Raw genomic sequence first — 57,269 nt, forward strand, 5'->3', positions numbered from 1 at the left:
TCGCGGACTACTGGCAGAATGACTACGACTGGCGCCGCTGCGAGGCGGAACTCAACCGCTGGCCCCAGTTCACCACCCCACTGCAGGGTCTGGACATCCATTTCCTGCATGTCGTCTCTCCCGAACCGGACGCCCTGCCCCTGGTCCTGACCCACGGCTGGCCGGGCTCCATCCTCGAGTTCCGCAAGGTCATTGACGCCCTCGCGGATCCGCGCGCGCACGGCGGAGACCCCGCCGATGCCTTCCACGTCGTGGTGCCCTCCCTGCCGGGCTACGGCTTCTCCGGCAAGCCGCGGGCAAGCGGTACCGGGGTGGAGAGTATCGGCCGCATGTGGGGGGAGCTGATGGCGCGCCTCGGCTACACGCGCTACGTCGCCCAGGGGGGCGACTGGGGCAGCATGGTCACCCAGAGCATGGCCCAGACGGAGGGCGAACACTGCGCGGGGATTCATATCACCATGCCGATCGTCAGCCCGGCCGCCGACACCCTGGAGGATCTGAGCCCCGCGGAACAGTCCGCACTGCAGGCCATGGAGTACTACCAGCACTGGGGCTCCGGCTACTCGAAACAGCAGGCCACGCGCCCCCAGACCCTGGGTTACGGCCTGGCGGATTCGCCGGTTGGCCAGATGGCCTGGGTGGTCGAGAAATACCGCGAGTGGACCGACTGCGAGCGCGACGGTGTGCGCCACCCGGAACACATCCTCTCCCGCGATGAACTGCTCGACACGGTCATGCTTTACTGGCTGACCAACAGCGGCGCCAGCTCGGCCCGCCTGTACTGGGAGAGCTTCCACAAGCCCGATCTGAGCCCGATCGACATGCCCACCGGCTGCTCCATCTTCCCCGGGGAGATCTTTCGCAGCAGCAAGCGCTGGGTACAGCAACGTTTCAGCCAGCTGATTCACTGGAACGAGCTGGACCGGGGCGGGCACTTTGCCGCGCTTGAGCAACCCGAGCTCTTCCTCGGGGAAGTGCGCGATTGCTTCCGCCGCCTGCGCTGACCCCACGACACCACAGGGAATCTTGCATGTACGACAAACCCGCCCCCGACGAGGAAGGCGTCTTCAACCCCTTTGCCTCCGAAGACATATCGCCGCCCTACTCCGCGCACTGGGAAGCCAAGCGGCGCCTGGCACAGGCCCTGCGGGAGCTGACCGATACGATGGTCACCAGCAACACCTCCACCGAGCACCTGAGCCAGGTGGCCGAGGCCATTGAGGCACAGACGCGAAACCTGGAAACGGGGCCGCGCCTCTACGGCGTCAAGGCCTTCATGCACTCCGGCGAGCACGGTCGCCACGGCGAGGTCAACCACGAACTCAACGCGGTGGGCGGCTGGAGCAACCCGCTGTCGCCGGGCCTGAACATGTGGGTGGAGGGCACCGAGGCCTGGGGCACTGTCACCTGCCACCACGGCTATGAAGGCCCGCCGGGCTTCGTCCACGGCGGCTTTGTCGCCGCCATCTTCGACCAGTTCCTCGGCATGGCCCAGATCATGGGCAAGTCACCGGGCATGACCGGCACGCTCACCGTGCGCTATCACCGGCCCACGCCACTGAACACGGAGCTGCGGCTGCACGCCGACCTGCAGGAAAATGTGGGCCGCAAGACCCGGGTGACTGGCGAGATGTACGCCGGCGATACCCTCACGGCGAGCTGCGAGGCGCTCTTCGTTCGCCCGCGCCAGCCGCTCCCCGAGCGCTGACAGGCGCCACCCACGGGAGACCACAAGCCCGGGCCGCAAGCGCGGCGGTATGGTGGGGCGCAGGCCTCAGTCGTCGGCGCTGTCGCGGGTATTCAGGACCGGGCTCAGGGGCGAGGCGGTTCGCGCGGGCTGGCCCTTGTCGCGCTGCCGGCTGCGGGTCTCCAGAATATTGAAGCCGGGTGTATCCAGGGGATGTCCCTTCACAGGGTTTGCCGCCGCGGGCCACGGCACCGGACTCGCGGGCAGAGAAACCTCCGGGACCTCCGAGACCTCCGAGACTTGCGGAACTGGCAGGTCCTGCGGATCCTGCGTTACCTGCGGATCCGGGTCGCCACCGCTTTCGCTTGTGAGCGCCACGACCGCCGCCGCGACAGGCTCTTCGGAGGGGCTGGCCCCGGGTCGACGCTGCGCCTGACGCCTGGCTTCCTCGTGCCAGCGGCCATAGCTCAGACTGCGTGTCGGGTCCGGAGGGCTCGCGGGGTCGAAGGCCGCCTGGTCGGCGAGAAAACGGCGCAGAAAGCCCTGGAAGAGCGGCAGCCAGTCCGCGGTCAGCCAGGCCTGTTGCAACTGGCTACCACGCATCAGCAGCAGTTGCCCCGGCGGCTCCCCGAATATGCCCGTGAGCAATTCCGCCGCCAGGCAGAGGTGAACCCTGGCCTCCGCCCGGGCCAGGGGCTGGGTGACACAGGGCAGGTAGCGCGGCTGACCTTCTGCTGCGCCCTCGCTGTCCCGGCGCAAGAGGTTGCAGGGCATGGAAAAACCGCGGTCGGCCAACTGGCCGTCGATCACCCAGTCGATCCCGGCGCGCAGGGCCTGCAGCGTGGCCTGGCGCCGCTGGGGCTCGGGCTGGCCGCGCTCGACCACCACCACCGAACCTTGCAACTGCTCGCGCAGCTCCGCCTGGGAGAACACCGAGGAAACCGGTGGCGCGGCTCCTGGGTCCGGTTCCGGTCCCTGCCCCGCACCCGCCTCCAGCCGCCGGCGCTCCATCCAGAACGCAAAAGGCGAGGACGCGTAAAGCAGCAGATCATCGGCATCGTACAGCGGTGTCTGTCCCGCGCTGGATGGCATCATGGTCCCGTACACAGTGGTTCGCCCCGGGCATCATAAACGCAGGCGGGGGCCCGCTGTCCAGTCCCGGCGGGAGCGCCGGGCTCAGGGCCGCCGATAAACGCGGGCCCCGCCGACCCAGGTGCCCTCGACCTCGAGCTCGCGCATGCGATAGGGGTCCTCCAGCGGGCTGCCCGACAGCAAGACCAGGTCGGCCAGCTTGCCGGGTTCCAGGGAGCCCCGCTCGTCAGCCTGGAAGATCTGCCAGGCGGCGTCGATGGTCACCGCGCGCAGGGCGGTCATCACATCCACCCGCTGTTCGGGGCCGAGCACGTCGCCCCCGAAGGTCTCCCGGAACACCAGGCTCCAGGCGGCCTGCAGGGGCAGCATGGGGGTGACCGGCGTGTCCATGTGGGAGCTGAAGCGCAAGCCGGCCGCCTTGGCCCAGGCCGCCGGGCTAATGCGCGACGCGCGTTCCGGGCCGAGGAAGATATCCCGGTGACGATCGCCCCAGTACCAGGTGTGGGCGGCGAAAAAGCTCGGGGTCACACCCAGCTCCGCCATCCGCTGCACCTGGTCCTGCCGCAGCATCTGGGAGTGAATCAGAATCAAACGCGGGTCCTCCACCGGGTGGGCCCGCTGGGCGGCGGCAAAAGCATCCAGGATATCGTCGATGGCGGCATCGCCGTTGCCGTGTACCGCCATCTGGTAGCCGGCCGCATGCAGCCAGGCTATCTGCTCGAACAGTTTTTCCCGCAGCACCGCCGGGTAGCCCCGGTACTCGGCATCGCCGTGGAAGGGGCTGTGGTAGGGCTGGCGCAGGTAGCCGGTGTAGCCCTGGATGCTGCCGTCGGCGATGATCTTCACGGCCCCCATATCCAGGCGTTCGGTCTGATAATCCGCGGGGTCGTACTCCCCCGAGCGCATCAGCTCGCGGAACTCGCTCTCCATCGGAAAGACTTCCAGCCGCAGTGGCAGCATGCCCAGCCGGGTGACCCAGTGCATGCCGGTGACAGTGCGCGGATCGGCACCGCCGATCTGCGCGGTGGTGACCCCCTGGGCCAGGTACTCCCGACTGGCCAGCTTCACCATGCGCAGCATGTCCATGACACCGACATCCAGCATCGCGGCGGCAACCCCGAGGCGGGCGCTCTCCTCCAGCAGACCGGTGGGCTCACCCGAGACCGGATCGCGGGCAATCACGCCGCCTTCGGGGTCCGGCGTGTCGGCGTCGATCCCCACCGCCGCCAGGGCCGGACTGTTGGCCACGACCATGTGCCCGGAGACGTGCAGCAGGCCGATCGGATGCTCGGTCGACACACTGTCCAGTTCCGCCCGGGTCGGGTGGCGCTGCTCCGCGAGCAGAGTGTCATCATAGCCGAAGCCACTGACCCACTCCCCCTCCGGTGTGCGCTCGGCCACCTCCCGCAAGCGCTGCAGCAGCTCCTCCATGCGCGTCACGCTGCCCACGGGGGGGCTGCTCAAGTCCACCGCCACGGCCCGCAGGCCGGAGCCCGGGAAGTGGCCGTGGGCATCGATAAAGCCGGGCAGCAGGGTGCGGCCCCGCAGATCGATCACCTCGGTCTGCTCGTCCACCAGGGCCATGATGGCGTCGCTGCTGCCCACCGCCTCGATGCGCTCACCGCGCACGGACACGGCCTCCACCACCGGGTTGTCGGCATTCATGGTGAGCACCTCACCATTGATAAACACCTGGTGGGCAGGTGGCTCCGGCAGCCGGGTGGCCATCTGGAACAGGGTGAATAAACCTGCCAGCAGCGCCAGCGCGACCAGGGTGACGGTTTTCCAGCTCATGCGCGAAAGCCCCCCTGCCTTCAGGCGGCGCTGCCGAGCAACAGCTCAGCCAGCTGTGCACGGTGCCAGCGGGCATCGCCCCAGAGCATCTGCGAGTGCTTCTGCCGCTTGAAGTAGAGGTGCACATAGCACTCCCAGGTGAAGCCGATGCCACCGTGGTACTGCACGGCGCGGCTGCTGGCAAAGGCGGCCATGTCACTGGCACTGGCCTTGGCCATGTGAGCGTACTGACCGGCCTTCTCGACTTCGGTGTCACAGGCACAGGCGGCGTTGTAGACCAGTGATTTGGCCTCGTCGATCTGGATCATCACATTGACCAGGGGGTGCTTGACCGCCTGGAAGAATCCGAGGGTGTGATCGAACTGCTTGCGGGTGTTCACATACTCGACCGTGGTCTGCAGCAGCCACTCACCGGCGCCGACCATGTCCGCGGCCAGCAGGCTCCAGACCGCCGGCATGGCGCGATCCAGCGCGGGTAACGCATTGTCGGCAACCGCCGTCGCGGCCGCGCCCTGGAAGTCCACATGCCCCTGGTCGCGGGTCAGATCGACAATCGCGTCGGCGTGGCAGCTGACGCCCTGCGCTGACTTGTCCACCCAGTACAGGCCCAGGCCACCGCTGTGGCGGGCGCAGACCAGCAGGCGATCGACCTTGCCCAGTTCCTGGACAAACCAGCCAGTGCCGTACAGGGCCCCGTCGCGATACTCCACTTCACTGTCCCCCGGACGCTGGTCGCCCTGGCGGTTGGCCAGCACCAGCGTCGCCGCCTGCCCCTCGGCGATTTCCGCCAGGGCTTCACTGCCCGCCTCGCCACAGGCGCCGAGGACATAGGTGGTTGCCAGCGTGCTGAGCAGGGGGCAGGGGAAGGCCGCGCGTCCCACCTCTTCCACCAGGCCCGCCACCGCCGCCACCGGCATGCCGACGCCACCCGCGGACTCCGGCACCGCCAGCAGGGTCCAGCCCAGATCCACCATCTGTTGCCAGAGCTCCCGGTCCCACTGGCACGCGGGCACCCGCTCGGGATCGTGCTCCGCGGCGACCAGGGCGTGCAGCCGGTCGGCACCAAAGTGTTCACTGAAAAACTTGCGCGCGGATTCCTTGAGCAGGGCCGCCTCTTCGCCGAAACCGAAATTATTGGGTTGTGTCATGTCGCCCTCCTCCTCACTTGCTCTTCGGCATGCCGAGCACGCGCTCGCCGAGAATATTTCGCTGGATCTCACTGGTGCCCGCGGCGATGGTCATGCCGTAGGAGTTCAGGTAGGACAGCGGCCACTGGCCGCCGGCGGGGGCCTTGTCGTCGGCCAGGTACAGGGTCGAGCCCATGCCCTCGACGTCGACCGCCAGGGCCGCCAGGTCCTGGGCCAACTCGCTGATGACCAGCTTGTGCTGCAGGGGCAGCCGCATGGGGTGGTCCAGGAGTGCCTGCACCCGCTGGCGGCGCTGGTTCTGGCGAAAGCCCTGCTCGCGGATCAGCAGCGCCATCAACCTGTCGCGCAACAGCGGGTCGGCTGACGCCGCCCGGCCCTCGCGCTGGATGTTCTTCGCCAGGTCCATCACCGCGCTGGCGGAAATGGTGTGGGCGGAGCGATTCTTCATGCCGCCGGCCTGGGGCGTTTTCAGCTCGCCGGCGCCGCGCTCGTGCAGCAGCGTGGTCATGGCTACCTGCCAGCCCTTGCCCAGCTCATCCAGGCGGTAGCGGTCATCCACCTCGAGATTGTCGAAGATCACCTCGTTAAAGCCGGTCTCCCCGGTGATCTTGATCAGCGGCCGCACGGTGACGCCCTTGCCCAGGGCCGCGCGAATCGGGACCACGAAATAGGACAGGCCATCGTACTTGTGGGATTTGTCGGTGCGCAGCAGGATGATCATCCACTCGGCGAAATGCGCCAGGGAGGTCCACACCTTGTGGCCGTTGATGATCCACTTGTCGCCCCGCTTTTCGGCAAAGGTCTGCACACTGGCGAGGTCGGAGCCGGCACCGGGCTCACTGAAACCCTGGCACCAGATGTCCTCGCCGGAAAACAGCCGGGGCAGCAACTCCTGCTTCACCGCCTCCTGGGCGTGGTAGAACACCGTGGGCGCCGCCATGCCGAGGCCGATGACATTGGGGAAAAACGGCGTCCGGGCCGCCTGCATTTCCTCGTTGGCGACACGCTGGCAGTCCTTGCGACCGCCCCCACCAACCTCGACGGGATAGTCACAACCCACCAGGCCCGCCTCATAGGCGGCCTTCTGCCAGGCCTGCAGGTAGTCCAGCTGTTCACGGGTCATGATCTCCAGGGGCGTCTGCGGCAGGCGGACCGGCGGTTCAGCGGGGCTGTTCTCCGCCAGCCACTGCCGGCACCAGGCGCGGAATTCGGCCTGTTCGGGGGTATCCTTGCGGGCATCTTCAGACATGCGTCGTGTTCCTCTTTCTCTGTTATCCGGGCCAATGTGTTCGCTGCTTACGCCGGGGCAATTGTGGCCAGACAGGCCCGGCGCGACAAGTGGCAGGCGCGCGTGCAGCGAGAGTCGGCTTCAATAGTGGGGGGGCACTTCCGCCGCCGGGTCGCCGGGCAGCTGGTCGAACAAGCTGCCCTCCTCCAGGCGAGACTCGAGAGCGAGCAGCCGGCGCTGCAGACGCAGCACCAGCTGTTGCTGCTCGGCCAGGGCGTCCTGCAGGGTCTGCAGGGTGTCGTCCTGGAAGGCCAGTCTGCTCTGCAGATCTTCCAGCTGGGCCTGTACATCCGGGCCTAGGCTCACGGTTTACCTCGTTGCGGTTCTCAGGGAGCGGGCAGGCTAATATACTCCTCCGCTGCGCTCAATGACCGGAAGTTGCCATGTCCCCTGCCCAATCCGCTAACAGCCGCCGCGTCTACTCCACCGACGGCGGCCGCCACTGTCCCGCCTGTCAGCGCCCCGTCGACGACTGCGTCTGCCGCGCCGAGAGCCGGCCGGACAGTGGCGACGGCATTGTCCGTCTGCATCGGGAGAGCAAGGGCCGCGGCGGAAAATCGGTGACGGTGGTACGCGGCCTGCCCCTGACCGGCAGCGAGCTGAAGGCACTGGCCAAACAGCTCAAGCAACGCTGCGGTACCGGGGGTGCGGTCAAACAGGACAGTATCGAGATACAGGGCGATCAGCGGGAACTGCTCAAGGGCGAACTGGAGTCGCGCGGTTACCGGGTCAAGCTGGCCGGCGGATGAAGCGGCAAAAAGCGGGAATAGTTCTCAAATCTCTGCTGTAAGCTGCTCTTTTGATGGGAAAACCCCGGCAAGTCGTGCTAAAAGTGAGGCACGCTTTGGTCGGGCGTACGACAACAAGATGGCAGTGGAGTGAAACCGCGCCCGATCCTTCCCGAGAGGTAGAGGGCCATGTATGCCAGCAGCGAGCAACTGAGAGAGCAGGTCATCCGTCCAGCCCTGGAATACCTGGAAATGTGGACGTCCGATGCCGAGGATACCCTGCTGCAAGCCCTGCACGAGGCGCCTGAACTGGGGCTTTTTTCCCATCGCCCGGAAGGACTGGGCCTGTTTCGCATCACCCCCGCACAGCACCGCGACATCTGGGACCGCTACCTGGCCTTCCAGCCCGACCTCGCCAGCCGTGTGCGCGGGCTAGCCAGTCAGCGCGCCTTTCTCGCCAACCCCGACCGCGAACTGCAAACCAACCTCGGCTATTGCACCGCGATTGCCTGGCTGCTCTATCAGCGCTCCCGTGTCGAGCAGTCGGCTGTCCCCCGGGAAGTCATTTCCGCCTGACGCAGCAGCTGCGATGGGCAGTACAGCAGATCCTCCGGCCGATCGATATCCACGCGCTCCGGCAGCAGACCCACCTCCCAACCCGCCTCGCGGGCATTGATCAAGCTGCGCGCCAGTACCCTGCCACTCCCCCAGGGAACCCCATCGAACAGCGCATCCACCGGCTGACGGCTTCCAACCAGGACATAGCCGCCATCGCGCGCCGGGCCGAGCACCACCGGGCAGTCTTCCAGGCGCGCCAGGGCCTGTCCCAGAAAGGCCGGGTCGAGGCCGGGACAGTCGCTGCCCACCAGCAAGACACGCGGCGCACTGGCCAGCCCCTCTCGCAAGGCGGCAGCCATCCGCGCGCCCAGGTCCGCCCCCCGCTGGGCATGCACCGACTCGACGCCAGCGGCCAGGCAGTCGGTGAACAGCGCATGGCCGGTGTCCCCGGCCACCCACAATTGCACCCGCGCCTGGGGCACCTGCAGCAGCTGCTGACAGGTGTGGCGCACCAGGGCCTGATGGAGATTGCAGGCACCCTCCGCGCCCAGGGACGGAATCAGGCGGGTTTTCACGGCACCGGGTTGCGGGGCCCGGGCGAACTGGATCAACAGTGCCGACATCCTAGCGGCGCCCGTAATAGAGGGAATGGAGCCGCTGCGGTGAGACCCCGCAGAAAAAGGCCAGACGCAGGCCCCACATCTCCAGCACGGTCCGCATCACGCCGCGCTCCCGCCATCGGCGCGCCGAGGTGCTGACCCGCAGGGGCAGGACCCGGGGCGGGCAGTGGCGGCGCAGACGACGACACAGCTCGACATCCTCCATGAGGGGAATGCCCGCAAAGCCGCCCTGTGACCGGTACACATCCCGGCGAATCCACAGCATCTGGTCGCCGGTACCGATGCCACTGGCCCGCGAACGCAGATTGATTCCCGCCTGCACCAGCTTCAACCCCGGCCCTGCCCCGGCCAGCTCGACCCGGCAGAAGCCCCACTGGGCGCCGGACACCAGCGAGGCCCGCAACTGGTGCTCTGAAAACAGTGGACGGGTATCCGCGTGGAGGAACAGCAGCCACTCGCCGCGGGCAACCCGGGCGCCCAGGTCCATCTGCCGTGCCCGGCCACGCTCCCCGATCAGCACCTCCGTGGCCAGGGGCAGCGCCGCGGCAACGCTGCCGTCGCCACTGCCACCGTCCACCACAATCCGCTGAGCCCCGGGAAAGTGCTCCGCCAGCCAGGCCAGCGTCACGCCGATATTCGCGGCCTCATTGAGCATCGGTATCACGAAGCTCAGGACGGAATCGTCGCGGAGAGTCCCGGGGCTAGCGTGGGCCATCTAGTAGGACTGCCGCCATTCCTGCTCGCTGAGCAGGGTCCCCTCCTCCCCGGCCAGACGGCGGAAGATCAGGTTGTAGGCGAGCACGTTTTTGACGTAATTGCGGGTCTCCCGGAAGGGAATGCTCTCGATCCAGACGTCCACCGGGACCTGCTTGTCGACACCATTGCGCCAACGGGCCACCCGCGCCGGCCCCGCGTTGTAGGCCGCCATGGCAAATACGCGATTGCCGGCGTAGCGATCCAGCAGTTCGCGGTAATAGGCACTGGCCAGCATGACGTTGTGATCGACGTCGTAGAGCGCACTCTCGCTGTGACGCACACCCAGCCGGCGGGCCACCTGGGCCGCTGTTGCCGGCATCACCTGCATCAGCCCCCGGGCCCCGACCGGCGAGCGGGAGCGGGGGAAAAAGGCACTCTCGCGCCGGGCGATGGCCATCAGCTCGCTGCCGGGCACACCGCGAAGTTCACCATAGCGCGCAAAGGTGTCACGCCAGGCCAGCGGGAAGCGCAGGTCGAGCAGGTCCCAGGCGCTGGCCTGGCTGGCCGCTTCGATTGCCATGCGGTGCCAGCCGCGCTCGCTCGCCATATAGCCGAGGGTAAGCAGCTGCTCTGCGGGGGCCAACTGAAGCAGGGCCGCCCACTCCGAGTGGGCCAGCATGACCTCGTCGTGATAGAGCAGCTCGCGAACCCGCGCGAGCCCCGGTTCGAGACTCGCGGCCAGGGGTGCCGGCGCCTCCAGGCGCCGGTGCTGCAGCCCGGGTTCCCGCCCGAGGCGCTGGGCCGCCAGGAAGCCGTGAAAGTCGCGCTCGCCGGCCAGGGTTTCCAGCAGCGCGTCCGCCTCTGCCTGCTGCCCGGAGGCCGCCAGTGTGCGGGCTCGCCAGTAACGCCAGGTCGGTTCGTTGCGCGCGCTCTCCGACAGACTATCCAGGGCGCCTGCGACCGCGGCCCAGTCCTGCTCGGCAATCGCCCAGCGCAAACGCAGCTCGACAATATTGTCGTCCCCCAGGCGGTCCAGCGCTTCATCGAGCCACGCCAGGTTGGCGCGAGAACGGGCAAACAGGCTGCGCCAGGCCAGCGCGGACTCCGCCAGCTGCACCTGTTCCGGGGAAAACGCCATTTCCCGCCGGTAGGCCTGCCAGGCCTGGAGCGCTTCCCGCTCGCGGTAGCGAGCCAGGTAGGCGATGCCGCGAGCGACGGTATCGGCCGTGCGGGTATCCGCCGCCGCGGGCACCAGGCTGCGCAGCCGGTCGGGCTGGGCATAGACAGCGCGCAGGCGCTCTGCATCGCGTCGCAGCTCGGCGCTGGACTTGCTCACGACGTAGTTGAGCAGACCGCGTTCGCGGGCATCGAAGGCAGCCAGCAGCCGCGACCAGACGTGTTCATCCGTGAGTCCACCCGCGCGCATCCAGGCCGCAAACAGGGGGTCGCAGGCCTTGGGACGCGACTCGCCGTGTACCCAGAGGCTCGCGGCTCCAGCGCGTGCAAGTGCCCGGTCTCCCCCTGCCCAGTGGGCGCGGAAGTAGTAGCACTTGAGGTCGATACTGTTGGGTTCCCGTGGCATCACGGCCAGGAAATCCGCCCAGCGCTCGCGGCGGCCCAGGGTGTCCAGGTAGCGCGAGAGCAGCCGGTTGGGCAGTGCCGAGCCGCGACTGCGCTGGAGGAAATCCGTCGCGACAGCGGGCTGCAGCCCCGCCAAGTCGGCGCTGAGGGCCAGATAATCCAGATAGATGGCCAGCGGGTAGTCGTCCAGGGCGGCCCGCTGTCGGCGAAAAGTGGCCCAGTCGCGGTCACCCGCGGCCTCCCGGGCCAGGCGGTAGGCCTGCCGCTGGCGTTCCAGGGTTGCATCGCCCTGTGCCAGGGCAGCTGGCGGCAGCAGGACCGCCAGAAACAGCAGGCAAGACAGTAACAGGCCGCTTGAGCGCAAGGGGATTACCCTCAGTCCGTGTGGGAGTGTCCGGCCGGGTCAGCACCCGGTGGCGAGGCCCATAGACTGAGGGCAAGCCGGCTGTTTTGCAACTACTCCGCCATGTCCTGGCGCCGTTCTATTGCACCTCGATACGCCGGCGCTCCGGGGCCTGCTCCCGCACCTTGGGTGCCTGCAGCCTCAGGACCCCATCCTTGAAACTGGCCTGGATGGCATCCTCGCTGACGTTGCCGCCGAGGTTGAAGCTGCGCAGGAATTTACCGTAGCGACGCTCCTGCCGAATCACCCGGCCCTCCTTCTCTTCTTTGTCCTCCTGACGGCTCTCGGCCTCCAGAGTCAGCACGCCATCCTTGAGGTGCACATGGATATCCTCCTTGTTCACCCCCGGTAGCTCCGCGGAAATCTCGAAGTGATCGTCGCGGTCGCGGATATCCACCCGCGGGGAGAAAAAGGTTCCCATGGTGTTGTTCTCACCAGCGGGTGCCCAGAAATCGTCGAAGAAGCGATCCAGGTCGAACAGGCTGTTGCGTGGAATCAGTGACATGATGACCTCCTTCAAGGTAGTTGCCCATGAAACCTGTTGCAGTTATGGGTCTGGCCTCGCTCTTTTTCAAGCACCGCCCCCTCGGCGTGCGCTTTTCTTGATGCAGATCAATGTGGAGAATCCACAACTGTAGGCTGGCCTCCCGCCATCGCTTGTGCCACGATTCCGAAGTACCGGTTTTTTGCAGGCCCAGAGCCTGCTCTCAGGGGGGCGATTGGCATTCTCAAGGACACTCACCTTCGCACTCGCCCTGCTCGGGGCCAGCCTGGTGAAGGCGGACACCATCGAGGTCAGTGGTTTTGCCACCCTGGGTGTGGTCTACAACCCGGACGACTTCGTCTTCATCCGCAGCCTCGAGCAGCCCCGCGGCGCCCGGGAGGGCTGGAGCAGCCGGCCCGACTCCAACCTGGGTCTGCAGTTGAACTGGTCCCCCGCGGAGCACTGGGAGGTGGTACTCCAGGGCGTGACCAGCCATTACTACCATGGCTACCGCCCGCAAGTGACCCTCGCCTTTGCGCGCTTCCAACCGAGTGCCAGCTGGGAGATCCGCGGCGGGCGTCTCGGCTTTGATGCCTACATTGGCTCGGACTCCCGGCATGTCGGCTATGCCCACCTGCCCGTGCGGCCCCCGATCGAGTATTTTGGCGTGCTCGAGCTCGAATACCTGGACGGTCTCGATGTCACCTGGCGGCGCCCGCTGGGCGGCGGCCTGCTCACCGCCAAGCTGCTGGCGGGCCAGGCCAATGAAAAGCGGGTGGTCGACCCCTGGGGCGAATACGATGGCAGCGGCAGCCTCAATCTGGGCGGCTACCTGCTCTACCAGGTGGGCGACTGGCAGTTCCGCGGCGGTGTCATAAACACCCGACTGGACAAGGAATTGGCGACCATTCAAGCCCTGCAGGACGCGCTTCTCGCCACGGAGCTTCCCGAGCTACTGGCGATTGCCGACAGACTGCCTCTGGCTGACAGCCGCATAACCAATTGGGCTCTGGAAGCTCACTGGAACCCCGGTTCCCTCACCGCCGAACTACGCCTGGCCCAGCGTGAAAGTGACACTCGAATCGTTCCGGAAGGCTTCAACATCATGGCGCTTGTGGGATACCGGCTGGGCAGCGTGACCCCCTACGCCGGTCTTGCCAGCTCGGATACCCGCGACACCGATGTGCCCGCGGTCTTGCCGCCCGGCAGTCCCCTGCACGCCGCATTGCGGGCGAACAATATCGAGCAACGGACCAGCTTCCTCGGTCTGCGCTGGGACATCGTCGACGGTGTCGCCGCCAAATTGCAGCTGGACCGGGTGCACGCTGATGATCCCCGCGGCGGCTATTATGTGGTCGGCAAAAGCGGCTGGGATGGCCACAGCACCCTGATCTCGGCAACCCTGGAGATGGTGTTTTGAGCCGCCGCTGGCCCCGAGTCTTCGGCTTTTGCCTGCTGGTTTGCCTGTTGGCCGTGCCCAGCGCGCCTACGCCGGGCCTGGCGGAAGAGCTGGTCGTCGTGGTGCACCCCGATACGACCTTCGACCACCTCAGCCGAGCCGACCTGATCAATATCTTCATGGGACGCTACCAGCAGTTTCCCGATGGCCAGCCAGCCTTTCCCCTGGACCTGGCTGACAGCAGCGAGTCTTTTTACCGCAAGCTGGTGGACAAGACACCGGCGGAATTGCGCTCCTACTGGGCGCGCCTGGTGTTCTCGGGGCGCGCCTCCCCGCCCCGGCGCCTGCCCGCCGCCAGGCAGCTGATCGACGTGGTGGCCAACAATCCCGGAGCGGTCGGCTATCTCGACAGGAGTCAGGTGGACGAGCGGGTCAAGATCGTCCACCTGCTGGGTGACTGAAGCATGCTCCCGCGCCTGCGCCGCAATATCGCCCTGCGCACGACCCTGACAATCATCGCCGTGGTCTCAGCGGTTGGGCTCGGGGTCATCAGTGTGGCGGGAAAGGTACTGAGTGAGCGCGACCAGGCGCAGTACGAACAATCCATCACCGACCTGCTGACAACCGTGGACAACACCCTGCGGCTGGCGGTGTTCCTGGAAGACGCCATCCTCGCCGAGGAGGTCGCCCGCGGCCTCGCGGGCAACGCCCTGATCGACAAGGTCGCCATCTACGCGGGGGATACGCTCCTGGCCGGGGCACCAAAGATTGCCAGTGACAGCACCAGTCGGGTGAGCCTGCTGCACTCGCCCTTCGACAGCGCGGACCCTGTGGGACGCGTTGTCGTGCTACCGGACCACGAGGCCATGGCGGTCCTCCTGTATGGGCAGTTGCGCTTTGCCGGCGTCCTTTTTCTGTCCCTTCTGGCCGCGACAGCTGTCAGCGCAGCCCTCGCCGTGCTGTTCCTGGTGGTCCACCCGATTGCCCGCATTTCCTCGCGCCTGCACCGCCTGAACATCGAAACCGGGGAGCAGGTACCCGCGCCGGCGAGCCACCGGGAGGACGAGCTGGGCCGGCTGGTGGATGACATCAACCGGATTCTCAACCGCCTGGTGGACATGCTGGGCAGGGAGCGCAGTGAACGCAACCTGCGCGAGCGTGAGGAGCGCCGGCTGCGGGCGATCTTGGACAATGCACAGAGCGGGATTTTCCAGCTGGACATCGGCGGGCATGTGGTCTCCTGGAACCCGGCTTTTGTACGCCTGTTTCAGGGCAGCCCGACACGCGACGATGGCAAGGCGGCACCGGCGAGTATTTTACTGAGCGAGCTTCCCCGCGACGCCGCCACCGCGATGATGTCGCTGCTGAATCGGGTATCGGAGGAGCAGCGAGAAGTCCGCGGCGAGATCCCTGTCGAGCTGGCCACCGGGCTTCGCTGGATCAGCGTGACCCTCACTCCCCTGTCCCCCGGGCAATACCAGGGCATCGCCAACGACGTCACGGAACAACGCCAAGCCCAGCGGGCCGCCGAGACCCTGGCCCTGACCGGCTGCCTGAACCGGCTGGGCTTCAACCAGGCGCTGGAGCAGCAGGCGGCACAGCACGCGGAAGGCGACTGGCAGCACGTGCTGATGCTCGACCTGGACCTGTTCAAAGCGGCAAACGACCAGTACGGTCACGACGCCGGTGATGAAGTACTGCGGGCCGTGGCACGACGGATACAGCGTCAACTCAAGAGCGGAGACAGTGTCGCCAGGCTCGGCGGCGACGAGTTTGCCGTACTGCTGCCAGGGGAAGTATCCAGCGAGCGATTGACCGCCATCGCCGGCCATATTATCGAGGCGGTCAATCGCCCGATTGCCGTCGGCGAACACCGCATCCATGTCGGCGCGAGCATCGGTATCGCCAGTGGCCGCCTGGGTACGGTCAGTGGCACGGCGCTGCTCAAGCACGCAGATGAAGCCATGTACCGGGCCAAGCGGGAAGGCCGTAACCGCTACTGCGTGGCGGAAAATTAGTAGGCTGGTGCCCCCGCCAGGACTCAAACCTGGGACCTATCCCTTAGGAGGGGATCGCTCTATTCAACTGAGCTACGGGGGCAACAGGGCCGCGAGTATAGCAGCCCGACAAGCCTGATGGCACCTTGCAGGCGCGCGTAAGCACCTGTGCCAGCTTGGCCGGGCGCGGCACTCGGCGGCGGCTGTGATCAGCCGGGAATATCCACGCAGATCTTGCCGAAGTGGGTCTGTGACTCCTGGTGACGGAAGGCCTCCGCCAGCTGCGCCAGGGGGTAGCGGCTGTCCACAACCGGACGAATGCCGCCCGCCTCCACCGCGGCAATCATGTCTTCCTGATGTGCGCGACTGCCCACGGTGATGCCGTGAATGCGGGCATTTCGGTAGAACAGCTCGGCGGTGGGCACCTCACCGGACATCCCCGTCAGCACCCCGATCATGCTGATGCAGCCATCGTAGGCCACGGCCTTGACCGATTGCGCCACGGTACCAGAGCCGCCGACTTCCACCACCAGGTCGGCACCGTGGCCACCGGTCAGTTCCCGCACACGAGCCCCCCACGCGGGCGTCTCCCGGTAGTTGATCAGGGCCTCGGCGCCCAGGGACTCCAGGCGGGCCAGCTTCTCGTCCGAGGACGATGTAGCGATCACCCGACAGCCCATCTGGCGGGCGAACTGCAGCGCAAATACCGACACCCCGCCGGAGCCCTGCACCAGCACCCAGTCACCCGGGCGCAGGTGTGTCTCCACCGCCAGTGCCCGCCAGGCGGTCAGCCCGGCACAGCTCAATGTGGCCGCCTCATGGAAATCCAGGCCCTCGGGCATGCGAGTGAAGCCCTGGGCGGGCATGGTGACCACTTCGCTGGCAAAACCGTCGACGTTGTCACCCGGCACCCCGGTGGTTTTCTTCTGCGTGGGCGGGCCGTCGAGCCAGTTGGGGAAAAAGCAGCTCAAGACCCGGTCTCCCGGGGCGAACTCGCTAACCCCCTCCCCGACGGCGGTGACCACGCCGGCACCGTCGGACATGGGAATGCGGCCGTCCTCGGTGGGCAGCAGGCCGGACACCACGGCATAATCGTGAAAGTTGAGGGAGCTGGCGCGAATCTCGACCTGGATCTCACCGTGGCCGGGCGCCCGGGCGGAAGCGCCCTGCACGAGCTTGAGCTGGTCGAGACCGGCGGGACGCGCTACCTGTATGGTCTGCATGGACGAGAACTCCTGCTGAAAAGTGAAGCGTCAATGTAGGCGCTCAGACAGCCGGCGACAAGCGCCGGGCACCGAGCGACACTGAAACACGACGGCTCACGGCTCCAGCCGGCGAATCACCAGCAGGATCTCGCCGACACGAAAGCCGAACTTGTACATCACCGATTCATTGATCAGCGTCTGTTCGTCGACCAGATACATGCGGTCATCGATGCGCAGGTCGATGCTGCCGTCGCGCCAGGGCACCCGCAGGACGTAGTCCAGGAACAGTGCGTTGCCGGCGAGGGTCAGTTCCCCGGGGCCGACCACGTCACCGGCGGTTCCCACGTAGCGCCCGTCACCCGCGGGCCGCAGGGTCCAGATCCGGGTATCGGTACTGCCGTCGTTAAAGGTGAAGGACTCGTCCAGGGTACCAACCCCGTTTTCCCAGCTGGCGTCGATGTCGGCGACGAAGCGGCGGGTGACCTCACCGGCGCGATCCTTGATCACGCCGTGAGCGACCAGCTGCCCGTTGAAGAAGCGCTCGGGAACCAGGGCCGGCTGCTCCCCGGCGTAATCCTGGACGGTCACGGGGGAGCAGGCAGCAAGACTCAGGAGAAACAGCGCGGACAGCCATCGCAAAGCTGGCATGGGTCACCTCATTGATGAACACTTTGTCAGCTTACGCAGTGTATGCCGCGGAGGATCACCCGCCGCGCGCCGCGGCGGCGGGAAGCCGCCTCAGGAGCGGAATTGCACTGCGCTCAGGGAGCTGCAGGCGTGACTGTCGAGATAGCTGCGCAGGCGCCGGGCCACCGCCTGGTCGTCCTGTTCCGATATCCCGAACATCAACCCGTCGAAGTAGCCCAGGGCCTTGGCGTAGACCACGTCGCCGCTAGCCCCCTCCAGCTCGCCCAGCACCTCATCGGTGAGTTCGGCGTAGTCATTCTCGCTCAGGTAGCCGAGGGAGTCCTGCGCCAGCACGCAGGTCAGGCGCCTGGCCGCGGCGAATTCATCCGGACCCAGGGCCAGCGCCAGCACCGGCTGCGCAAAGCTGGTCAGCAAGAGACTGAGACAAAGAAATCGTGGCATGGCGGTCGGCTATCCTCTGAGGCAAAACGCCGCGAGTGTGCCGCAGTTGTATGACAGGAGAATGACAGGAATGTGAAACGCAAAAAAAAGCGCCGACAGGGGGCCGGCGCGTCAAGGGGTAAGGCTGGCTCGGCCGGTGCCCTCGAGGGGCTCCGGTCGGCTGTGGTGCGGGGTTTACAGCGTGCCGTCCAGGGTCCAGCCCTCGTACCAGGTGCTGCTGGCACTGGGATCGACGGCGCCGGCGAAGTCGGTGGCATCGAAGAAGGCCGGATCGGCGACACTCTCGGCATAGGTGCTGTTGATGTTGTCGATGTCGAGCACACCAACCGATGCGGACTCGGCAGCCTGCGAGGCGTAGTTGGCGTCCAGCTGGACATCGCTCACCAGGCTCGGCAGCAGGTTGACATCCCCCGACAGGTCGCAGTCGGCGACGACGTTGGTAAACACCAGTTCCGTACCCACCTGGGCTGCAGCGCTGGAGTCGACACAGGTGGTTTCACCGGCGTTGGCGAAGGTGATCACCGAGTGGTGCAGGAAGCCGCCGGAGGTCGCCTTGAAGACCGCGCCGGTAGTCTTGGCGCCGTCACCCACGAAAGTCGCGTTGGCCAGGGTCGGTTTGGACAGGAAGTCCAGGGTGCCCTCGGTGTCCGCCTCGATGATGTTGCCGCTGGTGTCGGGGCTCTGCACGATCAGGGCGTACTGGATGTTACCCTGGAAGCCCTCGTCCCAGTCGACAGAGTCGTCCAGGTTGCCGGTGAGCACGATGTAGCGGGTGTTGACGGTACCGCCGTAGTATTCAATGCCGTCGTCGGCATTGCTGTTGACCTGGATGTACTCCAGCTCGGTACCGGAGCCCACGCCGATCAGCGAGATACCGTTGATCTCGTTGCCGGTGGCGAACTCGAAGCCGCCCTCGGTGACCACGACATAGCGCAGCACACCGCTGTTGTCCTCGGGGCTGTAGCCGCCGCCGAAGCCGGATTCACCCTCGGAGTCGACGTTGCAGGCGACCGCGCCCATGTCGGCCATCAGGCATTCGTTGTGGGGTGCATAGCCGTGGAGGATCAGACCGCCCCACTCCCCGGTGCCGTCGTAGCCGTCATCGTCGGAACTGAAGATGATCGGTGCATCGGCGGTGCCCTCTGCCATGATCTTCGAGCCGCGAGTGATGATCAGGTTCGCGAAGCTGCCGGTCTGACCGACGATTTCCGTGCCCGGCTGGATGCTGAGGGTGGCGGAGACCACGTTCTCGCCACTGGCCAGGATACCCTCATCCACGGACATCTCCTGGTTGCCGTTCCCCACGGTGACCCGGGACTCCATGAACCAGCGCTTGTCGCTGGTCAGGGTACGGTCCTGCAGGATGGTGGCGGGCAGCTGACACACGTCGGTGCCATCGGACAGGCGCGGTTTGGCGGCGGCCCACTCGGGGCAGTCGGATGCCGTGCCGCTGTTGCCGCCATCGGTGGGCGGCGGGTTGGTAACGTTGGTGGGCGCATCGATGTTGACCGTGGCCTTGTCGCCATCGGAACAGCCGTAGAGACCGGTAAAGGATGCGGCGACCGCGGTGGCGATGGCCAGTTTTTTCAGTTGCATAACGACTCCTGGGTGGTTGCCTGAATAGGAAAGGGTTGCCGACACTCCGGTGGGGGCCTGCATCAGAAGGTCCATTCGAAACCGGCCTTGAGCTCAAAGCCGCGCTTGTAGCCCTGGAAGATATTGCCGCCCTGGGTGAACTCGACCGCCTCGTCGAGGATGTTTTCCGCCTTGACGCGGAAGACGAAGTCGTCGCTCAGGGCGTAGCGATACACCAGGTTCAGGTCCAGCCGCGGTTCGAGAATCACATCGGGCTGGCCGGAAACGCCGACATCGACAATGGTTTCGCCGCTCTGGTTGAGCAGCAGGGTCAGCTCGTGACCGCTGGCGATGTCGTCGTAACCGAAAATCAGGTTAAGGGTGTAGTCCGGCGCGCCCTGGAGGTCGCGCTTGCTGGCATTCTGCAGGGTCACTTCGGAATCGATGTAGCTGGCATTGGCCGCGACGAAGAAGCTGCGGGTGTAGCTGTCATCCAGCGGGAACTCCTTGCGACCGTCGATTTCCACGCCCATGATTTCCGCGGATTCGGCATTCTGGAAGGTGCGCGAATTTCCCGCGGTACCGGAAGCCGGCTGCACCACCCGCTCGATCGGATCCTGCATGTCCTTGTAGAACAGTGCCACACTGACCGACTCCTGGTCAGACCAGTATTTCTCCCAGCGCAGATCGTAGTTGGTGACGTCGGAAACCCGGAGGTTGGGGTTGCCGCGGACCCGGAAGTTGAACTCGTTGTCGTAGAAGGTGGCGTTGGAGGTCTCCTTGAAGTCCGGCCGCGCCACGGTGCGCGAGACCGCAAAGCGCAGCTGCTGCTCGTCGGTAATGAACCAGTTGAAGCCCAGCGTCGGCAGCAGCGAATCTTCCTCCAGCACCGACTGCACCGGCGCCTGAGCACCCGCCAGGGAGAAGGTGTCGGTGGTCTGCTCGTACTGCTCGTAGCGCAGGCCGACGATGAACTGGTACTTGAGATTCCAAAGTCCGTCCCAGGAGAAGAACACGCTGTTGAGGTCGAGCTCGGCTTCGTAGCTGTCGCTGGGCAGGGTCTTGTCGAGGAAGTTGATGCCGGTGGCATTGACCCCGGTGATGGTTTGGTCGTTGATGACATCGTCCACCCGCAGGTTGGGCGCGTTGTCGTCAATGGCCAGCAGGCCACCCTGGAAACCGTAGGTATCGGAATCGGAATCCCGTTCGCGATGAATGGCGTTGGCGCCGACCTTGAGTGTCGACTCGAGGTCACCGTTGGAGAAGAGGTATTCCAGGTCCACCGAACCGTCGAAGTTCTCGTCGATCAGGTCGTCGTAGCGGCGAATCAGCTCGGCGGTCTGCAGGTTATAGACCCCGTCGCCGTCCTGGAGGTCAAAGCGCACTTCGCGACGGTCGGGCGCGTCCCGCCGCGCGCTGCTGGCGGTGCCCTGCCAGCGCAGGGTCCAGGCCTCGTCGTCGCCGAGAATGTGCTCGCCGGTAAACTGCTGGGAAATGAACTGCCGCTCCTCCCACTGGATGGTCCAGTTGAGAGAGGGATTCAGCTCGTCGCCATCGACCCCTTCCTCGTAGCGCACACTCTCCTCGGTGACCCGGGAGATGATGGTATTGGAGGTGTAGCTGCTCTGCCCGACGTTGTATCCCAGGGAGAGCAGGCCGTTCATGTCGATGACATTGTCGAACTGCTCGAAGCTGAAATCATCGAGGACGCGGGAGGCATTGACGCCGCCGTAGGTGCGCCGCACACCGTCCTTGCGCACGCCGCGTTCATTGCGGTAGTTGCCGGCGACGAAGTAACCCAGCTCACCGCCCAGCCAGTCGATGTCGTGGACGTCTCCGTAGTTGGCCCCGAGGACCATGTCCGGCAGTGCAGTTTCCTCGTCGTATTGCAGGTTGTCGGTCAACGCCTGGGCGCCGAGTATGCCGAGCTGCTGCTGCACGGCGGGGTTGAGAAACTCCGGCTGATCGAGGGCCTTCGACACCGCGTAGGCGATGATCGGGCGGTCCCGGGAGCCGTCGTCGATACCGACGAAATCCCAGTCACCGCTGGTGGGGTCCACCAGGGCATCCTCCAGCGTCACGCCATCCACGTAGCCGATCTGGGCAGACAGCTTGCCGCCGCGTTCGTTGGGGAAGGTACGGGTGTTGATTTCCAGGCTGCCGCCGGTGCTCTCCCCGGGCATGGTGGCCAGGTAGCTCTTGCGGATGTCCAGCTGCTCGACCATGTTGCTGGGGAACAGGTCCAGGGGTACCGTGCGCTTGCTCGGGTTGGTGCTCGGCAACTGGGCTCCGTTCAGGGTGCTGGTGACATAGCGATCGCCGAGGCCGCGGATGAAGATGAACTGGCCGTCCTGCACCGTGACACTGGGTACCCGCACCACCGAGGCGGCGACATCGGTATCGCCGAAGCGGGACAGCTCCTCCACGTCCAGGGTGTTGATGACGTTGGTGGCGTAGCGCTCGCTCTCCTGCATGCCGGTAGCCGCCATGCTGGCGACCACGGTGACTTCCTCGATCTGCGGCATGGCAATGGCGACCTGACCGCCCTCGCGACGGCGCAGGCTGAAGTCCGAGGCTTTCACGGCGCTGGCAATCACCCGGTACTGCTCGACGCTGCGCGTACCGAGGTCCGGGTGGCTGATGGTCAAGGTGTAGACGCCGCGCGGCGCCTCGAGCTGATAGCGCCCGTTGGCGTCGGTGGTCACGCTGCGGCTCACACCGCCGGACAGCTCCAGCGTGGCGCCCGACACCGGGTCCCCGCCACTGGTGATGCGGCCCTGGACCCGGCCGGGCAGCGCCTGGGCACGCTGTGCAGCACTTTCCGTCGTGAAGTAGGATTCCACCTGCGCCGTGGCTTCCTGACCGTCCTGCAAGCGAATCAGCACATCCGCCAACTGGCCGCTCGCAGCACTGAAGCGAAAGGAGTGCAGCACCTGATCACCATCCAGCACCTGCAGGCTGTGGGCACCACCGCGCAAATCGAATTGCACCAGGCCGGTCGCGTCCAGGACCTTGCGCTCCCCACCGTCAAGCACCACGGCGAGCCCGGTGGCGGAGGCGCCATTCTGACTCACCTGAACCACCAGTTCGTCCGCCGCGTGGGCGATCCAGGAGGCGGAGCAAAGCAACATGGCGGCGGCGCTGTGACGGGAGAAAATCGGCTTCATTCGGAGTTCCCTGGCAACGTTGTCAATGTGTGGGGCATCCGGGGCCATGGATCCGCCCCTCCCCGATACAACGCGCAGGTTAGGTGGCTTGTATGACAGCATCGTGATGGCGGGATGACAGTTATGTGACAGGCGCCCCTGCGTCACCAAAACTTCACCGTGCAATCACATTCCTGCAACAGCCGCGACGGAAGGTGGAGGCCGAACACCACACCGACGGAGGCTACTGCCATGACCCCACAGCACGCCACACAGAAGGAACGCGAACGGGCGGATATCGCCCGCCAGGTGGAGGAGTTTCTGAGACAGGGCGGGGAAATCCGCGTGGTCCAGGCTCCCGCGGGACGGCATCAGCCGCGCCATCCGGTCACCTGGCTGGGACGCGATGACTTCGACCTGCTCGCCGAGCGCGGGATCTGAGCCATGCTCGACCTGCAAGCGACCCTGGAGTCCCGCTACCCGGATTTCTTCGCCCGACATCAACGTGTGGGCAGGACCTTGATTCGCAGTCTCAATCGCCTGTTCCGGGTCCAGCGATTCGCCGATTTTGGCCAGCGCTACCCCCACCTGCAGGGCCTCGACTTTGTCGAGCAGGCACTGGAGTACTTCGATTTCAGCTTCAAGGTGCGCGACCGCGAGCGCGCCCGGATACCCGCCAGCGGCCGGGTGGTGATCGTGGCCAATCACCCGATAGGCTCGCTGGATGGCCTCGCCCTGCTGCACCTGGTCAGCAGCGTGCGCACGGACGTCAAGGTCGTGGCCAACGATCTGCTGACGGCGATTGAACCCCTGCGGCCGCTGCTGCTGCCGGTCAACAATCTGCAGGGAGGCACACCGCGGGGGCAACTGCGCCGCTTGCGGGAGCACCTGCAGGCCGAGGGCGCGCTGATCATTTTCCCCGCCGGGGAAGTCTCCCGCTTCGGCCCCACCGGCATTCGCGACGGCGCCTGGCAAAGCGGCTTTGTCAGCCTGGCCCGCGCCACCCGCAGCCCGGTACTGCCGGTGCATGTCGGCGGGCGCAACTCGCTGTTCTTCTATGGGCTCTCGATACTGGCCCGCCCCCTATCCACCCTCTGGCTGGTGCGCGAGATGTTCCACCAGCGCCACAACGCGGTCGAGGTACGCCTGGGCCGCCCGGTGCCCTGGGAGCACTACAGCGCCATCGAGGGCAGCCCGAAACACCTGGCGCGCTTATTCCGACGTCACCTGTACCGCCTGCCGCGCAATGCGCGGCCGGTCTTCGACAGCATCGATACTGTCGCGGCACCGGAGAACCGGATCCTCCTGCGTCGCGAACTGGCCCTGAGCGAGAACCTGGGTCGAACCCAGGACGGCAAGTCGATTCTGCTGGTGCGCGCCGGGGAGGCGCCCTGCGTCATGCGCGAACTGGGCCGGCTGCGGGAGCTGACTTTCCGCACGGTTGGCGAGGGCACCGGCAAGCCCCGCGATCTCGACCGCCACGATCGCGACTACCTGCAGCTGGTGCTCTGGGACGATCGCGACCTGGAAATCGCCGGCGCCTATCGGCTTGGCGATAGCGCGGCACTATTGCAATCCGGCGGCCCCGAGGCCCTGTATAGCCACAGCCTGTTCAGCTTCGGACCGGGCATGCAGCCGCTGCTGGCAGCCGGGCTGGAGCTGGGGCGCAGCTTTGTCCAACCGCGCTACCAGAACCGGCAGGCTCTCGATTACCTGTGGCAGGGTATCGGTGCCTTTCTCCGCCGTTACCCGCGTTTTCGCTACCTCTACGGACCAGTTTCCATCAGCCGCCTCTACGGGGAGGAAACCATCCAGCGTATCGCCCGCTACTACGCCGGCCACTACCGTGCGCTGCCACTGGATGTCCGGGCGCGCAATCCACTGCCCGGGAGCAAGGGGCCTTGCCCCGGGGAAGCGCCGAGCGAGGATCTAGCCGCCCTGAAAACCTGGCTGGCGGAACAGGGCCTGGGCCTGCCGACCCTGTTCAAGCATTACGCTCAGGTCGCGGAAGCCGACGGCATCGGCGTCGGCCCCTTCAACGTCGACCCACTCTTCGGCGACTGTGTCGATGCCCTGGTGGTGGTCGACCTGACCCGGCTCAAGCCGGCCAAGCGCCGCCGCTACCTGGGGGAGGCCACCCTCCCGGACTGAGCCGGGAACACCTCCCCGCAAGGCCTGCATCGAAGCTCCCGGCGCGAGCCCCGGCGAACCGCCGGCCGGGGTTATAAGCACCCGGCTCCTTGTTCCAAATTGATAGTCGACACCCCCCCTGGGCCTGTGATTGGATGGGGCTGTGCCCTCCTGGGCACACCAAGATGCGACGATTGGAGGTCAAATCTATGAAGAAACAGAAGCGCGACATGGGTTCCAGAGCATTCGACAGGGGTTACCGGGCGGGCCTTTCGGGCCGCAGCGCCGACCTCTGCCCGCATGGCAACGAGGAACAGCGACAGGCCTGGATTACCGGCTGGCGCGAAGGCCGTGTCGACCAGTGGGATGGCCTGACCGGTGTGTCGGGCGTTCACAAGATGCGCGTGTCCTCCTGACCCGCTTCTGACAATCCCGTCCACGGGGCCGGGCAGGCCGTGACCTGCCCGGCCGGCAACTCAGGCGCGCAGGCTGCTCTGCGCCAGGTCCAGCAACTCCCGGTTGGCCACGGCAAACATGGCAAAGTCCGGTGAGTCGGTCGTGTGCAACTCGGTAATCATCTCCTGCCAGCGCGCCAGCAGGCTGCCCTGGCGCTCGGACCAGGCCGCCAGGCCACTCTCGGTATCTCCCCCTTCCTCCGTGGCCCTCAGGACGCCCACCGCCAAGGTGCGCTGCTGCCACTCGAGGTCTTCCAGGTAGGTGTCACGCGCCAGGGCCTGCCACTCGTTATCGACCTTGCTGTCCAGAATCAGGCCACTGAACCAGTCCAGTTCCAGGCGCTCACCGAGGTCAAAGTAGAGCTCCGCCACCGCGGTCATGTCGGCGCCGGTTTCCCCCGCCGCCTGGACAATCCCCAGCAGGGTATAGGCCTGTGCGGCAGCCGCCACATGTTCCGCCAGCGACTGATCCACCCCCGCCGCCATGTAGCGCTCGGCGAGATGGCGGTACTGCTCGGCGGCACGCCCCCGCAACAGCCCCGGCAGTGCCTGGCGCAGCAGGGACACCCCCTCGGAAAACTCGGCAATCGCCGTACTGGGCGAAAGCTCGTGACGGCGATTGCGCAGCAGCCAGCGGGCGGCGCGCCTTACCAGCCGGACCAGACTGTAGATCATCTCCTGCTGTACGCCGGCATCCACCCGGTAGTCCAGGGCCTCGATCGCGTCCCAGGTCTCGCCGACGGCATAGATATGGGTCACAGCGGTATAGGCCCGGGCAATGTCCGCCACCGGGGCCCCAGTGGCCTTGCGCAGGCGCGCGACAAAGTTGAAGCCGACCCGGTTGACGATGTCGTTGGTCACCTGGGTACACATGATTTCCCGGCGCAGGCGATGCTCTTCGACATCCTCGGGGAAGCGATCCACCAGCTGCCGCGGGAAGGCAGTGGACACGGCGGCGCTCAGCAGCGGGTCGCGGCCCAGATCCGAGGCGATCAGCTCTTCCTTGAGAATGGCCTTGGAGTAGGACACCAGGATAGCGATCTCCGGCCGCGTCAGCCCCTGCCCCTGGATCCGTCGGTCAGCGAGCTCCTGGTCGCTGGGCATGAATTCCAGCTCCCGATTGAGGCGGCCGCTCTCCTCCAGGTGGCTGATGAAGCGCCGGAACTCGCCGCTGCGCTCCGCCGACTGCCAGGCGGCGAGGCTGATCGCCTGGGTCTGCCGGTAGTTGTTCGACAGCACCAGCTCGGCCACGCTGTCGGTCATCGACTCAAGCAGTGCATCCCGCTGTTTGCGGGTCATGTCCCCGCGGTCGACCACGGCATTCAGCAGGATCTTGATATTGACCTCGTGGTCGGAGCAGTCGACACCACCGGCATTGTCGATAAAGTCGGTATTGGAGCGCCCGCCATTCAGGCAGTACTCGATCCGCGCCAGCTGGGTCATGCCGAGGTTGCCACCCTCCCCCACCACCCGGCAGCGCAACTCGCGGCCGTCCACGCGCACCGCGTCATTGGACTTGTCACCAACATCGACGTGGGATTCGCTGCTGGCCTTGACATAGGTGCCGATACCCCCGTTCCAGAGCAGGTCCACCGGTGCCTTGAGGATGTAGGTGATCAGCTCGTTCGGGGTCAGGTGGTCCCGCTCAATGGCCAGTAGGTCGCGCACCTGGCGCGACAGCGGGATCGACTTGGCCGCGCGGGAAAACACGCCGCCGCCTTCCGAAATCAGGTCGCTGTCGTAATCGGCCCAACTCGAGCGCGGCAAGCGGAACAGGCGCTCGCGCTCCAGGTAGCTGGCCCGGGTATCCGGCTCCGGGTCGAGGAAGATGTGCTGGTGGTTGAAAGCGGCCACCAGGCGGATGTGCGGTGACTGCAGCATGCCGTTACCGAACACGTCGCCGGCCATGTCGCCGATGCCCACCACGGTGAAATCGGTGGATTGCACGTTCAGCCCCAGCTCGCGGAAATGGCGCTGCACCGACACCCAGGCCCCGCGGGCGGTAATCCCCATCTTCTTGTGGTCGTAACCGACGCTGCCCCCGGACGCGAAAGCATCCCCCAGCCAGAAGCGGTACTCCCGGGAAAGCGCATTGGCGATGTCGGAGAAGCTAGCCGTGCCCTTGTCCGCCGCCACGACCAGGTAGGGATCCTCGTCGTCCGTGGCCACCACCAGCGGCGGACGCTCAACCCCGATGTCCACGCGGTTGTCGGTAATATCCAGCAGGCCGCGGATAAAAGTCTGGTAGCAGGCAATACCCTCTGCCTGAACCGCCTCGCGATCCATGCCCGGTGCCAGGCACTTGGCCACAAAGCCGCCCTTGGCGCCGACCGGCACGATCACCGCGTTCTTCACCTGCTGGGCTTTCACCAGGCCCAGCACTTCGGTGCGAAAATCCTCCAGCCGATCGGACCAGCGCAGGCCGCCGCGGGCCACCTTGCCGCCGCGCAGGTGTACCCCCTCCACCCGCGGCGAGTAGACGAAAATCTCGTACATCGGCACCGGCGCGGGCATGTCGGGGATATCCGCTGGCCGCAGCTTGAAGGAGAAATAGGGTTTCAGCCCGCCGTCGCTGCCCTGCTGGAAGAAATTGGTTCTCAGGGTGGCCCGGATCAGTGTCACATACTCGCGGATAATGCGGTCCTCGCCGAGATTGGGCACCTGCTCCAGGGCATCCAGGATGCGCTGTTCCACGGTTTCCTCGCGCTGCCTCCGCCACGCTTCATCACCGTCGAATACCGGGGAAAAACGGGTCAGGAAGAGCTCGACGATACTGGCGCTGAGCTGCAGGTGGTTGGCCATGGTCTCGGCGATGTAGTCGACGCTGTAGGGAAAGCGGATCTGCCGCAGATAGCGGGCGTAGGCACGCAGGAGGGCAATTTCACGCCAGTTGAGCCGGGTGCCCAGCAACAGGCGGTTGAAGGAATCATTCTCCGCATCGCCGAACCAGATGCGCGCGAAGGCATCCTCGAAATCGTCGCGCACCTGCTCCAGGTCGATGTCCCGGGACAGCGAATAGATCAGGCTGAACTCCTGGATCCAGTAGCGTTCGCCATCGCTCGCGCGCACGCCGTAGGGGCGCTCGGCCACCACCCGCAGACCGAGGTTTTCCAGGATCGGCAGCACATCCGACAGGGGCAGTGAGTCGCCACGGTGGTAGAGGCGCAGGCGCAGGCGCTCGGGACCCTCCTCGAGCAGCCGGTACAGGCTCATGCCCAGGCGCTCCCCCACCTGCAGGCGCAGGATACGACGGATATCCAGCACCGCCACGCGCGGATCGAAGTCGTCGCGGTAGCCCGGGGGGAAGCCGTTCCCCAGCTCGCGGGTGTAGCGCTCGCCGTTCTCCTCGCCAAACTCGTCAATCAGACGGCTGCGCAGCCGGTCCTCCCACGCCAGGGTTGCCTGCACAATCTGCTCCTCCAGTTCATTGGCGTCCCAGCTCAATTCGGCGGTGGGGTCCACCCGCAGGACAAAATGCACGCGCACCAGCACAGACTCGGAAAAGTGCGTGGTGAACTCGGCTTCCTCGGCACCCAGGGCGCGACAGAGTATCTCCTGAACCCGGGTCCGGCGCTCGGTGTTGTAGCGGTCACGGGGCATGTAGACCAGGCAGCTGAAAAACTTCCCGTGGGCATCGCGACGAACGAACAGGCGCGTCTGCCGGCGCTCCTGAATGCGGTTCACGGCCAGCGCCGTGGTACACAGCTCCCGGGTACTGGACTGGAACAGCTCGTCGCGGGGGAACTGTTCCAGCACCCGGGTCAGCTCGCGGCCATCGTGCTCGCTCGGATCGAGGCCGGACTGCTGGATCACTTCGGCCACCTTGCGCCGCAGAATCGGAATCAGGCTGGGATTGGTCGTGTAGACCGAGAAGGTGTAGAGACCAATAAAGCGGTGCTGGCCAACCACGTCGCCGTCGGCATCGAAAACCTTCACTTCGACATAATCCGGATAGGCCTGGCGGTGCACCCGCGAGCGCACCCGGGACTTGGCGAAACTCAGCTGACGACGCTGGAGTTCGTCGGGCCCCATGCTGTGGAGATCGGCCTGCAGGTCCATGGCACCGCGGGTCTGGCGCTGGCGCAGCATGCCCAGGCTGTGCTCGTCCGCCACCTCGACACGCACCTCGGGGCCCTGGCGCGACACCGTCAGGTATTCATAGCCGAGGAAGGTCATGCGGTCACTGGCAAGCCAGCGCAGGAACTCCACGGCTTCCTCCCGCAGGGGCGCCTCCACACAGGCGCTGCCGGCAATGGCCTCCATGGCCTGGTCCAGGCGGGCCCGCATGGCGGAAAAGTCATCCACAACACGCCCGACTTCATCGAGAATATCCACCAGGGTCGTGCGCAGTTCCTCCAACTGGTCGGGGAAGGAATGCCGGCTGATCTCGAAGTAGAGCAGGCTTTCGTGGGAACTGCCCGCGCGCTGGCCCTCGTCCTCCGCGGCCAGGACCTCTTGCAGACTGCCGCCCGCCCCGCGCTGCGCCTCCAGGTTGCAGCTGGCCAGGGCGTGGATGCGGATGTTGCGCTGGTTCAGCTCCCCGCGCACCGACGCGGTACAGAAAGGCATGTCCCGGCACAGCACGGCGATGACGGTGTACTTGCTCTCCCAGCCATGGGTCTGCACGTCGGGGTTGAAAATGCGCACCCGGGGCCCCTCTTCCGCCTGCCAGCCATCCATGAAGCGCAACAGCCCGTAGAGGCAGCCGTAGACGTCCTCCACGGTGCGGTGCCGCATGTCTTCGGGCGGGAAACGGCTGAGAAAGACACTGGCCAGGTTGTGCAGAGAGGCGCGGTCGGCGCCATCACTGCGCTGTTCAATGCGCGCAGCAAGCGCCTCGAGAAGATCCTGCTTGACTGCGTCCCACGCCATGTCGCCTCCCTCTGGCCAGATTCCTGTCACCTCCAGTCTAGTGCAGTGGGCCAGCAAAGTGTCTGGAACTTTTGCACAGCGCCTCCGTCACAGGCTTTCGCAAGCGGGTGAAGTCACCCCGGGGAGAGGCTACAATGCCCGCCGGGCGGCCCGCCCGCACAGCCGGAAAAGCATCGAGGAGCACGCGTGGCGACCACGGACATCAGGACTCTGGAAGACTGGCTTTGCCGCCAGGTAATCGGGCAGCGACATTTGGTGGAGCGACTGCTGATAGCCCTGCTGGCCGATGGACACCTGCTGGTGGAAGGCGCGCCCGGTCTGGCCAAGACGCGTGCCATCAAGAGCCTGGCGGAAGGCATCGAGGGCAGTTTTCACCGGGTACAGTTCACCCCGGACCTGCTTCCCGGGGATGTGACCGGCACCGAAATCTACCGCCCCCAGGACGGCAGTTTTCATTTCCAGAAGGGGCCGATCTTTCACAACCTGGTGCTGGCCGACGAGGTCAACCGGGCCCCCGCGAAAGTGCAATCCGCTCTGTTGGAGGCGATGGCCGAACGCCAGGTGTCCGTGGGTTCCGAGACCTGGCCCCTGCCGGCGCTGTTCCTGGTCATGGCCACCCAGAACCCGATCGAGCAGGAGGGCACCTACCCCCTGCCGGAAGCCCAGCTGGACCGTTTCCTGATGCACGTCCGCGTCGACTATCCCGACGCCGCCGCGGAAACCGAAATCCTGCGCCTGACCCGCGAGGAGGCCGGCGGTGACAGCGCCCGCCCACCGGCCTTGCTGAGCCAGGAGCAGGTCCTGGCCGCGCGCCGCGAGGTGCTGGGCCTGCACATGGCCGAGGCCGTGGAGCAGTACCTGGTGCAACTAGTGGTGGCGACCCGCCAGCCGGGAGACTATGCCGCGGAACTGGCGGAGTGGATCGAATTCGGTGCCAGCCCCCGGGCCAGCATCGCGCTGGATCGCTGCAGCCGCGCCCTGGCCTGGCTGCGCGGTCGCGATTTCGTCACCCCCGATGACGTGCAGGCGGTGGCGCCGGATGTCCTTCGACACCGCCTGATACTGGGCTTTGAAGCCGAGGCCAACGGCATCAGTCCGGACCGGGTGATCCGGGAACTGCTGGCCAGGGTGCCCGCGGGCTAAGCGTGAGCGGCCTGCGCGACGCCACCCGGCCCGCTCGCGGCGCCCGGATCGACCTGGCCACCCTGATCGGCCTGCGCTTCTCCGCCACGCGCCTTTCCCTGCGCCGTCGCCGGCGTGCCCTGGCGGCGCTGGCCGGCGGCCGCCGCTCCAGCTTCCGCGGGCGCGGCATCGATTTCGAGGAAGTGCGCGCCTACCAGCCAGGGGACGATGTGCGCAGCATTGACTGGCGCGTCACCGCCCGCACCGGGCAGGCCCACACCAAACTCTTCCGGGAAGAGCGCGAGCGGCCAGTGCTGATCGTGGTCGACCAGCGCAACAGCCTGTTCTTCGGCTCCCGCCACTGCTTCAAGTCGGTGCTCGCCGCCCACCTCGGCGCCCTGCTGGCCTGGGCCGCCCTGGGCGAAGGCGACCGCGTTGGGGGTGTGGTCTTCGACGATGCGGACCACCACGACATCCGGCCGCGGCGCAGTCGCAAGGCAGTCCTGGCCCTGCTGTCCCGCGTGCAGGCCAGCAATGCGGCACTGCCACTGACGGCGCGCCCAGGCGCCGATGATTTTGCCGCCATGCTGGGAAAGCTGCGCCGGGTGGCGCGCCCGGGCAGCAGTGTCTACCTGGTCAGTGACTTCCAGGGTGCCGACAGCGAGGCCGTGCGGGAGCAGTGGTTCCGACTGGCGGAGCACACCGAAGTGCTGGCCATCCAGGTGACCGATCCCGCCGAGGCACAGCTGCCGCCGCCGGGTCGCTATGCCGTGACCGATGGGGTGCAAGCCGTGGAACTGGACAGCGCTGACCCGCGGCTTCGCCAGCGCTACCAGAGTTTGCGCGAGCGGGAACAGAGCCGGCTTCAGGAGACTCTCGGGCGTCTCGGGATTCCGCTGTTGCAGGCGAGCACCCGGGAATCGCCCCTGCGCCTCCTGCAGGCCTGCTTCGGAGACCGCCGATGAACCCGGATCCTCTCGCGGCCCTGCAGCCCCTGCGCCTGCCCGCCGAGCCCGGCTGGTGGCCCCCGGCGCCGGGCTGGTGGGTGCTGGCAGGCCTGCTCCTGCTCGCCCTGACCGGCGGCCTCTGGATGATCTGGCGGCGCTGGCAGCGCAACCGCTACCGCCGCGTGGCCGCAGCCGCGCTGCAAGCAGTCGCCAGCGACTGGCAGGCGCACCGGGACGCGGCGCGCCTGGTGCAGCAGACCAACCGGATCCTCAAGGCCACCAGTCTGCGCGCCTGGCCGCGCAGCCAGGTCGCGCCCTTGAGCGGAGGCGAGTGGCTAACCTTTCTGCAACAGAGCTGTCCCCAGCCGCTGCCGGCCCTGGAGCCCCTCGCCGAGGCGGGCTATGCGAGGGCCCCCGAAGAGCCGGATGCCCCGGCCCTGCTCGCGGCCGCGGAGCTCTGGGTACGCCGTCATCGGGGACCGCAGTCATGATCTGGCAGTGGCCCTGGGTACTGCTGCTGCTGCCGCTGCCGTGGCTGGTGTGGCAATTCACCCCACCGGCCCATGGCAAGCTGCCGCGCTTGCGGGCACCTTTCGCCGGTCTCTGGCAGCGAGTTACGGGCAGCAGCGGAGACGCAGCTGGCCACCCTCGACGTCCGCTGCATACCCTCCTCCTCAGTCTGCTCTGGCTGGCACTGCTGGCAGCTGCCGCGCGCCCGGCGTGGATCGGCGACCCGGTGGAGCTGCCGCGCAGCGGGCGCGACCTGATGCTGGCCATGGACATCTCCGGCAGCATGCGGGTCGAGGACATGCAGGTGGGCGACCAGCGCCTGCGCCGCATCGACGCGGTCAAGGCGGTGTGCGCCGATTTCATGGCCCGCCGCCAGGGCGATCGCGTCGGTCTGATCCTTTTCGGCAGCAACGCCTATGTCCAGTCGCCCCTGACCTTCGACACCCGAACCGTGGAGACCTTTTTACGCGAATCACAGATCGGCTTCGCCGGGCAGGAAACCGCCATCGGTGACGCCATCGGCCTGGCCGTAAAGCGCCTCAGGGACCGCCCCCAGGACCAGCGCGTCCTGGTCCTGCTGACCGACGGCCAGGACAATGCCAGCAGCGTGCGCCCACTCGAGGCGGCACGACTGGCGGCCCAGCTGGGCATCCGCATCTACACCATCGGTGTGGGTGCCGAGGAACTCACCCTGCCCGGCCTGTTCGGTTCCAGCCTGGGCAGTCGCACCGTCAACCCCTCGGCGGAGCTCGACGAACAGACCCTGGTGGCGATCGCCGAGCAGACCGGCGGTCGCTATTTCCGCGCCCGCGACCCGGCGGAACTGAGCGGCATTTATCAGCTGCTCGACCAGCTGGAACCGATTGAGCAGGATCGCGGGGTCTACCGCCCGCGACAATCGCTGATGCACTGGCCACTGGGCCTGGCGATGGGCCTGGCCCTGGCGCTGTTCGCGCTGAGCCGTCGGCGCCCCGCGGTGGGGGGAGGCCTGTGATGATGGACTGGGTGACGGACTTCCACTTCCTGCGCCCGCTCTGGCTCTGGAGCCTGTTGCCGGGACTGCTACTGACGGGCCTGCTCTGGCGGTCCCGCCGTCACAGTGGGGGCTGGGAGCAGGTCATCGACGCCGACCTGCTGCCGGAGCTGCTGGAAGCCAGCGGCCCCGTCGGCCGTCGCCGCTGGCCGGCCCTGCTTCTGGTGAGCTGGGTACTGGCGAGTCTGGCCGCCGCAGGTCCCAGCTTTCGCCAGCTGCCCCAGCCGGTGGAACAGCCCACCGATGCCCTGGTCCTGCTCCTCGACCTGTCCTATTCCATGAAGTCCACCGATCTCGCCCCCTCGCGCATGGATCGCGGGCGACAGAAACTGATTGACCTGCTGGAGCGCCGCAGCGCCGGTCAGACCGCCCTGGTCGCCTGGGCCGGGGATGCCCACGTGGTCACGCCGCTGACCGACGACCATCGCACCATTGCCAATCTGCTGCCGGCACTCAACCCCGACATGATGCCGATGCCGGGCAGCAATGCGCCGGCGGCCGTCTCCCACGGGCTGACCCTGCTGGCGTCGGCGGGCATACCCCGGGGCCATCTGATCCTGGTGACCGACGGTGTCCAGCCCGAGCAGGTGGCGCTGATCCGCCAGCAGCTGGAGGGCAGCGGCAGCCGGCTGTCGGTCCTCGCCATCGGAACCCCCGAGGGTGCGCCGCTGCCCCTCCCCCGCGGTGGCTTCCTGCGGGACCGCAATGGGGAGATCGTGATTCCGGGGCTCGACGCGGCGCCGCTTCGACGCCTGGCGGAGGTCGGCGGCGGTCGCTACAGCGAACTGCGGGTGGACGGCGGCGACCTGGACTACCTGCTGGACAGGGGTCTATTCAGTGCCGCGGAGAGCGCCGAGGCCACCAGCCTGCAGGCAGATACCTGGGAGGACCAGGGCTACTGGCTGGTGCTCCTGCTGCTGCCCCTGGTCGCCGCGGGCTTTCGTCGCGGCTGGCTGCTGGTTCTCGTGCCATTGCTGGTTCTGCCCTGCACCCCCCTGCCAGCCTACGCACAGTCGACTCCCTCCCCGGAGGCTGCGCAGGCGGCACCACAGCCGGAGTCGGCCGGGACAGCGGAAACGGTCTGGGAGGACTGGTGGCTGCGCCCGGACCAACAGGCTCTGCGCGCACTGCAGTCCGGGCAGCCCGAACGGGCCGCCAGCCTGTTTGAGGACCCCGCCTGGCGCGGTGCAGCGAGCTACCGGGCCGGGCATTATCAGGCCGCGGCCGAGGCCTTCGCCGCCGGGGACGGAGCGGACGCCTGGTACAACCGCGGCAATGCCCTGGCCCGGGTGGGCGAGCTGGCCGCGGCGGCGGAAGCCTACCGCGAGTCGCTCCAGCGCGCCCCCGACAGCCCGGATGCGAAGGCCAACCTGTCCCTGGTCGAGGAGCTGTTGAAGCAGGAACAACAGGACCCGCAACAGCCGCAATCGGGCCAGGATCAGGATGGCGCCCGGGGCGAGCAACAGCCCCCCGAAAACCGCGACGCGGACGCGGGCGAGGACAGCAGCTCGGCGGGTGCCGGAGACAGCGGCGGCGACGCGGCCAGTCGCCAGGGCAAGCCCGGCGCCGAGCCACCCGGGGACCCGACGCCGGGGGACGATGACCAGGGCGGCGCGGGGTCGCAGCCAAGCTCCCCGGGCCCGGAGGAGAACCCCTGGGCCGCCGCTGCACGCCCGGAAGCGGGCGAGGAAGGTGACGGTGAGGCGGAGGATACGGCGCCGCCACTGCCCCGCTTTACACCCGAGGAAGCCGAACGCCGCCAGGCACTGGAGCAGTGGCTGCGACGGGTGCCCGACGATCCCTCCGGCCTGCTGCGGGAAAAATTCCGCCACCAGAGCCGCCAACAGCAACGCGCCCGGCCAAGGAATGACGATGCACCCTACTGGTAAGCACCCGCGCCTCATCGCGGCGGCCCTGTCCCTGGTGGCCGCCCTCCTCCTGTTCGCTGGTACGGCGCGGGCCGAAGTCAAGCTTGCCGTTGACCGGCAGGCCGTGGCGATGGGGGAGAGTTTCAGCCTGATCATCAGCGCCGGCAGTGCCGAGGAACTGCGTCAGCTTGACCTGCGCGCCCTCGAGACCGACTTCGCCATCCTGCAGCGCACCCAGAGCAGCAATACCAGCATCATCAACGGCGAGCGCTCCCACAGTGAGCAACTCTCGCTGGAACTCACGCCCCTGCGGGAGGGCAGGCTCGAGATTCCCCCGCTCGGAGGCGCCGCCCCGATCGCCATCGAGGTCGCAGAGCCGGTTGCCGGCGAGGAACGCAACGACGACGTGTTGTTCACTGCGGAGCTGGACCGGGAAACGGTTTATGTGCAGGAGCAGGCCATTTTGACCCTGCGCATAGAGCAGGCGGTCAATCTCGAGGCGCGCAGCCTGAGCGAGCTTAAGCTAGACCGGGCCTTCGCGGTGCCACTGGAGCAGCGCTCCTTCCAACGCACCCTCGACGGACGCCCCTGGCTGGTTCACGAAGTGCGATTCGCCATCTTCCCGGAGCGCAGCGGCGAGCTGCAGATCCCCCCGCAGACCTTCACCGCGCGGGAGAGCCGGACCCGCCGCAGCGGCATCAACTTCGGACTCGGAGGACGCCAGCTGCAGCGACGCAGCCAGCCCCTGACGCTGCAGGTCGAACCCCGGCCCGCGGCCTTTCCCCAGGACGCCACCTGGCTGCCCGCCCGCGCCCTGAGCCTGGAACAGAGCTGGTCGGCTGATCCGGACACACTCCAGGTGGGCGACTCCCTGACCCGCAACCTGAGCCTGCGCGCCGAAGGCCTGCAGGGCGCGCAGCTGCCGCCGATCGATTTCCAGGCCCCGGAGGGCTTGCGCTACTACACCGACCAGCCGCAAATAGAAGACAGCGAAAACCCCGGGGGCGTGGTTGGCCTGCGGCAGGACAGCGCCGCCCTGGTGGCCTCCGAACCCGGCGACTACACCCTGCCCGCCATTCGCGTGCCCTGGTGGGATACCACGGAGGACCGCGTGCGCTACGCCGAAATTCCCGCGCAGCGCATCACCGTGCTGCCCGGCAGCATCGACGCGAGCCCGCCGCCGGCTGAACCCGCTGCACCCGGCGCGCGCAGCACTGCCAGCGCCACTCCCGCGGCGCCACCTGGCCCCCGCAGCACCCCCACACACTGGCTATGGCCGCTGCTCAGCGCCGGCCTGGGCCTGGGCTGGTTGCTGACCGCCCTGCTCTGGTGGCGCAGCCACACCCGTGCCGCAAACCTCCCCCACAGCGGCAGCGCAAGCGGGGCAAATAACGCCGGCCGCGCCTTCCGGCAGCTGCAGGCGGCCTGCACCAGCCACAGTCCGGCCCCGGCGCGCCGGGCTTTGCTCGACTGGTGTCAGGCTCAGGTGGGGGCTGGCTGCGAGAGGGACTTGTACACGCTGGCCGAGCGGCTGGGTGATCGCGAGCTGCTGGCGGCCATCGACGAGCTCGAGCGGGCGCTCTACGCCCCGGTGGCAACGCCTTGGCGCGGTGACGCCCTGCTCGCCGCGGTACGCCGCCTCCGACAGCAGCCAGCTCGCCAGCAAGCCGCACCCGACCTGGCGCTCTACCCCGGCGGCGAGTGACCCCGCGCCGCTGGCACGACAAACCTATCGATGTGGAGCCGGCCCCTCGCTTTGGAGCCAGTAGCGCCCCAGCGTGGCCTTAGCGGGCCCCCTGGACACGGCGTGGCACCTTGCAGCACCGCACCGGGTCCTTACCGGGCCTCCCTGGACACGCCGTTAACCCGTCCATGGGGGCTCGTAGGCCGCTTCCATGCGGCCCACGGTCCAGAGAGGCCCGGTAAGGCCCCGCTGCTGGTCTGGCGCGAGCTTCAGTTTGGGTTGGGGCTATCGCCCATTTCTGTGGAGTATCAACGAGAACGACGCCGAGCCAGGATCTGAGCCAGAGCCAGCCAGTGGCACCAGGTCGCTCGCTACGCCAAGGTGAGCTGGAAGGATACATCACTCGACGCAACCGCCTCAGTAGCGGCCTGGGTGTGCCTCGCCTGTCGGGACCGTGGGCCGCATGGAGGCGGCCTACGAGCCTCCAGGGACGGATTTACGGCGTGTCTCGACAGGCGAGGCACACCCAGGTCGCGGCGAGTGGCACCAGTGGCCGCCGAGTGAGTGGCACCGGGAGGCAACCGGCGGGGGGCAAGCCTGGCTCAGGCGAGGGCCTTGCTGACCACCTCGTAGACATCCCGCGACAGCGTCGGCAGCGCCGCCAGGCGCTCGAGCTGGGCCTTCATCAGGGCCTCGCGACCGCGGTAGTTGCGCCAACGGGTCAGCGGCGTCAGCAGGCGTGAGGCCATCTGCGGGTTGCTGCGGTCGAGGGCCTCGATGCGGTCGGCCAGGAAGCGGTAGCCGGCGCCGTCGGCGCGGTGGAAGCTCACCGGATTGGCCGCGCTGAAGGTGCCCACCAGGGCCCGCAGCCGGTTGGGATTGCGGGCGTCGAAGGCCGGGTGATCCAGCAGGCGGGTCACGCACGCCAGGGTCCCGTCGCCGGGCATGGCCGCCTGCACCTGCAGCCACTGGTTGACCACCAGGGTCTCGTGCTGCCAGTCCTGGTAGAAGCGATCCAGCGCGGCCTCAGCGCGGGTGGCGTCGCCCTGCCAGGCGATGACCTGCAATGCCGCGAGGCGGTCGGTCATGTTGTCGGCGTCGGCAAATTGCTGCTCCGCCAGGGCCAGGCCCTCCTCCCCCGCCGCGGCGAGGAAATCCAGGCAGACATTGCGCAGGGCGCGGGCTCCGATCTGCTCGGCGCTGGGCGCATAGGGCTCCCGCGACGCCAGGCGCTGGCGGCAGGCGAGGAGCGCGTCGCGGTGTTGGCGGGCAATCTGCCGCCGGACACTGCAGCGGGCGCGGTGGATGGCATCCACGTCGGCCCCGCCCTCTTCCGCCGCGAGATCGGCCAGATAGCTCTCCCCAGGCAGGCGCAGCATTTCCGCCACCATCGCGGGGTCGAGACTGTCGTCGGCGAGCAAGACACCGATGGCCGACAGCCAGGTGGCGTCCAGCGCTTCGCCCTCGGGCTCCCGTATCTGCGCCTGGATTCCCCGCAGGGCCAGCTGCTGGGCCGCATCCCAGCGGACGAAGCCGTCCTCCTCCCGGGTCATCAGGGCGCAGAGTTCCGCGGTGTCGAGGTCGATCTCCAGGCGCACGGGTGCGGAGAAACCGCGCAGCAGTGCCGGGACCGGCGCCTCCCTGATGCCCTCGAAGCGGAACTCCTGCTCCGCCTCGCTGAGCACCAGTACCCGGGAGGTGTTGTCCTCCGGAACATCCTCCGGCGCCAGGCTTTCCGGGTCCGTGGACAGGCGCAGCGGCAGATTGCCCGCGCTGCCGAGCAGGCCCATGGCGACGGGTATCACCAGCGGCGCCTTGTCGGGCTGCCCCGGAGTCGGCGGCGTGTTCTGGCGCAGGGTGAGGGTATAGGCCTGGGCTGCCTCGTCGTACTCGCCCCGCGCGCTGAGCCGGGGCGTACCGGCCTGGCCGTACCAGCGGCGGAACTGCCCGAGGTCGACACCCGAGGCGTCCTCCATGGCGCGCACAAAATCCTCGCAGGTGACCGCCTGGCCGTCGTGGCGCTCGAAGTACAGGTCGGCACCGGCGCGGAAGCGTTCCGGCCCCAGCAAGGTGTGGATCATCCGCACCACTTCCGCGCCTTTCTCGTAGATCGTCACGGTGTAGAAGTTGGAGATTTCGATGAAAGAGTCCGGGCGCACCGGATGGGCCATGGGCCCCGCGTCCTCGGCAAACTGGGCACTGCGCAACAGGCTCACATCCTCGACCCGCTTGACCGTGGGCGAGCCCAGGTCGGCGGAGAAGCAGGCGTCGCGAAACACCGTGAAGCCTTCCTTGAGGCTGAGCTGAAACCAGTCGCGGCAGGTCACCCGGTTGCCCGACCAGTTGTGGAAGTACTCGTGGGCGACAATCGCCTGGACCCGCTGGAAGCCGGTATCGGTGGTGATCGCCGGGCTGCACAACACGCAGGAGCTGTTGAAGATGTTCAGCCCCTTGTTTTCCATCGCCCCCATGTTGAAATCGTCCACGGCGACAATGTTGAAGATGTCCAGGTCGTACTCGCGGCCATAGACCTCCTCGTCCCAGCGCATGGCCTGCTTCAGCGACAGCATGGCGTGGTCGCACTTGTCCAGGTCCTTGGCTTCCACGTAGATGCGCAGGGTGACTTCGCGACCGCTGGCAGTGCGGAAATGGCCCTCGATGTGCTGCAGGTCGCCGGCCACCAGGGCGAACAGATAGGCCGGCTTGGGGAAGGGATCCTGCCAGTGCATGCGATGACGGCCCCCTTCCAGGGCCTCCGCGCGTCCGGGGTTGCCATTGCTGAGCAGCACGGGGTAGCGCGCCTGGTCCGCCTCGATCGTCACGTCGAAGGGCGCCAGAACGTCGGGGCGGTCGGGGTACCAGGTAATTTTGCGGAAGCCCTCGGCTTCGCACTGGGTGCAGAACATGGCGCGGGACTTGTAGAGCCCCTCCAGGGAGCTGTTGTCCTGGGGGCGAAGCCGGCAGCGGGTGCGCAGTGTGCCCCGCTCGGGCATGTCGGGAATACACAGGGACTCGCTGTCGAGGGTGTACTGGTCGGGCGACAAGGGCTGGTCGTCGAGGAAAATTTCCAGCAACTCCAGTTCCTGGCCCGAGAGCGTCAAAGGCTCCCTGGCTCCGGCATCGGGGTTGCGCAGCAACTGCAGCTCCGCCGTAACCAGTGCTTCCGTCTCGTGGAGATCGAAATGCAGGCGGGTGTGCTCGACCCGAAAGGCGGGTGGCCGGTAGTCCTTGAGGTAGATGACCCGGGGGTTGGCGTCGCGCATGCTGACTCCTTAAAGCTGCGACAGGGCGACCTGATAGCCGCCGTACTTGCGCAGGTTGATGACTCCAGTGTCGAAAATCAGGTACTGGCCCTTGATCCCCAGCAGGGTGCCTTCGACCAGGGGCTGGCGCTCGAGGTTGAAGGATTTGACCTTGGTCGGATACTCCAGCACCGGGTAGTCAATGGACACGACCTCGCCATCGGTGATGGGCTGGACCGCCTGCAGGCCGTGTTCACGTTGCAGCATATCGATGCCATCGGCACACTCGCCCAGCAGGCGGTCCCGCCACGCGGGCAGATCGACCGGCTCGGAGGGCCCCTTGAGCATCGCCTGCCACTGGGTGCGGTCGGTGACATGGGCCTTGAGCAGGGTTTCCACCAGGCCCGACTGGTAGCGGGTCTGCACCCGGAGTACCGGCAGTGCCTGGGTTGCCCCCTGGTCCATCCAGCGCGTCGGCACCTGGCTGTGGCGGGTGATGCCCACCTTGACCCCCGAAGTATTGGCCAGATACACGATGTGCTCGATCATGCAGTGGGTATCGCCCCACTCGGGCTCGCGGCAGGTTCCCAGGTGATAGTGGCACTTCTCCGGGCTGACGATGCAACTGTCGCACTGGGCCAGGCGGCGGAAACAGGGATAACAGTAGCCCTGGTTGAAGCTCTTGCTGCTCACCCGCCCGCAGTGCACGCAGTGGATCTCGCCCAGGTAGCGCAGGGCCAGGGATTGCCCCAGCAGGGGGTTGAGGTCCACCCGGGCTTCATCGTCCAGGGTAAAACGATAGCTGACCGGGGCCTCCAGGGCGGTGCGCATTTTGCGCAGCCCGCCCCGGGCCAGTTCCGCCGGCGCGCTCATGTCCGGTCCGGGCTGTTGCGCCAGGCCAGGGGGACTTCCGCGGGGTCGTCGCAGACCTCGCCGGCCTTGTGCCCCTTGTCGATGTAACCCACCCGCTGCTCCGGCGGCAGGTGTTTCTCACCCCATGCGATTACCGCCTGCAGGGCGTGGTCGCGCTGCTCCGGGGAAACTGGTGAGCCGTCGGGCCAGCGCCCCAGCTCCACGGCCTGGCGCAGACGCTCGTAGATTTCCGGGGGCATCTGGTCGATGGCGTCCTGATACTGCATGGTTGCTCCGCGATTGTGCAAAGGGCGCATTATAACCGGGACCGCCCTCGCCTGCCGGCCCCGGCGAGCCAGGCCACTGCCAGACCCAGCAGCGCCCCCGCCAGCAGCCCACCCAGGTGCGCGGCATTGGCAATGGCACCGAAACCCAGGGTCTCGACAATCCCCAGCAGGCAGACCACCAGCCAGCCGACCATCAGCAGCATGATCGGGCGCGGCGGCTCCAGGGCCCAGGCCGGCCGCAGGCGACCGGCAACCCAGCTGAAGCCGAGCAGCCCGTAGACCACCCCTGACATGCCGCCAAAGATCGCGGGGCCACTGAACAGATACTGGGCACCATTGGACAGCAGGGCCACCAGCAGGAACAGGGCCAGCAGCATGCGCGAACCCAGCAGCAGTTCGACCCGGTGGCCGAGCTCCCACAGCCAGAGCCCGTTGAATACGATATGCAGCCAGCCGAAATGCAGGAAGGCCGGCGTCAGCAGGCGCCAGTACTGGCCGCCCATCTCGCCGAAACGAATCATCTCGCCGCGCACTTCAAAGGGGGTGAAGGTCAGGTAGCTCACCCAGCTGAAGGGAAAGGGCAGGTAGACCAGCAGGAAGCCGAGGATACTCAATCCCAGCAGGCCCAGCGTGGCGGGCGCTCGCTGCCAGGCAGGCGGCACAGTAAGCATCTCGGACATCAGTTGACCAGGGCGTTGCTCCAGTGCAGCTTGTCCCTGCAACTGGCATAGAAACTGTGTCCCACCGGGTGCAGCAGGGTCAGGCGGTGGGGCTTCTTGGTGATCAGGACGGTGTCCCCCGGGCGCGCGGTCATGTTGACCTGCCCGTCGCAGGTCACCGGCGGGTGGATGCGGTTGCGCGAGAGAATATCCAGGCGGATTTCACTGTTGCCATCGACCACGATGGGCCGGCTGCTGAGGGCGTGGGGGAACATCGGTACCAGCACCACGGCATCCAGGGTCGGGTGCATGATCGGGCCGCCCCCGGACAGGGAGTAGGCGGTGGAGCCGGTCGGGGTGGAAACGATCAGCCCATCGGCCCGCTGGCGATAGACGAAGACCCCGTTGATGGAAAGCTCGAACTCAATCATCTGGGCGGAGGTGCCGGAGTTGACCACGACGTCGTTCAGCGCATCGGCGCGGCCCACGGTGCGCCCCTCGCGCTGCACCCGGGCATCCAGCAAAAAGCGGCTCTCGCGCACGAATTCCCCGCCGAGCACCGCCGGCACCTGGCTGTGCATGTCGTCGGGGGAGATATCGGTGAGGAAGCCCAGGCGCCCGCGGTTGATGCCCAGCACCGGCGTCTCGTAGCGCGCCAGAGTGCGCGCGGCACTCAGCAGGCTGCCGTCACCGCCGACCACAATAACCAGGTCGCAGTCCTCGCCGATGTCGTCGAGGCTGCCACAGGGAAGGCTGGTCTCCGGCACCAGCTCGGCCAGTCGCTGTTCGAGAATCAGTTCGCGATCCAGGCCCTGCAGCAGCCCTATCAGCTCCTGAAGGACCTCGCGCAGACCATCCTGCTGGCTGCGACCGACCAGACCAATCCTGTCAAAACGTGTCTGCATGCCTTCCGCCTTGCGGCTACGGGGACGGTATTATACACGGCGCGGGCGCTGATTCCCGGTCCGGCTCTCTTCAACTCTGGAGACCCACATTGTTCTTCTGCAGGACCTGCTCTGCGCGGTAACTGGAGCGCACAAACACCCCGGACACCACTTCCATGAAGCCCTTCTCCAGCCCCCACTCACGGTAGCGCTCGAACTCCCGCGGCGAGACATAGCGATCGATCGGGTAGTGGTGCGCGGTGGGCTGCAGGTACTGGCCGAGGGTGAGAATATCCACCTGCGCCCGGCGCAGATCGTCCATCGCTTCGAGGATTTCCTCGTCGCTCTCCCCCAGGCCCAGCATCAGGCTGGTCTTGGTCAGCACGTCCGGGCGGTAGCCCTTGGCGTGTGCGAGAACCGCCAGGGTCTGCTCGTAGCCGGCCCGCAGGTCGCGCACCGGGTGGGTAAGCCGGCGCACGGTCTCGACGTTCTGGGCGAAAACCTCGATGCCCGAGTCGAGCACGGTCTCGACATCCGCAAGCACGCCCAGGAAGTCAGGGGTCAGGGCCTCCACCGCGGTTTCCGGATTGCGCTCCTTGACCCGGCGCACACAGTCGGCGTAGTGCCCGGCGCCGCCATCCGGCAGGTCGTCGCGGTTGACGGAGGTGAGCACCACGTACTTGAGCCCCATCAGCGCCACCGACTCGGCGGTATTGTCCGGCTCCTGGGGGTCGAGCCAGCCGCGGGGGTTGCCGGTGTTCACGGCGCAGAAGCGACAGGCGCGGGTGCAGACATCCCCCATCAACATGATGGTCGCGGTGCCGGCACTCCAGCACTCACTCATGTTGGGGCACTTGGCCTCCTCGCACACCGTGGCCAGGCGGTGTTCGTGGACGATATCGCGCACCTTCTCATAGGTTGCCCCGCCGCGGGCGCGAATGCGCAACCAGTCGGGCTTGGCGAGGCGCGAGCCGGCTTCGCGGCCCTGCTTGATGCCATCCTTGATCGCGGTCACGCCGCGGTCGGTGACAAACTTCTCGCCACTGCGCACCTGCACCACCGGGATGAGTTTGGGCTCCGACATGCACACTCCGCGAATCGGTGAAAAACGGCGATTATAGCGGAGTCGGGCAGGCCCTGCAGAATCCTGCGGGGCCCTGCTACACTGGGGCGCCAGCCACCTCTCGCGGAGACCCTATGGCCACCATCACCTTCTTCGGGGCTGCCCAGGAAGTCACCGGCTCCTGCCACCTGCTCGAGTCCCCTGCCTGCGGCAAAGTGCTGCTGGACTGCGGCCTCCACCAGGGTGGCGACGCCGTCGAGCGCATTCACAACGAGCGCTTTGCCTTCAACCCCGGCGATATCGATGCCGTGGTGCTCTCCCACGCCCACCTCGACCACAGCGGTATGCTGCCGCTGCTGGTCCACCGCGGCTTCGAGGGGCCCATTTACTGCACCCGTGCCACCGCGGACCTGCTGCCGATCATGCTGCACGATGCCGCCGGCCTCTACCTGCGCGACCTGGAGCGGGATAACCTGCGCGCCCGTCGCCGGGGGCGCAAGGAGCGCGAACCGATCTACGACATGGACGATGTGGAAACGGTACTCAAGCGCCTGCAGCGCATTCCCTACCGCAAGCACGCGGACCTGGGACCGAAATGCCGGGTAACCTTCCACGATGCCGGCCATATTCTCGGCTCAGCCATCGTCGAGGTGGAACTGGAGGAGAAGCGCGGCCCGCGGCGCCTGGTCTTCTCCGGCGACCTGGGGCGTGCCGGCTCGGTGCTGATGAACGACCCCAGCAGCCTCAGCGAAGCCGACATCGTGCTGATGGAAAGCACCTACGGTGACCGCAACCACCGCTGCGAGGATGAATCCCTGGAGGAGCTGCGCGAGGTACTGGCGGACACCTGGCGCCGGGGCGGCTCGGTGATGATCCCCGCCTTCGCGGTGGGGCGCACGCAGGAAATCATTTTCCACCTCGGGCGGCTCCACCACGCCGGCGAACTCGACCCCTGGCAGATCTTCCTCGACAGCCCCATGGCGATTGAAGTCACCCAGGTCTACGATCGCTGGCTGCACCTGATGGATGGCGACGACATCCGCGAGCTGAGCGAGTCCCACCGCCACTCCCTGGAGGGTTTCCTGCCCACCCTGCAGCTGACGCCGGATACCGAGCAGTCGATGGCGATCAACCGCATCAAGGGCGGCGCGATCATTATCGCCGGCAGCGGTATGTGCACCGGGGGCCGAATTCGGCACCACTTCAAACAGCGCATCTGGGACAGCCGCAACACCATTATCTTCGCCGGCTTCCAGGCCCAGGGCACCCTGGGTCGCCTGCTGGTCGAGGGCATGCAGTCAGTCAAACTGTTTGGCGAGGAATATGCCGTGAAGGCGCAAATTGCCACGATTGGCTGCTTCTCCGCCCACGCCGGTCAACGCGAACTGCTGGCCTGGGCCGGCAATTTCCAGGGCCCGCCCCGCTTTGTGCTGGTGCACGGCGAGGCCAAGGCGCAGGACACCCTGGCGGAGAAGCTGTGGGAGGAACAGGGCATCCAGGTGCAGATTCCCGCGCGGGGGGAGACCATCGCCTTCTGAAAAAGCCGTCGCGCTCCCCTGAGGATTCGCACTCGGTGGTCCGGCGTTGCTCCGGGGGATCAAGGACACGCCGTGAACCCGCACCCGGTAAAGCGGGGTGGGCTCTCCCTGGGGGCTCGGCGCCGGCCGTCCTGGCCGGCGACGGTCCTTGATCCCCCGGAACAACACCGAACCACGCCATCACCCTCAGCTTGAGTAGCGACCTGGCGACAGGGGAAGCGGAGCGACTAGCGTAATGGCGTGCTCTGGCGTAGTTTCAGGGTTTTCAGGACCGTCGGCCGCATGGATGCGGCCGTCGAGCCCCCATGGACAGGTTTACGGCGTGTCCTGAAAACCCTGAAACCCGCAGACAAGAACCCAGCCACGCCATCACGCTAGGAGGCACATTTCGGGATGGGGGTGGTCCGGGGAGGTCGCGATGGTCAGGGCGTGATCCGGAGTTATGACCGAGGGTCAAGGACCGTCGCCGGCCAGGACGGCCGGCGCCGAGCCCCCATGGACGGGTTCACGGCGTGTCCTTGACCCTCGGTCATAACTCCGGGTCACCGGGTGCGAGGTATCGTTGCCCCCGCACACCTAATCGGATCGTCAGATGCCGCGGGGAGCTTAACCGGCTACTGGGTGAAGGGTTCGGCGTAGAACTGGCTGTACCACTTGCGGAACTTGGCGATCGGCCCATCGCCGTCGCACAGCGCGGGGTCCGGTCGGTAGATCTTGTTCTCCCAGATCGGCCGGTCCTCGTCGAGCTGCTTGCAGATATCCTTGACGATCGCCGCGTTGACGCCGCCCTCTTTCACCTGGCCGTCCACCTTGGGCTGGGTAAAGGCGAAGCGCACGTGAACGGTTTCCTCGTCAACCGGGGTGACATTGCCCATCAGGAAGGTGTCGGCGATGCCGGCAAACTTGGTATAGCCCTGCCCGGGGCCGATGCTTCGAGCGGTGATGCTGCCCTTGATGGTGCCGCGGGGGGTTTCCATGTCGGCGCGCTGGACCATGTTGGAGAAGTGATCTTCGTAGCGGAGATCCGTTTCCGGGAAGGTGGCGGTCTGGTGTACATAGCGGAAGTGGGCCGAATCGGCGCCGTTTTCAGCCATTTCCTGACAGGCGGTCTTGAAGGTCCACTCGAAGCGCTTCAGAGGTGCCCAGTCTTCGCTGTTGGCCTCCGGGAAGCTCTCCACTTCCCACTTAGGCGGCTCGCCCTTGGGGTGATACCAGGCATAGATCACCTGGTTGTCCTCCACCAGCGGGTAGGAAGTCAGGCACTGCTTGCCGTCCACCTTGGGGGGCATCTTCTTGGCGTAGGGCACTTCCGTGCAGTAACCCTCGGGGTCGAATTTCCAGGCGTGGAAGGGGCAGACGATGTTTTCCCCCTCGATGCGCCCGCCCTGACCACTGCTTTCGTTGATGCCGTAGCCGAGGTGCGCCCCGAGGTGGGGACAGTAGGCGTCCAGCAACACAGGCCGCCCGGATTCGGTACGGAACAATACCAGTTCCTTGCCGAAGTACTGCACCGCCCGGGAGTCGCCCGGTTTCAGTTCATCCGCGTAGGAAATCACGAACCAGCCGAAGGGAATCGGCATCGGAGGACGGGGTTTGGCCATGGTCACTCTCCTTGAAGCGAGGTGCGAGTCGCACAGAACAGTAAAGCGCCGCACTGTTGCCCGCGTGGTTGATGGCGGCATGATAATGTTTTTCCCCACGCGCCTTAAGGGCATTGGTACAAGCACTTGCACCGATCCCGGGAAGCGGGCCCGCGGTATCCAATCAGAAGCGGTAGACACCCGTGAGACCGAACTGCCGCGGCTTGATCACGCGGTCCTGGGGAATCACCCCCGAGGAGACCGAGGCGTCGAGCAGGGTTTCCAGCTCGTTCTGCATCAGCAGGGCCTCCCTGTCGAAGGCATTCTTCACCCACAGCTTGAGATCCCACTGGCCATCCGCGCTGCGCAGCCCAGTGAACAGGTCGAGGGTGGCGAAACTGCCGCTCTCGACCCGGGTGATGGGCGCCACCCGCATGCTGTGGAAATTGTAAAGCGTATCGAGATACCACTCCGCGCCCCAGTCTGTCACGGGCACCACATAGCTGGAGCTGGCAACCACTGACCAGTTGCCGGTATCGCCGCCCAGGCGCTCGCCGCTCAGGTCGCAGACCCAGAACCCGCTGGAGCCGACGTAAGCCAGCTGGCCGCTGGTATCGGCACAGATGGCATCGTCGAAATCCTCGTATTTGCTGTCGGTATAGGCCAGCAGGAGCTGCCCGCGGAGGCGGTCGCTGAAGAGGTAGGTGAGATCCACCTCCGCGCCGCTCACCAGCACCTCATCGGCATTCTGAATGACGTCGAACTGACTGTCCTGGAGGCCATCGCCATCGGTGTCCAGGGGAGCTCCCAGTGTCTGTGTGTGGAAGTCCGTGTAGGTCTGATAGAACGCCGCCAGGTTGAGGCGCATGCGCTGGTCGAGCAGGTCCGATTTGTAGCCCAGTTCGATGCTGGTCGAGCTTTCATGATCGAAGTTCTCGATCGCATCAGGGGTGGTGCCGGAAAGGTCCAGTGTGGTGCCACCGTCCCGGCCACCGCGATCCAGGGTCAGATAGAGCATCTGGTCAATCGACAGCTTGTAGGACAGCTTCACCGTGCCGGTCAGGTCGATGTACTTGATCTCGGCATAATTCGGGGGGTAGGGAATGTCCAGGTCCAGAACACTGCCGCCGAGGTTCGCGGTGCCCATCACACGCAGGGCGTTGAGGTTCTTGCGTACGACACGGCTCCAGCGAGCGCCCGCGGTAAGGGTCCAGTCATCGCTCAGGTAAAAGTTGTTGTGGGTGAAGACGCCCCAGTTTTCCGAGGAGGCGTCCAGCACCACGTTGGCGGTGGTGTCCACCGCGCCACCCAGGCGAAGCTGGCGCGACCTGACCGTGGTACTCGAGTTGTTGTGGCCGTAGTAGAGGCCGGTTATCCAGTCCCAGCGGTCATTGCCGCTGGAGGCCAGGCGCAGCTCCTGGCTGAAGACCTTGGAAAAGTTGATCTCGGCGGTCTGCCAACTGTCATCCACCCCGGTCACGTCGGTGTCCTTGTCATCATCGTTGGTGGAGGTGGCGTGATAGGTCTGGGAGGTGAGCACAGTGTCACCGATCTCGACATTCAACTCGCCAATGGTCTGGTTCATGCGCGCCCGAATATGCCGTGGACGATCACTCAGGTCGACCCTGTCGGCAGCCTCCACGCCTCGCCCGTCAGAAATCCACTCGGAGTTGTTGCTGTCCCACTCGACATAGCTGTGGCTGAGCCGCCCACTGACCGCCCTGCCCGGTTCCCACAGGACCGTGGCCCTCAGCGATTCGGTCCTGGCGAGCTGGTCCCGGTCGAGGTTGCCGTACTCATAGCCGCTGCTGTTGTTTTCATCGTAGACCCCGGCCAGGCGCAGCCCCAACTGGTTCTCTATCACGGGAATACTGAGGCCGAAACGGGTGTTGGACAGCTGGTGCTCGCCGAAGGACTGCTGAATATAGCCCTCCCTGCGGGTCAGGTCGGGGTTGCGGGTGTGAATGACAATGGAACCCGTGGGCGAGGCCGTGCCATACAGGGTTCCCTGGGGGCCGCGCAGCACTTCGTAGCGCTCGATATCAAACTGGGTAAAGAATGCCAGCTGCTGCTGACTCACATAGGCCCCATCCATGAACACGTTGGTTCGAGGCGTCATGGGGCCCTGGATATAGGTTCCCACCCCGCGCAGCGTAATGTTCTGTGTCGAGCCGAAGGATTGCAGGTTCAAGCCCGGAGCCAGCTTACCGAGATCCTGCAGATCGAAGGACACCTTGTCTTCAAACGCACTGCCCGTGATGGCATTGATGCTGACCGGAACGTCCTGCAGCAGCTCGGTGGTCTTCTGGGCGGTTACCGTGATCTCCTCCAGCACCAGGGTATTCTGGGCCTGAACCACGCCACACCCGCTCAGGGCGATGACGGCGATATAGCATCGGCTTCGTTTCACGACATGCTCCCTGTTTATCGTTATTGGGGCCAGCAGAAACACCACGCAAAAGGCATTGCGGGCAGTGACTGCAGGCGTCTTTATTGCACATTTTAATTTTGGTCGCAATGTTTTTGTCTCGCTGAAAATAATACGTGCGCTCAACAAGATGGCCTGAAACCCCATGTGAACTGGGCACCAACTGTCATATATGCACCCATTGATGGTGCATTTGCCTTCCCTAAAGAATGTTTTTAGACTCAGCGACAGGAAACTCTATCTTCGCTGTCACGCACCCGCATCCCGGGTGCCACACTACAAGGGGTCATCGCGATGCCAGTCAGCAATTCCGTTCCGGACAGTCACAAGCACATACTGGAGAACGGCGTATTTGCATTCATGAGTACCATACGCGCCAGTGACCAGCTGATTTCCACCAACCCGGTCGGCTATGACTGGGATGGCGAGACGCTGCGTATCAGCACCCTCAAGAGCCGCGTGAAATACCGCAACCTGCAACAGGATCCCCGCGTCACGGTCTGCGTACTGGATGCCCGCTCACCCACCCGCTATGTGGAAATTCGCGGCAGAGCGGTGCTGGAGGACGACCCCGGTGGCGCCCTGAACAAAAAGATGTTCCGGGAGAAGATGGGCTACGAGTTCGACCTCGACGAGCCTGGGGCGGAGCGGGTTATCGTCACCATCGTACCCGAGCAGGTCTCCACCCCGACCCTTTACGGGGGCCGTCTGGACCATGTCGGTGATCCAGCCGGGGGAGAGAAGCCGTGAATGAAGAGCTGATGCGGCGCTACTACGCAACCTACAACCGCGAGGACCCGGAGGCTCTCGCCGCCTTCTACCACCCCGAATGCCAACTGCACTCGGCACAGGGGTCGATGCAGGGGCGCAAAGAAATCCTGGACACCTACCGCTATCTGGTCACAGCGTTTGAGGACCGCATGACACCACTGGACATCCGTGTGCAGGGCGATACTGCAGAGGTTGACATCCTCGACCGCTTCACCGCGCGCGAGGATGTCGCAGATTTCATGGGCCAGTCCCTGGTCGCCGGCGAGAGTTTCGAGTTGAAACTGAAGGCGCACTACCGGGCTGAAAGGGGACGGTTTCGCGAGATTCATATCGCACTGAGCCCGGACTGAGGCGGCGCTCTCCCCGCCTCCCCCGGCTCGCGCCCCGGACCGGGGCGCGTTTGGAACGACCGGGCGCTGCCGGAGCGGCCGGTCTACGAGTAAATCGGCCCGCCAATCAGGTGTGTGGCCAGATCGATCAGCAACAGGCTGATGACACCGACAAAGGAGGCTTCGATAAACACTCTGCCGAGCCCCCAGCGCTCACCGTCGACCTCCTCGTCCATGCGGTAGACATTGGGGAAGGCGACCACAAAATACAGCGCATAGAACCAGGACCCGTAAAGCAGCATGGCGTCGAGGTCCTCGTACCACACGTTACTGCCGTCATTGTCGATCATCACGAAGTACATGTAGGTCTCGCCCCAGGCCCAGAAGCAAGCCACCACCAGCACGATCGCGGACCAGGCCACGGCCCGCGCCGCGGCGGAGCTCCAGTGCGTGGTCATGGTGCGGATACGCCGCATCACGATAACCGCGCTAGCGTGGTAGACGATGAAGAACACGATGGCGTTGAAGTACATGGACGGCGGTACCTTCATGTGCTGCGCCAGCGCCGTCGACTCATCCGGGCCGACCAGAGCAGAATCCAGGTACAGGTTCACGTCTTCAAAGCGGTAGCGCAGGCCGAGGATTTCAAAGAAGTACTCGGTATGGAAATAGGTAGCCAGAAAAATCCACCAGAACATGTAGAGGTTGAACTTGAACCAGTAGCTCTGCTGCCAGGCTACGCCGCTGTTGCGCCGGAGAAACCAGGGAAGCAGCACGCAGTACGGCAGCCACATGAGCAGGTTCTGCATGATATTCCAGAAGGTCCCGGTCTCCAGCCAGCCCATCTGCACCATGGCCATGTTGTAGAGAAACCAGAAGGGTATGACGGTGAGAAAAAACTTTTCCGCCCAGGCCTTGTCAGGGTTTGGCGAGAACCAGTAGCCCCCCTTCCCGCGGTCATTCATCGCTGCCTCGTGCATACTCGCTCATCCTCTTGTTTTGTTTTGGATTCGTGTGTTCAAAGTGCCGGCTCGCGCTTCCTGACCCGGCCAATAGCGCAGGCGACTTCGGTGGCTTCATCGATGGCCTGTCGAATCAGTCCCGGACCGTTACAGTCCCCGATGTGCCAGACCCTCTCCGCGAGGCCCGCAAACGGCGAGCTTGCGGCCTCCAGGCCCTGCGGCTGCCCGGCCAAAACCACGGTATCGGCGTCCAGCGAGCGCTCTCTGCCCGCAAAGCGCAGGGTCAGCCCGCCCGGATAAAGCGCGACCAGTTCAGTCTCGGCCAGCACCTGCCCACCCAAGCGATCGAAGCGTGACAGCTGCTCCTGCCGCCGTTTCGGGCCAACGTCGAGGGCGGGTACGGCGGCGCTGCAGAGCAGCGTCACCGAGCGCCCCCGCCGCAGCAGGAACTCGGCAAACTCGAGGGCCACCAGATCCTCACCCACGACACACACGCGACGCCCCAGGGGCAGATAGTAGCGACTCAGTCGGCGCAGATGAGCCGGCTTCAGGCTACCCCACAGGACGGCGGGAACTTGCGTCGCGAGCCGCATCCAGGTCGGGCCCTGACCACCCCTGACCGGATTCACGCCGGACAATACCTGGCGCATCGCCCAGGCATCCACCACGTGGGGCAAATCCCGACCGGGCACTGCCGGCAGCCTGGGTATCGCCCCAGTCGCCACCACCAGGACATCCGGTGCCAGGGCCTGAACCGCGCTGGCATCGGCCCGCGTGTTCAGGCGCAAGTCCACGCCCAGGCGCTGCAGCTCACGCGACAGGAAGTACAAAAGGGGTTCGTTGTCACTGTGTACCAGTGCGGCATAGAACAGGGATCCGCCGACCCGCGGCGATTGTTCCAGCAGGGTCACCGAGTGGCCATTGCCGGCACACTGGCGAGCCAGCTCCATCCCCGCGGTACCCGCACCCACCACCAGGACCCGGAGCGGGCGATCCACGCTGCCGGGCACCCGTGTACCCTCGCGCCCGCTGAAACCATTGACCGCGCAATGCATGTTGGCATCAAAGGGGGCCACCAGCATGGAGTCGATACAGTTCTGACAGGACAGGCACTCGCGCACCTCGCGCCGGCGACCCGTGCGAAGCTTATTTGGCAGCTCCGGGTCCGCCAACAGGGGTCGTGCCCACATCACGATATCTGCCTGGCCACGAGACACCACAGCGCAGGCCGTTTCCGGTCGGTGCAGCCGTCCCACTACCATCACCGGGATATCCACCAACTGCTTTATCGACGCGGCGACCGCCACGTTGTGCCCGTCAGGCGTGTCCGAACCACAGACGATCTGGCCGACCAGGCGATCGTGGGAAACGCCGCCACTGATCTGCAGGCAGTCCACCCCCGCCGCTACAAGCTGCGGCGCCAGCCGCTGGGTTTCCGTCAGGTCGCGGCCGTCAAAGCTGCCCTCGTAGCCGGAGATACGCAGCGTCAGGGGGAAGTCCCTGCCCGTTGCCTGCTTGATCCGCTGGATGGTTTCCAGCAACAACCGGCTGCGGGTCTCCAGGCTGGCACCGCCATATTCGTCTTCGCGCCGGTTGCGCTGCGTCGACAGGAAAGAGCCCAGCAACATGTAGGCGTGCGCCGCATGCAACTCGATACCGTCGTAGCCGGCCTCCCTGGCGCGCACGGCGGCTGCCGCGTACTGGTCCATGATGCCCTCGAGTTCGCCCCGCTCGAGGGCGCGACAAGGCCAGCCGGTTCCGGCGGCGACGCAGACCGAAGGGCCCAGGGGGTCGGTCATGGACTCCGGCCCGGGATGGGAAATCTGCGGCTGTATGCAGGCCCCCTGGGCGTGCACGCGCCGCACCAGCTCGCGGTGACCCGCGATAAAGCGGTCATCCCCCAGGCTCAGGGCCTGTGGCTGATAGCGCTGGGCGACATCCACCGAGCACATCTCCACGGTCAGCAGCCCGGCGCCGCCGCGGGCGCGGGCCTCGTGAAACGCGATCAGGCGCTCGCTCACTTCGAAGTCCGCCGTGCCGTAATTGGTGGTCATGGCCGACATGGCAATGCGGTTGCGCAGGCGCATGCCGGCGATATTGACCGGTTGAAAGAGTGCACCGAAATCCTGCATGTCTGGCTCCCCCCCTGCCGCCCTCAGGCGGAACGCGCCAGGGCCGCGAGGCGCAGGCCTGCCTGGCGACCGAAAAAAGTGGCGTCCGCCACCGACATGCCACTGGCGTAGCCCTCACCGGTGCGGGGGATACCGGCGGCGGTCCGGCCGGCGGCAAACAACCCCGGGATGACCTCGCGGTCGGGACTCAGGACCTCTCCACCGGGTAGCGTGTCGAGCCCGCCGAGGGTAAAGCAGGTGGGCCGCAACTGCGCCAGACTGTAGTCAACCAGCGCATAGGGGGGTGACTCCAGGGGAGCCAGCCAGGTATCCGCCTTGTGAAACAGCGGGTCGTGCCCGGCGCGGGCATGGCGGTTGTAGGTGGCAACGGTTTGCTGCAGGGAGCCTTCGGGCAGTCCCGCTTCGGCCTCCACTTCTGCCACGGTTTCGCCGACTGCGATAATCACCGTGGTGTCGTGGTAGTCGGGCCGGGCGAAGTAGCGATTGTCGATAAACATCCACGCCCGCATGTCGGTCTGTCGGGATACCGCGGCACCCAGTCGGGCCAGGTAGACATCCTCGTTGACAAAGCGCTGCCCCTGGGCGTTGACGAAGATACCGTAAGTCAGCTGCGCGGGCGGATAATGCGCCACGCCGACGAAGGCCTGGCCCATGTGAATGGCGTTGCCGCCGGCGGCCACCCCCAGCAGAATGCCATCCCCGCGGTCACCCGGGTTGCCGTGGCGGGTGCAGACGGCAGCCAGGTCCGGGATGTGCTGCCGGGTCAGCCTCTCGTTCATGATGAAGCCCCCCAGGCAGAGGATGACCCCGTGTCGCGCTTCGAGACAGTGCAGCCGGTTGTCGGCCTTGACCTGAACCCCACACACGCGACCGCTGTCGTCCTGGATCAGGGCCGTCACACGATGGTCGCAGCGGACCTCCACGCCGGCTTCCTCTACCCGCTGCAGCAGTGTGTCCATCAGCACCTTGCCGCCGTCGTGCCCCGCGTCTGCTGGCAGGTGCCCCCGGGGCACCGGTGTTGCCAGATCGCGGAAGGGCCAGGCGCGCTCGTTGCCTGTGTATTGCAGGGAGTCACCGGTCAGTGCAACCACATCGCGCCCGGTAAACAGGCTGCGCCGGTAGGGCACGCCCTGGGACTCCATCCAGTCAAAGTGTGCCGCCGCACCCGCGACAAACGCATCCACGCGCGCCGGGTCGGCAAACTCGCCAAAACAGGCCATCAGGTAGCGGCGAAAATTTTCCGGGCTGTCTTCAATGCCCAGGTCCCGCTGCAGAGAAGTGCCACCGGAGCCGCCCAGATACATTTCGCAGGCGGACAAGCGCGTCGAACCGCCACCGGCACTGGCCCCCTCCAGTGCCATGACATCCAGGCCTGCAGCACGCATCTCGAGTGCAGCGCAAGCACCCGCACCGCCAAGGCCGCAGACAATGGCATCGGTGCTGGCGTCAAAGGCAGCGACATCGCCGCGGCGGATGATCCTGGACATGACAAGGCCTCCACAAGGGACAAGACTCCCGGGACTTTAGCCGAACAAACATTTCATTTACAATCCTTTTTTTTCGAGATGTGCCAGGGGCGCGAGCATGAAGGTACTGGTAACCGGCGGCACAGGTCTGGTGGGTGCATTCACGATTGCCCGTCTGTTGCAATCCGGTCATGACGTCAGAGCCCTGGTGCGCGACCGGACAAAACTCGCCTCCTGTCTGGCGCCACTGGGCAGCAGTGCCGCAGCGGTAGAACAAGTGACGGGGGATGTCACGGCCGCGGATAGCGTCGCAGGGGCCGTCGAAGGCTGCGAAGCGCTCATCCACTGCGCCGGCGCCTTTTCCGACCGATTACAGGACGAAGCCCTGCTGCAACAGGTCAATGTGGAGGGCACCCGCACCGTGCTGGCACAGGCCGTGACCGCGCAGCTGGATCCGATCATTCACGTCTCCAGTTACATCGCCCTGTTCCCGCCGGCGGGCCAGGTCCAGGAAGCGGACGACCCGGTCACCGAGCCGCGCTCCATGTACGCCCGCACCAAGGCCGCGGCCGAACGTATCGCCCGCGACCACCAGGCGCGAGGGGCGCCGGTGGTGACGGTCTACCCGGGCTCCATCCAGGGTCCCCACGACCCGACCTTCAGTATCGGCTCACAGATTATCGCCCGCACCCTGCGCGACCGGCGCATGCTGGTAAGCGACAGCGGCAGAAGCTACGTCGACGTGCGCGACGTCGCCGACCTGTTGAACAACCTGCTGGAAGCGGGCCGCGGCCCGCGGCGCCTCATGTGCGGCGGCCACTACCTGCTGGATGAGGAAGTGCGGCAACTGCTCTCCCGCGTCAGCGGCGAGGAGATCCGCGCACTGCGCATCCCCGGCTGGCTCCTGCGCGGCATGGGCCGCGGCGCTGACCTGATCGCCGGGCTTCGCGGGCGCCCCTTCACCCTGACCGCGGAAGCCGCGGAAGTGCTGACCCGCAGCGTGCCCTGCAATGACGCCCCGGGCCTGAAAGACCCTGGCTATCGCCGCCTCAGTGCCGAGCAGTCCTTCCGGGACCTGGTGACGTGGATTCGGCAGAGCGGCAAAATCGACAGCCTGCCGTGAGCGGGCTAATCCGCCTCGTACAACAGCTCCATCACCATGTTCTTGAGGTGGCGGATGTAGACCTTGGGGTTGAAGCTGCGCGGTTCCAGGGCAATCTCGATCAGTATCCCGGTGAGCATGCAGTGAACCAGGTAAATGGCTTCACCCAGCACTTTGTCGCTGGCCTGGCTGTCGTGGAATATCTTGCGCCCCAGCTGGAGGTGGGACTCCCGGCTGCGACTGATTGACAGGTCATTGGCCGCCTTGCCGTGGCCGCGGGTGGCCAGCAGGATCTCCAGGGTCGCCATGTACTCTTCCCCCTGGTAGTGCTGCCAGGCAGCATCGACATACTTGCCAACCCGGCGCGAGGCGGTGCCCACCGTGAAGCGGGGAGCACTCAGGGTCTCGTGAAACTTGACGTGGGAGCGCGCCAGAATTTCTTCGAGGATTTCTTCCTTGCCGCCAAAATGATGCTGGACCGCGCCCCAGGTCACACCCGCCCGCTTGGCAATCTGGGTGGAGCTGGCGGCCGCGAAACCCTTTTCCTTGATCAGGCCGATCACCGCGTTGATGATCTTTTCCTGGGTTGCCCGGCTTTTGGCCGCCTGCCGCCCCAGGGCTTCCACGTCCGCCGGATTCAGTTCCTGGGACATGCCGCTCTCCCCTTCGGTTGAAAACCCGCGCAGTTTATCACCTGCTTCAGAGCTGAGACAGCAATGCGCCCGCAATGTGTTTATCCCGGCTGGCTACCGCCACACCGGAGCGCATCACCCCGGCGATGCGGGCTTCAGCTGTGCCGCCAATCGACAGCGCACCTGATCAATACTCGAATGTGATATCCACACCATAGGTCCGCGGTGGCT

Annotated in this window: 48 protein-coding genes and 1 tRNA gene (2 of these 49 cut by a window edge); 20 read left to right on the forward strand and 29 right to left on the reverse strand. The window is 66.1% G+C overall.

Going from position 1 to position 57,269, the window contains the following annotated elements; genetic code table 11:
* Both ACYVGS_RS00585 and ACYVGS_RS00590 read left to right on the forward strand, forming a co-directional pair.
* Positions 1–1,004, forward strand: partial view of an epoxide hydrolase family protein gene (locus tag ACYVGS_RS00585; RefSeq protein WP_460586682.1) — the 3' portion only. Its footprint begins 151 nt before the window's first position; the window shows 1,004 of its 1,155 coding nt (coding positions 152–1,155); the start codon falls outside the window, past its left edge; it ends in the stop codon at positions 1,002–1,004.
* A 26-nt stretch (positions 1,005–1,030) separates the two neighbouring features.
* Positions 1,031–1,708 (forward strand): PaaI family thioesterase, encoded by a 678-nt coding sequence (locus ACYVGS_RS00590; RefSeq protein ID WP_460586683.1) that lies wholly within the window; start codon positions 1,031–1,033, stop codon positions 1,706–1,708.
* Between the two features lie 66 nt (positions 1,709–1,774).
* Here the strand turns inward: ACYVGS_RS00590 and ACYVGS_RS00595 are convergent, their stop codons facing one another.
* The 5 genes from ACYVGS_RS00595 to ACYVGS_RS00615 form a co-directional block, all read right to left on the reverse strand.
* On the reverse strand, positions 1,775–2,782 hold the full coding sequence (locus ACYVGS_RS00595) for a hypothetical protein (RefSeq protein WP_460586684.1): 1,008 nt from the start codon (positions 2,780–2,782) through the stop codon (positions 1,775–1,777).
* An 81-nt stretch (positions 2,783–2,863) separates the two neighbouring features.
* Entirely contained in the window at positions 2,864–4,573 is a 1,710-nt protein-coding gene (locus ACYVGS_RS00600; RefSeq protein WP_460586685.1) for an amidohydrolase, read from the reverse strand.
* A 20-nt stretch (positions 4,574–4,593) separates the two neighbouring features.
* Entirely contained in the window at positions 4,594–5,721 is a 1,128-nt protein-coding gene (locus ACYVGS_RS00605; RefSeq protein WP_460586686.1) for an acyl-CoA dehydrogenase family protein, read from the reverse strand.
* Between the two features lie 13 nt (positions 5,722–5,734).
* Entirely contained in the window at positions 5,735–6,970 is a 1,236-nt protein-coding gene (locus tag ACYVGS_RS00610) for an acyl-CoA dehydrogenase family protein (protein WP_460586687.1), read from the reverse strand.
* A 120-nt stretch (positions 6,971–7,090) separates the two neighbouring features.
* A complete protein-coding gene (locus ACYVGS_RS00615) occupies positions 7,091–7,315 on the reverse strand; it encodes a SlyX family protein (protein WP_460586688.1) in 225 nt (74 codons plus the stop codon).
* A gap of 77 nt (positions 7,316–7,392) precedes the next feature.
* Here ACYVGS_RS00615 and ACYVGS_RS00620 point away from each other — a divergent pair, with 77 nt between their 5' ends.
* Positions 7,393–7,758 (forward strand): translation initiation factor, encoded by a 366-nt coding sequence (locus tag ACYVGS_RS00620; protein WP_460586689.1) that lies wholly within the window; start codon positions 7,393–7,395, stop codon positions 7,756–7,758.
* A 168-nt stretch (positions 7,759–7,926) separates the two neighbouring features.
* Positions 7,927–8,313: a hypothetical protein gene (locus ACYVGS_RS00625; protein ID WP_460586690.1), complete on the forward strand. Its 387-nt coding sequence runs from the start codon at positions 7,927–7,929 to the stop codon at positions 8,311–8,313.
* On the opposite strand, the gene ACYVGS_RS00630 is transcribed toward ACYVGS_RS00625, so the two are convergent.
* The 4 genes from ACYVGS_RS00630 to ACYVGS_RS00645 all read right to left on the reverse strand — a co-directional run bounded on the left by ACYVGS_RS00630 (position 8,259) and on the right by ACYVGS_RS00645 (position 12,100).
* Positions 8,259–8,918, reverse strand: coding sequence for a TIGR04282 family arsenosugar biosynthesis glycosyltransferase (locus ACYVGS_RS00630; protein WP_460586691.1), 660 nt, complete (start codon positions 8,916–8,918; stop codon positions 8,259–8,261). The genes ACYVGS_RS00625 and ACYVGS_RS00630 overlap by 55 nt on opposite strands.
* 1 nt (position 8,919) lies before the next feature.
* Positions 8,920–9,630, reverse strand: coding sequence for a TIGR04283 family arsenosugar biosynthesis glycosyltransferase (locus ACYVGS_RS00635; protein ID WP_460586692.1), 711 nt, complete (start codon positions 9,628–9,630; stop codon positions 8,920–8,922).
* Positions 9,631–11,556: a transglycosylase SLT domain-containing protein gene (locus ACYVGS_RS00640; RefSeq protein ID WP_460586693.1), complete on the reverse strand. Its 1,926-nt coding sequence runs from the start codon at positions 11,554–11,556 to the stop codon at positions 9,631–9,633.
* Between the two features lie 118 nt (positions 11,557–11,674).
* Entirely contained in the window at positions 11,675–12,100 is a 426-nt protein-coding gene (locus ACYVGS_RS00645; protein ID WP_460586694.1) for an Hsp20/alpha crystallin family protein, read from the reverse strand.
* Positions 12,101–12,314: 214 nt separating this feature from the next.
* Here ACYVGS_RS00645 and ACYVGS_RS00650 point away from each other — a divergent pair, with 214 nt between their 5' ends.
* Genes ACYVGS_RS00650 through ACYVGS_RS00660 form a run of 3 tightly spaced genes read left to right on the forward strand, consistent with a single transcriptional unit; the run spans position 12,315 to position 15,496 of the window.
* A complete protein-coding gene (locus ACYVGS_RS00650) occupies positions 12,315–13,499 on the forward strand; it encodes a hypothetical protein (RefSeq protein WP_460586695.1) in 1,185 nt (394 codons plus the stop codon).
* On the forward strand, positions 13,496–13,939 hold the full coding sequence (locus ACYVGS_RS00655) for a hypothetical protein (protein WP_460586696.1): 444 nt from the start codon (positions 13,496–13,498) through the stop codon (positions 13,937–13,939). Before ACYVGS_RS00650 ends, ACYVGS_RS00655 begins: the two co-directional genes overlap by 4 nt.
* A gap of 3 nt (positions 13,940–13,942) precedes the next feature.
* On the forward strand, positions 13,943–15,496 hold the full coding sequence (locus ACYVGS_RS00660) for a diguanylate cyclase domain-containing protein (RefSeq protein WP_460586697.1): 1,554 nt from the start codon (positions 13,943–13,945) through the stop codon (positions 15,494–15,496).
* A gap of 5 nt (positions 15,497–15,501) precedes the next feature.
* On the opposite strand, the gene ACYVGS_RS00665 is transcribed toward ACYVGS_RS00660, so the two are convergent.
* From ACYVGS_RS00665 to ACYVGS_RS00690, 6 genes are all read right to left on the reverse strand, one after another.
* Positions 15,502–15,578, reverse strand: a tRNA-Arg gene (locus ACYVGS_RS00665).
* A gap of 106 nt (positions 15,579–15,684) precedes the next feature.
* The gene (locus ACYVGS_RS00670) at positions 15,685–16,698 is read right to left on the reverse strand and encodes a zinc-dependent alcohol dehydrogenase family protein (RefSeq protein ID WP_460586698.1); all 1,014 of its coding nucleotides are present in this window, start codon (positions 16,696–16,698) and stop codon (positions 15,685–15,687) included.
* Between the two features lie 96 nt (positions 16,699–16,794).
* Entirely contained in the window at positions 16,795–17,328 is a 534-nt protein-coding gene (locus tag ACYVGS_RS00675) for a DUF3833 domain-containing protein (RefSeq protein WP_460586699.1), read from the reverse strand.
* Between the two features lie 90 nt (positions 17,329–17,418).
* The gene (locus ACYVGS_RS00680; RefSeq protein WP_460586700.1) at positions 17,419–17,769 is read right to left on the reverse strand and encodes a hypothetical protein; all 351 of its coding nucleotides are present in this window, start codon (positions 17,767–17,769) and stop codon (positions 17,419–17,421) included.
* A gap of 174 nt (positions 17,770–17,943) precedes the next feature.
* Positions 17,944–19,365, reverse strand: coding sequence for a hypothetical protein (locus ACYVGS_RS00685; RefSeq protein ID WP_460586701.1), 1,422 nt, complete (start codon positions 19,363–19,365; stop codon positions 17,944–17,946).
* 62 nt (positions 19,366–19,427) lie between these two features.
* Positions 19,428–22,511, reverse strand: coding sequence for a TonB-dependent receptor (locus tag ACYVGS_RS00690; protein ID WP_460586702.1), 3,084 nt, complete (start codon positions 22,509–22,511; stop codon positions 19,428–19,430).
* Between the two features lie 231 nt (positions 22,512–22,742).
* On the opposite strand from ACYVGS_RS00690, the gene ACYVGS_RS00695 reads away from it, so the two are divergent.
* From ACYVGS_RS00695 to rmf, 3 genes are all read left to right on the forward strand, one after another.
* Entirely contained in the window at positions 22,743–22,931 is a 189-nt protein-coding gene (locus tag ACYVGS_RS00695) for a hypothetical protein (RefSeq protein WP_460586703.1), read from the forward strand.
* A gap of 3 nt (positions 22,932–22,934) precedes the next feature.
* Complete coding sequence (gene olsF, locus ACYVGS_RS00700; RefSeq protein ID WP_460586704.1) at positions 22,935–24,641, forward strand: bifunctional ornithine lipid synthase OlsF; 1,707 nt, start codon at positions 22,935–22,937, stop codon at positions 24,639–24,641.
* 188 nt (positions 24,642–24,829) lie between these two features.
* Entirely contained in the window at positions 24,830–25,036 is a 207-nt protein-coding gene (gene rmf / locus ACYVGS_RS00705) for a ribosome modulation factor (RefSeq protein WP_460586705.1), read from the forward strand.
* Between the two features lie 60 nt (positions 25,037–25,096).
* Here rmf and ACYVGS_RS00710 read toward each other — a convergent pair whose 3' ends face one another.
* A complete protein-coding gene (locus tag ACYVGS_RS00710; protein WP_460586706.1) occupies positions 25,097–29,947 on the reverse strand; it encodes an NAD-glutamate dehydrogenase in 4,851 nt (1,616 codons plus the stop codon).
* Positions 29,948–30,133: 186 nt separating this feature from the next.
* Between ACYVGS_RS00710 and ACYVGS_RS00715 the strand changes: the two genes are divergently transcribed.
* Genes ACYVGS_RS00715 through ACYVGS_RS00740 form a run of 6 tightly spaced genes read left to right on the forward strand, consistent with a single transcriptional unit; the run spans position 30,134 to position 37,132 of the window.
* Positions 30,134–31,090, forward strand: coding sequence for an AAA family ATPase (locus tag ACYVGS_RS00715; protein ID WP_460586707.1), 957 nt, complete (start codon positions 30,134–30,136; stop codon positions 31,088–31,090).
* Positions 31,091–31,092: 2 nt separating this feature from the next.
* A complete protein-coding gene (locus ACYVGS_RS00720; RefSeq protein WP_460586708.1) occupies positions 31,093–32,034 on the forward strand; it encodes a DUF58 domain-containing protein in 942 nt (313 codons plus the stop codon).
* On the forward strand, positions 32,031–32,507 hold the full coding sequence (locus tag ACYVGS_RS00725; protein ID WP_460586709.1) for a DUF4381 domain-containing protein: 477 nt from the start codon (positions 32,031–32,033) through the stop codon (positions 32,505–32,507). Before ACYVGS_RS00720 ends, ACYVGS_RS00725 begins: the two co-directional genes overlap by 4 nt.
* A complete protein-coding gene (locus ACYVGS_RS00730) occupies positions 32,504–33,520 on the forward strand; it encodes a vWA domain-containing protein (RefSeq protein WP_460586710.1) in 1,017 nt (338 codons plus the stop codon). Before ACYVGS_RS00725 ends, ACYVGS_RS00730 begins: the two co-directional genes overlap by 4 nt.
* Positions 33,520–35,448, forward strand: coding sequence for a vWA domain-containing protein (locus tag ACYVGS_RS00735; RefSeq protein ID WP_460586711.1), 1,929 nt, complete (start codon positions 33,520–33,522; stop codon positions 35,446–35,448). Before ACYVGS_RS00730 ends, ACYVGS_RS00735 begins: the two co-directional genes overlap by 1 nt.
* Positions 35,432–37,132, forward strand: a complete 1,701-nt coding sequence (locus ACYVGS_RS00740; protein WP_460586712.1) for a BatD family protein — start codon at positions 35,432–35,434, stop codon at positions 37,130–37,132. Before ACYVGS_RS00735 ends, ACYVGS_RS00740 begins: the two co-directional genes overlap by 17 nt.
* Positions 37,133–37,713: 581 nt before the next feature.
* On the opposite strand, the gene pepN is transcribed toward ACYVGS_RS00740, so the two are convergent.
* The 6 genes from pepN to lipA all read right to left on the reverse strand — a co-directional run bounded on the left by pepN (position 37,714) and on the right by lipA (position 44,119).
* Entirely contained in the window at positions 37,714–40,374 is a 2,661-nt protein-coding gene (gene pepN / locus ACYVGS_RS00745) for a M1 family metallopeptidase (protein WP_460586713.1), read from the reverse strand.
* Between the two features lie 9 nt (positions 40,375–40,383).
* Positions 40,384–41,226 carry a DUF2797 domain-containing protein gene (locus tag ACYVGS_RS00750; RefSeq protein ID WP_460586714.1) on the reverse strand — a complete coding sequence of 281 codons (843 nt, stop codon included), beginning with the start codon at positions 41,224–41,226 and terminating at the stop codon, positions 40,384–40,386.
* Entirely contained in the window at positions 41,223–41,492 is a 270-nt protein-coding gene (locus ACYVGS_RS00755) for a YeaC family protein (RefSeq protein ID WP_460586715.1), read from the reverse strand. Before ACYVGS_RS00755 ends, ACYVGS_RS00750 begins: the two co-directional genes overlap by 4 nt.
* Before the next feature lie 29 nt (positions 41,493–41,521).
* Complete coding sequence (locus tag ACYVGS_RS00760; RefSeq protein WP_460586717.1) at positions 41,522–42,172, reverse strand: rhomboid family intramembrane serine protease; 651 nt, start codon at positions 42,170–42,172, stop codon at positions 41,522–41,524.
* Positions 42,172–43,056 (reverse strand): diacylglycerol kinase catalytic domain-containing protein, encoded by an 885-nt coding sequence (locus ACYVGS_RS00765; protein WP_460586718.1) that lies wholly within the window; start codon positions 43,054–43,056, stop codon positions 42,172–42,174. Before ACYVGS_RS00765 ends, ACYVGS_RS00760 begins: the two co-directional genes overlap by 1 nt.
* 70 nt (positions 43,057–43,126) lie before the next feature.
* Entirely contained in the window at positions 43,127–44,119 is a 993-nt protein-coding gene (gene lipA / locus ACYVGS_RS00770) for a lipoyl synthase (protein ID WP_460586719.1), read from the reverse strand.
* Positions 44,120–44,232: 113 nt separating this feature from the next.
* Between lipA and ACYVGS_RS00775 the strand changes: the two genes are divergently transcribed.
* Entirely contained in the window at positions 44,233–45,636 is a 1,404-nt protein-coding gene (locus tag ACYVGS_RS00775; protein WP_460586720.1) for an MBL fold metallo-hydrolase RNA specificity domain-containing protein, read from the forward strand.
* Positions 45,637–46,250: 614 nt separating this feature from the next.
* On the opposite strand, the gene ACYVGS_RS00780 is transcribed toward ACYVGS_RS00775, so the two are convergent.
* Positions 46,251–47,237, reverse strand: coding sequence for an aromatic ring-hydroxylating oxygenase subunit alpha (locus tag ACYVGS_RS00780; RefSeq protein ID WP_460586721.1), 987 nt, complete (start codon positions 47,235–47,237; stop codon positions 46,251–46,253).
* Positions 47,238–47,400: 163 nt separating this feature from the next.
* Positions 47,401–49,626: a TonB-dependent receptor gene (locus ACYVGS_RS00785; protein WP_460586722.1), complete on the reverse strand. Its 2,226-nt coding sequence runs from the start codon at positions 49,624–49,626 to the stop codon at positions 47,401–47,403.
* A 312-nt stretch (positions 49,627–49,938) separates the two neighbouring features.
* Between ACYVGS_RS00785 and ACYVGS_RS00790 the strand changes: the two genes are divergently transcribed.
* Positions 49,939–50,394 (forward strand): PPOX class F420-dependent oxidoreductase, encoded by a 456-nt coding sequence (locus tag ACYVGS_RS00790; RefSeq protein ID WP_460586723.1) that lies wholly within the window; start codon positions 49,939–49,941, stop codon positions 50,392–50,394.
* Positions 50,391–50,765, forward strand: coding sequence for a nuclear transport factor 2 family protein (locus ACYVGS_RS00795; RefSeq protein WP_460586724.1), 375 nt, complete (start codon positions 50,391–50,393; stop codon positions 50,763–50,765). The genes ACYVGS_RS00790 and ACYVGS_RS00795 overlap by 4 nt, the downstream gene beginning before the upstream one ends.
* A gap of 83 nt (positions 50,766–50,848) precedes the next feature.
* On the opposite strand, the gene ACYVGS_RS00800 is transcribed toward ACYVGS_RS00795, so the two are convergent.
* From ACYVGS_RS00800 to ACYVGS_RS00810, 3 genes are read right to left on the reverse strand one after another with little or no spacing between them, the layout of a single operon-like run.
* On the reverse strand, positions 50,849–51,724 hold the full coding sequence (locus tag ACYVGS_RS00800; RefSeq protein ID WP_460586725.1) for a hypothetical protein: 876 nt from the start codon (positions 51,722–51,724) through the stop codon (positions 50,849–50,851).
* A gap of 38 nt (positions 51,725–51,762) precedes the next feature.
* Positions 51,763–53,838: an oxidoreductase gene (locus ACYVGS_RS00805; protein WP_460586726.1), complete on the reverse strand. Its 2,076-nt coding sequence runs from the start codon at positions 53,836–53,838 to the stop codon at positions 51,763–51,765.
* Positions 53,839–53,861: 23 nt separating this feature from the next.
* Positions 53,862–55,325: an FAD-dependent oxidoreductase gene (locus ACYVGS_RS00810; RefSeq protein WP_460586727.1), complete on the reverse strand. Its 1,464-nt coding sequence runs from the start codon at positions 55,323–55,325 to the stop codon at positions 53,862–53,864.
* Between the two features lie 97 nt (positions 55,326–55,422).
* Between ACYVGS_RS00810 and ACYVGS_RS00815 the strand changes: the two genes are divergently transcribed.
* Positions 55,423–56,427, forward strand: coding sequence for a Rossmann-fold NAD(P)-binding domain-containing protein (locus ACYVGS_RS00815; RefSeq protein WP_460586728.1), 1,005 nt, complete (start codon positions 55,423–55,425; stop codon positions 56,425–56,427).
* Positions 56,428–56,432: 5 nt separating this feature from the next.
* Here ACYVGS_RS00815 and ACYVGS_RS00820 read toward each other — a convergent pair whose 3' ends face one another.
* Together ACYVGS_RS00820 and ACYVGS_RS00825 are read right to left on the reverse strand one after the other, a co-directional pair.
* Positions 56,433–57,059, reverse strand: coding sequence for a TetR/AcrR family transcriptional regulator (locus ACYVGS_RS00820; protein WP_460586729.1), 627 nt, complete (start codon positions 57,057–57,059; stop codon positions 56,433–56,435).
* Positions 57,060–57,225: 166 nt separating this feature from the next.
* Positions 57,226–57,269, reverse strand: the end of a protein-coding gene (locus tag ACYVGS_RS00825; protein ID WP_460586730.1) for a TonB-dependent receptor. 2,179 nt of this gene lie beyond the right edge of the window; only the last 44 of its 2,223 coding nucleotides appear in the window; its start codon lies beyond the right edge, outside the window; the stop codon is at positions 57,226–57,228.

This window comes from Haliea atlantica, assembly GCF_054779855.1.

What these genes read in the sequence shown, in the direction of transcription:
- ACYVGS_RS00590 (WP_460586683.1), top strand. Translation starts at nt 1,031, where the DNA reads ATGTACGACAAACCCGCCCCCGACGAGGAAGGCGTCTTCAACCCCTTT.
- ACYVGS_RS00595 (WP_460586684.1), bottom strand. Translation starts at nt 2,782, where the DNA reads ATGATGCCATCCAGCGCGGGACAGACACCGCTGTACGATGCCGATGAT.
- ACYVGS_RS00600 (WP_460586685.1), bottom strand. Translation starts at nt 4,573, where the DNA reads ATGAGCTGGAAAACCGTCACCCTGGTCGCGCTGGCGCTGCTGGCAGGT.
- ACYVGS_RS00605 (WP_460586686.1), bottom strand. Translation starts at nt 5,721, where the DNA reads ATGACACAACCCAATAATTTCGGTTTCGGCGAAGAGGCGGCCCTGCTC.
- ACYVGS_RS00610 (WP_460586687.1), bottom strand. Translation starts at nt 6,970, where the DNA reads ATGTCTGAAGATGCCCGCAAGGATACCCCCGAACAGGCCGAATTCCGC.
- ACYVGS_RS00620 (WP_460586689.1), top strand. Translation starts at nt 7,393, where the DNA reads ATGTCCCCTGCCCAATCCGCTAACAGCCGCCGCGTCTACTCCACCGAC.
- ACYVGS_RS00625 (WP_460586690.1), top strand. Translation starts at nt 7,927, where the DNA reads ATGTATGCCAGCAGCGAGCAACTGAGAGAGCAGGTCATCCGTCCAGCC.
- ACYVGS_RS00630 (WP_460586691.1), bottom strand. Translation starts at nt 8,918, where the DNA reads ATGTCGGCACTGTTGATCCAGTTCGCCCGGGCCCCGCAACCCGGTGCC.
- ACYVGS_RS00635 (WP_460586692.1), bottom strand. Translation starts at nt 9,630, where the DNA reads ATGGCCCACGCTAGCCCCGGGACTCTCCGCGACGATTCCGTCCTGAGC.
- ACYVGS_RS00645 (WP_460586694.1), bottom strand. Translation starts at nt 12,100, where the DNA reads ATGTCACTGATTCCACGCAACAGCCTGTTCGACCTGGATCGCTTCTTC.
- ACYVGS_RS00660 (WP_460586697.1), top strand. Translation starts at nt 13,943, where the DNA reads ATGCTCCCGCGCCTGCGCCGCAATATCGCCCTGCGCACGACCCTGACA.
- ACYVGS_RS00670 (WP_460586698.1), bottom strand. Translation starts at nt 16,698, where the DNA reads ATGCAGACCATACAGGTAGCGCGTCCCGCCGGTCTCGACCAGCTCAAG.
- ACYVGS_RS00675 (WP_460586699.1), bottom strand. Translation starts at nt 17,328, where the DNA reads ATGCCAGCTTTGCGATGGCTGTCCGCGCTGTTTCTCCTGAGTCTTGCT.
- ACYVGS_RS00680 (WP_460586700.1), bottom strand. Translation starts at nt 17,769, where the DNA reads ATGCCACGATTTCTTTGTCTCAGTCTCTTGCTGACCAGCTTTGCGCAG.
- ACYVGS_RS00685 (WP_460586701.1), bottom strand. Translation starts at nt 19,365, where the DNA reads ATGCAACTGAAAAAACTGGCCATCGCCACCGCGGTCGCCGCATCCTTT.
- ACYVGS_RS00690 (WP_460586702.1), bottom strand. Translation starts at nt 22,511, where the DNA reads ATGAAGCCGATTTTCTCCCGTCACAGCGCCGCCGCCATGTTGCTTTGC.
- ACYVGS_RS00695 (WP_460586703.1), top strand. Translation starts at nt 22,743, where the DNA reads ATGACCCCACAGCACGCCACACAGAAGGAACGCGAACGGGCGGATATC.
- olsF (WP_460586704.1), top strand. Translation starts at nt 22,935, where the DNA reads ATGCTCGACCTGCAAGCGACCCTGGAGTCCCGCTACCCGGATTTCTTC.
- rmf (WP_460586705.1), top strand. Translation starts at nt 24,830, where the DNA reads ATGAAGAAACAGAAGCGCGACATGGGTTCCAGAGCATTCGACAGGGGT.
- ACYVGS_RS00710 (WP_460586706.1), bottom strand. Translation starts at nt 29,947, where the DNA reads ATGGCGTGGGACGCAGTCAAGCAGGATCTTCTCGAGGCGCTTGCTGCG.
- ACYVGS_RS00725 (WP_460586709.1), top strand. Translation starts at nt 32,031, where the DNA reads ATGAACCCGGATCCTCTCGCGGCCCTGCAGCCCCTGCGCCTGCCCGCC.
- ACYVGS_RS00730 (WP_460586710.1), top strand. Translation starts at nt 32,504, where the DNA reads ATGATCTGGCAGTGGCCCTGGGTACTGCTGCTGCTGCCGCTGCCGTGG.
- ACYVGS_RS00735 (WP_460586711.1), top strand. Translation starts at nt 33,520, where the DNA reads ATGATGGACTGGGTGACGGACTTCCACTTCCTGCGCCCGCTCTGGCTC.
- ACYVGS_RS00740 (WP_460586712.1), top strand. Translation starts at nt 35,432, where the DNA reads ATGCACCCTACTGGTAAGCACCCGCGCCTCATCGCGGCGGCCCTGTCC.
- pepN (WP_460586713.1), bottom strand. Translation starts at nt 40,374, where the DNA reads ATGCGCGACGCCAACCCCCGGGTCATCTACCTCAAGGACTACCGGCCA.
- ACYVGS_RS00750 (WP_460586714.1), bottom strand. Translation starts at nt 41,226, where the DNA reads ATGAGCGCGCCGGCGGAACTGGCCCGGGGCGGGCTGCGCAAAATGCGC.
- ACYVGS_RS00755 (WP_460586715.1), bottom strand. Translation starts at nt 41,492, where the DNA reads ATGCAGTATCAGGACGCCATCGACCAGATGCCCCCGGAAATCTACGAG.
- ACYVGS_RS00760 (WP_460586717.1), bottom strand. Translation starts at nt 42,172, where the DNA reads ATGTCCGAGATGCTTACTGTGCCGCCTGCCTGGCAGCGAGCGCCCGCC.
- ACYVGS_RS00765 (WP_460586718.1), bottom strand. Translation starts at nt 43,056, where the DNA reads ATGCAGACACGTTTTGACAGGATTGGTCTGGTCGGTCGCAGCCAGCAG.
- lipA (WP_460586719.1), bottom strand. Translation starts at nt 44,119, where the DNA reads ATGTCGGAGCCCAAACTCATCCCGGTGGTGCAGGTGCGCAGTGGCGAG.
- ACYVGS_RS00775 (WP_460586720.1), top strand. Translation starts at nt 44,233, where the DNA reads ATGGCCACCATCACCTTCTTCGGGGCTGCCCAGGAAGTCACCGGCTCC.
- ACYVGS_RS00780 (WP_460586721.1), bottom strand. Translation starts at nt 47,237, where the DNA reads ATGGCCAAACCCCGTCCTCCGATGCCGATTCCCTTCGGCTGGTTCGTG.
- ACYVGS_RS00790 (WP_460586723.1), top strand. Translation starts at nt 49,939, where the DNA reads ATGCCAGTCAGCAATTCCGTTCCGGACAGTCACAAGCACATACTGGAG.
- ACYVGS_RS00800 (WP_460586725.1), bottom strand. Translation starts at nt 51,724, where the DNA reads ATGCACGAGGCAGCGATGAATGACCGCGGGAAGGGGGGCTACTGGTTC.
- ACYVGS_RS00805 (WP_460586726.1), bottom strand. Translation starts at nt 53,838, where the DNA reads ATGCAGGATTTCGGTGCACTCTTTCAACCGGTCAATATCGCCGGCATG.
- ACYVGS_RS00810 (WP_460586727.1), bottom strand. Translation starts at nt 55,325, where the DNA reads ATGTCCAGGATCATCCGCCGCGGCGATGTCGCTGCCTTTGACGCCAGC.
- ACYVGS_RS00815 (WP_460586728.1), top strand. Translation starts at nt 55,423, where the DNA reads ATGAAGGTACTGGTAACCGGCGGCACAGGTCTGGTGGGTGCATTCACG.
- ACYVGS_RS00820 (WP_460586729.1), bottom strand. Translation starts at nt 57,059, where the DNA reads ATGTCCCAGGAACTGAATCCGGCGGACGTGGAAGCCCTGGGGCGGCAG.